The following is a 54,187-nucleotide window of genomic DNA, read 5'->3' on the forward strand; positions in this document are numbered from 1 at the left end:
CCGGGGATTACGCCCGAGAGCAGGAAAGCGCCCACGAACAGCAGCACAATCGCCGCAGCGGGGAGCCGGTAGGTACGAGCCCACAGGTTCGCCCATGCGGCGAAAGTGGCGACTATCGAAAGCGCGATCAGCAGCCACAGGACCGGCAGTTCCACGTGGATGTCGGTGTAGCTTGCGCCGACCACGACACCGTTATCCCCGTAGAGCAAGAGGTAGCGATCGAGAGCATAGGACAATGCCTTCACGGCAAAGAAGCAGCCCAGAAGCACTGAACCGTGGCAGATCGCTGTCGGCGACATCGACCATTGCTGGGCCGGGTACTCGATGTCGCCGTGCACCCAGTAGATAAATCCGGCGAACAGAGCGCTCATCAAGAGCGTGAGCAACGCCCAATTTTTTGCGGCGGTTAAGGCGGGTAGAGAGAAGAGATAGAATCCAATGTCCCTCCCGTACAATGGATCGTTGGCACCATATGGCATCTGATAAAGGAACAGCAGGACTGTGTTCCAGTTGCCGGCTTGCCCCCAGGCGATAAGCAGAGCGATAAACCCGGCACTGGCGGCAATGACGCGAGGCCACGGTAGCCGATCGCGCATGAATTTGAGCGGATCGGGCGTCGCTGCAGCGGCCGCGTGCGTCAGGTCGAAGTCAGCCGGAAACCGATCTCGCCGCCGGGCAAGGCCAAGTGCAAGCCTTGCGTTCGTCCACACGACAACGGCAGTCGTTGTGAAGACCGCGAAAAAAACTCCAGCTTTCGCGCCGATCGTTGTCCAAAAAACTTGCGGGTAGCCGATTGCGGAAAACCACATCCAGTCGACTAGAACGTCACCCACGAGCGCGAGCAGGATCAGGCCAATCGCAGCGATGATGGCCGCGATGATGACGCCCACCACGGCGCTTCGCCCTGGTGCCTTCCGTTCGGGTCCGGTGATCCCGATCGTCATGGCAGCATTATAGCAGAACGGCAGACGCCGGCGTCGCAAACGGAAGGGGCAGTGGTGAAGCGCGGGAGTTCTGGATCTGGCCGCGCGCCCGATTTAGCTGGCGCTCGGCTCGCTTGAAAAGCACCAAATGCACTTGGCGTTCGGCTAATCTCGGCAAGCTATTGAAACTGCTGACATTTGACTGCCCTCCGAGCGCATCATTCCAAAAATAAAATCAAGCAAAATCAAACGGTTAGGTGGTTCTATGGTCTTGCCTCTGGGTGTAAGACCTTGGAATGTCGTTTTCGGGTGCCTGTTTCGGGTGCCTGCAAAGTCGCCGAGTGGCTGGCTCTGATCGAACGCGACAATATTTCCATGCCACTGACGCTGAGCTTCTCTCGATTCGCCTGTGCGATGTCGTGCGCGGGCATTTTTCGGATCGGTCAGCCGAACATGGCCGTCATCTGGCTCTCGGTGCAGTTGGCGCGAGCAGCAACGCAGGGCGCGGCTCGCTGCGCTGCTTCTGCGCATGGGCCGCGAACGCTGCGTCAGCCTGCGCGTCAAACCCAGCCGTGCCGCTCTCGGAGACTCGTTTTCTCATTCTTCGCACGCCAGCAGCGGGCGCCGCGGAAATGCGGTATCGCCCCCTTCGTCCGCCATCGCATCATTCGGGTTCGCTGCCCGCCAGCACCTCCTTGCATTTGGCCGCGAAGGCGTTGAGGTACGCGCCCATCTCGCTCGCCAGTGCGTCGGAGCGTTCGACATTTTGCAGGCTCATGTTGAGCGCGTAGACCGGAAGCCCGTCCAGCACGATGGGCGTTGCGACGGCGAGAACGGCAGGCTGCCACGACACTGCGCAATAGCCGTCGCGTTCGACGGCGCTGATTGATCTCCTGACGTCCGCAAGCAGCGTCTTCGTGGCCGCGGCGCTGCGCCGTCTGAACAGCTTTAGCAATCGCTCGCGCTCGATTGTGCCGATGCCGGCCAGATACGCGCGACCGAGCGACGTCAACTCCATCGGCACCTGCTGCCCGGCGACCACGTTGCGCAGCGCCGCGCGGGGGCTGTAGCGGATCGATTCGAGATACACCATCATGGTTCGATCCGCGGTCGCTAACCCCACGTTGAGCCGGCGCCTCGCCGATTCGGCCCGCATCATCGCTCCGATCGTGTTGAGCACGGGTGATCCCGTTCGCATCGCGTGACCGATACTGATGACGGACGCGGCCAGGCGGTAGGTTCTCTCCGCGTGGACTTCGTCGAGCATTCCGGAATTGACCAGCGTTCGCGTCAGCCGGCTGATCGTCGAGCGCGGCAATCCTGTTCGATCCGCAATCTCGCCATTGCCCAGCGTGTCGACGCCGGGCCGGAAGGCCCTGAGGATCTCGATGCCCCTTTCGAGCGACCGGTTGCCGTCAACCCCGCCCGCATATCTGCGCGTCTGCGCCACATCCAGCCTCCCAGGACATTCTCACGGAGCCATTTCCACTGAGTGGAATTAGGGGGATGTTCCCGACGGCGCAAGCCGATATAGGCACCGGGAAGAAGAATGCCCAGGCCGCACGGCTCATCGAGGAAACGGCACGGCCCGAAATCGGCATTCGTGAGCGCGCACGGAGCTTGCCATGTCCTATCAGCTCATCGAATTTTCCGTCGAAGCCGGTATCGCGACGATCGCATTCAACCGGCCGGAACGGCGCAACGCCATGAGCGACGACATGCGCGCCGAGTTCGTCAATGCGCTCGAAACCGTCGCCCGCGACAAGGCGATCAAGGCCCTGGTGCTGACCGGGCGCGGTAACGCCTTCTGTGCCGGCGGCGACATCAGCGGAATGAAGCGCCGGCTCGAGGCGCCGCAGGGTGAAGTCGCATTCAACGGATGGAGCCGTCAGCAGGGCGTGCACCATGTGCAGTCTTTCCTGCTGGGTCTGCCGAAACCGACCATCGCCGCCGTCAACGGCGCTGCGGCGGGCCTCGGTGCGGATACCGCGCTGGCCTGCGACTTCGTGATGGGAACGGAGCGATCGAAATTCACCTGGTCCTATATCAAGCGAGGCCTGATCCCCGACGGCGGCGGCCTGTATTTCCTGCCGCGCCGGGTCGGGCTTCCCAGGGCCAAGGAACTCATCTTCACCGGGCGCATGGTCGAGGCCGACGAAGCGCTTTCGCTCGGCATCGTCGATCGCAAGGTGGCCTCGACCGATCTCCTGCCGGCAGCGCAGGCCTGGGCGGCTGAAATAGCTCAGGGATCTCCCACAGCGCTCGCGTTGAGCAAAAAGATCCTGAACGAGACCTTCGAGCATTCCGCGCATGACATCTTCAGTCTCGGCAGCCAGGCGCAGGCCATCTGCTACACCAGCGTGGAGCATCGGGACGCCGTGACGGCGTTTCTCGCGCAATCCGCATCGAAGGATTGAGCGATGGATGCCATCGAACTGCTGATCCGACCGCGCAGCGTCGCCATCATCGGCGCCTCGGCCGACCCGAGCAAGACGTCGGGGCGACCGGTCTCCTATCTCCGGAAGCACGGCTTTGCGGGCGCGATCTATCCCGTCAATCCGAAGGTCGCGCACATCGGTGGTCTCGCCTGCTACCCCGACGTCGCCTCGCTGCCTGATGTGCCCGATGTTGGCATTGTCCTGCTCGGCGCGGAGCGTGCGCACGTCGCGGTGCGCGAATTGTCGGAGCGCGGCACTGCTGCAGCGATCGTCCTTGCCAGCGGCTTTACCGAGACCGGAGCGGAAGGCGCCGAGCGCCAGAAGCAACTGATGGAAGCCGCCGGATCGATGCGCCTGCTCGGGCCGAACACGATCGGTCTCGTCAATCTCACCGACAATATCGTGCTGTCGGCATCCGGCGCGCTGGCGATGGATCACTTCCCGGCCGGCGCTGTCGGCCTGGTCTCGCAAAGCGGGGGCATCCTCGGCGCCCTTTTGTCGCGCGCTGCGGCGCGTGGAGTAGGGCTGTCCAAGCTGGTGTCGACCAGCAACGAAGCCGATCTCGAACTCGCGGACTTCATCGACTTTCTCGCCGAAGACGACGCAAGCAGGGTCATCGCGCTCTATGTCGAGGCGATCCGCAATCCGGCTCGCTTTCGCGAGGCGGTGCTCAAGGCGCATGGCGCCGGCAAGCCCGTTGTCGCCTTCAAGATCGGGCGATCGGAGGCGGGTGCAAAGGCGGCCGTCTCGCACACCGGGGCGCTTGCGGGCTCAGACCGCATGTACGACGCCCTGTTCAGGCAGCTTGGCGTGATCCGCGCGAAGACGTTCGATGACCTGCTCGACATTCCCGCAGCCCTTGCCGCGGGACGGAAGCTGTCCGGCAGGCGCGTGGCGATCCTGACCTCGACCGGCGGCGCCGGCACGATCGTGTCCGACAGCCTCGGCGTCGCGGGCTTTGCAACACCCGCTCCCGACGCCGAGACGGCCGCGCAACTGCGCAGCCTTCAGTCGGGATCGCACACCGCGCTCGATCGCAATCCGATCGACGTGACCCTGGCCGGGCTTCAGCCGGACTTGCTGCGCGCTGCGATCCGTATCCTGCTCGCAAGTCCCTCCTACGATGCGCTCACAATCATCGTCGGCTCGTCGGCGGTGGGATCGCCGACGCTGATGGCCGATGCCATTCGCGATTGCCTGCCGATGAGCGACAAGCCCGTCATTGCCTATGTCAGTCCCTACGCGCCCGAGGTGGTCTCCGTTCTCACCGGGCGAGGCGTCCCGGCGTACACGTCCGCCGAGAGCTGCGCTGCCGCGCTCGACGGGCTCTTGCACGCCGGAATGCCGGAGCAGGTCCAGGCGCCGGGCTCGATCTGGCCGGCGGTAGACATAAGCGACGTCCCGGCAGGATCGCTGGATGAGGCACAGGCCAAAGCGCTGTTCGGCCGCTTCGGCGTTCCGATCGTGGCGGAGAAGGTGGTCGCAACATCAGCCGAAGCCGAGCAGGCGGCGCGCGACTTCGGTGGCCGGGTCGTTCTCAAGATTCTCTCGCGCGAGATCGCGCACAAGAGCGACGTCGGCGGCGTGGCAGTCGGCGTGACTGCTGACGCGATTGGCGGCCGCCTCACGGCGATGGCGGAGGAGGTCGAGGAGAGGGCGGGGAAGCGGCCCGAACGGTTCCTGGTCCAGGAGATGGTCTCAGGCGGCGTCGAGATCATTCTCGGGATGCACCGCGATCCCTTGGGCGCCGCGATCCTTCTCGGAATGGGCGGCGTGTCCGCCGAACTGTTCAAGGACACGACGATGCGTCTGCTCCCACCGGAAGGTGGCCTCGGTCTGGCCGAAGCCAGAGCGATGGCGCACGATCTCGTCACATGGCCGTTGCTGGACGGATTTCGAGGCCGGCCGAAATGCGATGTCGAAGCGCTCGCAGCAACAATCGTCGCTTTCTCGCGCATGGTTGCGCAACTCGGCGACCGCCTCGCCGAGGCCGAGATCAATCCAGTGTTCGTGCTGCCGGCGGGCGAGGGCGTGAAGGCAGCCGACGGATTGGTTGTTCTCAATGTCTGAACAAAATCGGATGGAGCTTAAAATGGCCATTGGCGAAATCATCAAACACGACGGCGCTCGCGGGGAGAGTTTCGCCGTGCGCCGCTGGCTGAACCTCGCCGTCCTCGCCTGTGCCGTCATGCCGATGGTTGCAGCACTGGGAGTTGCGCCAGCGCGTGCCGAATATCCCGAGAAGATCGTCAAGATCGTGGTGCCCTTCGCCGCCGGTGGCGGGACCGACATTATCGCGCGAACGACGGCGCAGGAAATCCAGACGGACCTCGGCAAATCAGTCATCATCGAGAACAAGCCGGGCGCCGGGACCATCATCGGAACCCAGACGGTGGCCACCAGCGATCCCGACGGCTATTCGCTGCTGATGGCGACCTTCGCCCACGCGGTCAATCCGAGCCTGTACAACAAGCTGCCGTTCGATCCGCACAAGGATTTCGCTGCGGTCTCGCTGATCGCGCGATCGTTCAACATTGTCGTCGTCACCCCCGCGTCCAAGATCAACTCGATCTCCGATCTGATCGCCGAAGCCAAGGCCAATCCGGGCAAGCTCAATTTCGGCACGTTCGGCACCGGCACCTCGGCTCATCTCGCCGGTGAGCTGTTCAATGCGATGGCCAAGGTCAAGATGACGGCGGTGCCCTACAAGGGCGCTGCGCCCGCCATCAGCGATCTCCTGGGAGGGCAGATCGACGTGATGTTCACCACCGTGGCAAGCGCGGCCTCGCTGGTGGCCGCGGGCCAGCTCCGGGCGCTGGCGGTCACATCCGCCGAGCGTTCGACGGCGTTCCCGCAATTGCCGACCGTCGCCGAGGCGGGGGTACCCGGCTATGCCGCGGAGTCGTGGTACGGCTTGTACGCTCCGGCCAAGACGCCCGCTCCCGTGATTGCGCGCCTGAATCAGGCGGTCGCAAAGGCCGTTCAGTCCGGCGGTTTCAAGCAACTCGAGGCAAACGAAGGCCTCATCATGGTCGGCAGCTCCCCGGAAGAGCTCGATCGCTATGTCGGGCAGGAGGAGGACCGCTGGCGCAAGCTGGTCAAGGACGCGAATATCGAGGTGCAATGAGCCGTCGGTTGATGAGCTGAACCAGGATGCTCTCCAATTCTTCCGGGGAGCTGATGGTGATGCTTTCCTTGTAACACGCCTCAACAGCATTTGTTTGTCGCCCTGCGCGGCTCACCGTTCGCGCAGGCTTTCCTGGCCGTAGCGGATCAGAGGCGAGAGCACGTAGGAGATGATGCGGCGGGAGCCGGTCTTGATCTCCACCGTCACCGCCATGCCGGGCGCGAGATTCACCACCCGTCCGTCGATGTCCATTTGGGCGCGATCGAGCGAGACGCGGGCGGAGTAGACAAGCTCCTGGCCCTTCGGCTCGCTGGATGCGATGTCCGTGCCGGCCGGCGTGTCGCGGGGCTTTTCCGGCGGCTTCTGGCGGACGATGGCGTCCAAGGAGACGCTGAGCACCTTGCCCTGGCGCAGGCCGTAGCGGGTGAAGCTGAAGGTGTCGACCTTGATCGCGGCTTCCTCGCCGGGGGTAACGAAGCCGATGTCCTTGTTCGAGATCATCGCGATCAGGAGGTCGCCGGCCGTTTGAAAACGTTCACAATTTGCGCTTACTAAGTCCGGACTGGCGAGATTCTGGCCGGAAAGGACCCATCATGGTTGGCAAGAGGCATGCCTTGGGGGAGATTTCGGCCAAGCTGGCGCAGGCCAATGAACTTGCGGCCAAGGGGAAAACCCAGCGCGAGATATCGAAGGCGCTTGGCGTCAGCATCATGACCTATCACCGCTGGAAGAAGATGCCCGGTTCTTCAGCACCGCCTGATGGTCGTGGCAGGGAGAGCGGTGACCGGCCATCCAGTCCGGGCGACGCAAGCACTGTGGACACAATCAAGCGGTTGGAGCTCGAGAACGCGCAATTGCGACGTCTTGTGACGGACATGCTCCTGGAAAAGCTGAAATACGAAGAGGAGCTTCGGGCGCGCCAGGGGACGCGATTGCGGCGCCCCGACAGCGGTTAGCGCGCCAGAACCGATCCTTTCGGTCTGCTCTATTGTCTTCACTCGTTTAGCTCGAAACTTGAGACGGTTGGACGTGCCGCGGCTGGATGGTCCGACAGGTACGCCACGTATGCACGCCTCACACCATCCTCAAGCGAGGTTGTCGCGCGCCAGCCGAGCTTCGTGAGACGGCTGACGTCGAGCAGCTTGCGCGGCGTGCCGTCGGGGCGTGTGGTGTCGAAACTGATCTTGCCGCCGTAACCGACAATGTCGGCGACGACACGCGCGAACTCGGCGATGGTGACGTCCTCGCCGGTGCCGATGTTGATCAATTCGGCAGCCGAATAGGCCTTCATCAGGTGCACGCAGGCATCCGCCATGTCGTCGACGTAAAGGAGCTCGCGCCGCGGCGTGCCGCACGCGCCTCGCGGATGAGGCGCTGCCGCTCGAGTTCGGATTTCGGGACGAAGCGGACGACGTTGCTCATTGGCGTTCCGTGGATTCATTCGCGCGTCGCCAGATCGGAAACGGGTCTGCGAGCTTGGCCCATTCCGCGACGTTCATGGCCGGCTTGCCCGGGACAAGGCAGGCGTCCAGGCGTGCGCGCAGCGCGCTCTCGTCCATCCCTGCGCCGATGAACACGATTTCCTGGCGGCGATCGCCATAGATTTCGTTCCAGTTGGCGCGCAGCCGCTTGCGCCAGAACGGATCGTCCGGCCAGCGTTCCGCGGGGACGCTTGCCCACCAGAATCCAAGAGCCTCTGTGCGCGTGATCGAACCGGCCTGGCTGATCTCGCCAAGCCATTGCGGGCGCGTCGCCAGCCAGAAATGCCCCTTGGCGCGAATGACACCGGGCCAGGGCTCCCGCACGAACGTGTCGAATTTTTCGGGATCGAACGGCCGGCGCGCGCGATAGACGAAGCTGGTCACGCCGTATTCCTCCGTCTCCGGCACGTGATCGGCAAAACCGTAGAGCTCCCTGAACCAGAGCGGATGCGTCTGCGCCTTCTCGAAGTCGAACCGTCCGGTGTCGAGAATGCGATCGAAAGCGACCCGGCTGTGGTTGGCTTCGATCAACTCTGCTTCCGGATTGAGTGCCCGGATGATTTTTCGCGCGGCTTCGCGTTGTGCCGGCGCGGCGTCATCGACCTTGTTGAGCAGGATCACGTCGGCAAATTCGATCTGCTCGACGAGTAGATCGACCAGCGTGCGCTTGTCGTTTGCCAGCGCTTCGCCGCGCTGCTCCAGAAAATCCGTCGAGGAGTAGTCCTTGAGCAAGTTCACCGCGTCGACCACGGTGACCATGGTGTCGAGGCGTGCCACGTCGGAAAGGCTTTCGCCGTCCTCGGAACGAAAATCGAAGGTCGCGGCAACCGGCAGCGGCTCGGAGATGCCGGTGGATTCGATCAGCAGATAATCGAAGCGGCCGTTTTCGGCGAGGGCGCGCACCTCCTTCAGGAGGTCGTCGCGCAGCGTGCAGCAGATGCAGCCGTTCGTCATCTCGACGAGCTTCTCGTCAGTCCGGGACAGGTTCGCACCGCCATCTCGGACCAGATCCGCATCGATGTTCACCTCGCTCATGTCGTTGACGATCACCGCGACCTTCAGGCCGTGCCGGTTGTTCAGGACGTGGTTCAGCAAAGTGGTCTTTCCAGCCCCGAGGAAGCCAGACAAGACGGTGACGGGGAGTTTGCGCATGGAGATCGAACAGCCTTTTCAAGGGGATAGGACGACGGCGAGGGGGATTGGGCATCGGGACCGAAGATGTAATGTTATAACATTACATTCGTTGTTGGCGCCGACGTCAAGCTGTTTTACGGCTCAGTTGAAGCGGATCGAGGTCGAGGAAGGACCGGCGAAATCCGTCGAACCGCTGTTTGGTCACGAGAGGGGAGGCGTGGCTCAGCGTAGAGCGAACTGAATACCAGGCAGGTTGCTGATCACTGCGGCAAGACCACCAGCAGCCAGACGCCCGCGGCCACGCATGCAATACCAGCAGCGCGTGCGATCCATCGTCCGACCGGCGTAAGTTTCTCCAGAAGGACAAGCAGTGACAAAAGTGCAATCCAAAGCACGTTCATCACCCCGCCGACGAACAAAAGCGCCATCAAAACCCAGCAGCAGCCGACACAATAGCCGCCGTGTCGAAGCCCCAGCAGCAGGCAGCCTCGCGGGTGGCTCTGAAAGCCGCCGTGGCGCATCAGGAACAGAAACGGCGACTGGCATTGGGCGAGACAGACGTCCTTCAGCGGTGTCCATTGATAGACGCCCGCCGCGATCAGGACGATTGCGCCGAGAAGGCTGCTGGCGATCGCCATCCGGGAATCCAGCAAGGCGGCCCGCTCGATCGCCCATTGGAGAAAGGTGGCTGCCAGCGAAAAGCCGCTCCACGCGAGGAGATAACCGGCCGCAAACCAGCCGGTCGCGGCGAACGGCTTGCCCTGCGCTTTGCCCTGTCGACCCACGCGGGCGTACATGAGGACCATGGGCGCTGCCGAGGGTGCCATCATTCCGATCATCATCACCGCCCACATCAGCAACACGTATGCGAACTCGATCGCTCGCCATGGCTCGTTGGCCGGCAACATGATGCCGATCCCGGCCGGGATCATGCGGAACCCGGTCATGTCCATGCCGCCCATGTCCATGTCGTTGGCGAGCCAGAACACGTAGCTCCATGCCAGCGCGACAACGACGCCGATCGCGCCGCCGACGACCCAGCGGTCGCGCCGCAGCACGGCTTCCAGGGCGCTGTCGGTCATTTGCGATTGACGTTGCCGGCCTCGTCGCAGGGCCGGTCTCTGGAGTTGCATCAAGCCTGGTTGGACCAGCGGATCGGCGCATAGAGGCCGTTCTTGCCGGAATTATCCCAGTGCATGCCGTGATCGCTGAACGTATTGCCGGGGGCGCCGACCGCCATGACCATGTTGTCCGGGCTCACCGGATGGCCGATGTTCGCCCACATTTCGCCGCTCGGATGCATGGTCGGCAACGGATCAACGGACATGTGCAGAATATCAGGGATTTCCGCGGACCGCGTCTTGCCCTCGATCCGGAACGTGATCGGGACCTTGCGAACCCCCAGGTTCTTGCTGATCAATGGTGTGAACGCAGCCATCGGACCACCGGCAGCGCCGGTGAAGATCGCAGCTAGAGCCTCGGTCTGCTCATCGTTGGCGCGCTGATCGATATAGGCGGCGACCGACCAATCTCCGTCCGCCATGACCCCAGGTGCATGGAGGACAACAAGGACATTGAGTCCATCGAGCGCGATGTCACCATAGCGTCCGCTTTCGACGTGGAAGATCAGCGGTACGTTGCAGAAGCCCTCGGTCGGTCGCGAGGTCAGCGGGGGAGCCGCCGACACGAGACAGGGACACACGATGCTGCAACTGCAATTTTCGAAATAGTCACCGGAAAGGTGCCATGGGACATCTGCCATCGCTGTCTCCCGCTAGGCCGAACCCGATAGATTGCTTTCGAATGAGCTACGTGTAGTTGAAAGTTACGCCGCGCGGCGAACTCCCGCAAGCTCGAAGGCCGACGCAGCGCAACAAGTTGCCGTCGCGCAGCGCCTCGCATGCCAAATCCTCGGCCGCCGCGCCTCTTCCGTGGCACATGCCATGGGCCGTCAGGCTCAGTTTTGCGGCAGTCCCGCCTTCCTCAGCCCGTCGAACAGGTGCTCGGCGTCCTCCGGGTTCTTGTAGGCGGCAGTGCGCTTCCATCGGTCGATTGTAAATCCAGGCTCGATGCGCCGCACTTCATCGGCCTCAGTGCGGGCCTCAGCAAGCTGTCCGGTCTGGGCATAGGCTGCGGCCAGCCAAAGATGGCCGATACGAAAATTGGGCATGCGCCATGCGCATTCCCGGAGCAGCGGCACCGATTCCGGATAGCGCTTGAGCATATAAAGCGCGAGGCCGGCATAGCCCAGCCTGCTCGCGTTCTGGAACGGTTCAAGCCGCAGATTAGCCTGGAGAATTTCGATCGCGCGTGCCGGCTGTCCCGCAAACACCAGGCAAAGACCCTGGCCGGAATCGAAAAAATTGGGATTGAGCGACGACGCCCGCTGATATCCCGCAATCGCCGCTTCGTACTGCCTTTGAAACAGCAGCACCCAGGCAAGCTGGGCGTGTGCCTCGGGCAGATTGCCATCAAGCTGGACGGCTTTTCGGGCGAACTCGTGGGCGCGATCGAGGCCCGCCGGCAGCAGATAATCACCATCGCGCGGTTCGAGGTAGGTGGCGACGTGCGACCGCGCGAGCATGGCATAGGCGCGCGCATAATTCGGGTCTATCGACAGCGACTTTTCAAGCAGACGCCGCGCCTCGTAGGTCGAGGCGACAGCGCTTTCGGTGTGTCCCGACCAGTAGGTTTGCGCACCGCGCAGGTAATAGTCATAGGCTTCCCAGGCCGCCGGCGGTTTCAGCAAGGTACGCTCAGCCTCGGCCATGTTCAGATAACCGGCAATCACCGTGACGATCGCGCGGGTGACCTCATCCTGGACGGCGAAGACGTCGCTCACCTCGCGGTCATAGCGTTCGGCCCAGCGATGGGCGCCGGAAACCGCGTCGATCAGCTGCGCGCTGATGCGGATGCGATCGCCGGCACGCCGGACACTGCCTTCCAGCACATAGCGGACGCTCAGTTGGCGGCCGACATCGCGAACATCAAGCGCCTTGCCCTTGAACTGGAACGTCGAGTTGCGCGCGATCACCGCGAGTTCGGAGAACCTCGACAGCTCGGTTATGATGTCCTCGGTAATACCGTCGCTGAAATATTCCTGCTCCGGGTCACCACTCAGGTTTGAGAACGGCAATACGGCGATGGCTATCCGCTGCTCGCCGGCCCCGGTACCGGTGGCGGGAGGCGTCGCCGCGGCCGCCGCCGTGCCAGCATTCGCCGGATGCTGCGAGACGGCAATCGAAAAGCGGTATCCCCGGCGCGGTACGGTTTTGATGATCTTCTGGTCAGTATCGGCGATGGCCTGACGCACTTCGCTGATGCAGCGCGCCAGCGACTCGTCGGTCACGATGACGTTCGGCCAGACCGCCTCGATCAGTTCGTCCTTGGTCACCAGCCGCCCGGCGTTCTCGACCAGGCAGCGCAGCACCTCGAAGCTCTTGGGACGCAAATCGACCTCGCGATCGGCGGACCGCAGACATCCTTGCGCAAGATCCAGCGTAAAGTCACCGAACTGAAACGTCATAAGCGCCGCGTCTTCTTTTTGCCGCTGCCGGACCTACCCATTGGTGAGCGCCACATGCCTAAGTTCATTCAATTTCAGGGAAATTGCACGGTTCGTTCAAGACGGGAGGTCATGTTTACCGCACAATCTGCCCTAGTTCCATTGAGCGAGTTGGAAGTCCTCAAGCACCGGGCAGGGTACCAGGATGATCACCAAGCGACACTTCTCATTGGGCCTGTGCGCAACTGGCCTGGCATCGATAGTGCCGGGCGCCTGGCAAACTGCGCGATCGCAAGCCGGCGCCAGGGGCGCGAGGATCATCGTGGGTTTCGGACCGGGCGGTGCGCTTGATGTCGTGGCAAGGCTGCTCGCCACCGCGATGAAGGACTATGCCTCGCCGTTCATTGTCGAAAATCGGCCCGGCGCGAGCGAACGCATCGCGCTCGAGGCCGTGAAATCCAGCGCCGCTGACGGATCGACCCTGCTGCTGACGGGGTCCTCCTCGATGGCCATCGTTCCGCATGTCTACAAGAAGCTCAATTTCGATCCGTTGCAGGATTTCACGCCCGTCACGCCCGTTTGCAGCTTCCCGTTTACGCTCGCGGTGGGGCCGATGGTGCCCGCCCAGGTGAAGACGCTGGTTGATTTCATCGCGTGGAGCCGCGCCAATCCGAAGCAGGCAACATACGGCACGATCGGGGCTGGTTCGCTGCATCATTTCATCGGTGCCGCATTGGCGCGCGCCGCGGGATTCGAGTTTGTTCACGTACCCTATCAAGGTCTGGCTGCGGTCCAGGACTCGCTGGCAGGCCGGATTGCGGCGACGATATTCCCGTTAGGTACCACGCTTCCCTATGTCCGGTCTGGAGAGCTTCGTGCGCTCATGACCACCGGGACGCAGCGAAGTCCGTCCCTTCCTGACGTGCCGACGGTCAGGGAACTCGGATATCCCGCCATGGAGGATGACGATTGGTTCGGCATCTTCGCTCCGGCAAAAATGCCTGCGGAAGCCGTCGATTCCCTCAACAGCGCGATCCGCGCCGCGCTCAGGACCGACGATGTCAAAGTCGGCATGGCGAAATTGTCCCTCGATCCAACCGGAGATTCGCCGCAAGGATTCGCCCGGCTGGTCAAAGCCGAATTTGACCGGTGGGGGCCGATTGTGGAGGCATCCGGATTCAGGGCGGAGAACTGAGATGCGAACGCCCCATCAGATTCTCGGGCCGTTTTTCCCGGTGTCGTCAAGACCTGCAACGCAAGGCGACCTGACGATCGTCGAAGGCGTCGAGGGGCGCGCGAAGGGCGAGATTGTCGAGGTGAGCGGCCGCGTGCTCGATCTCCGCCGCGAGCCAGTTCGTGGGGCGAAGCTGACGATCTGGCAGGCCAACACGTTTGGCCGGTACGTGCATCCAAATGATTCCAACCCCGCGCCGCTGGATCCAAACTTCGAAGGTTTTGCCACCATTCGATCCGGCAGCGATGGCGCGTACCGGATCAAGACAGTGAAGCCCGGACCATATCCCGTGGGGCCCGACTGGATGCGAGCTCCCCACATTCATTTCGAGGTCGAAGGTCAATTCGAACGGCTGGTTACGCAGATGTATTTTCCGGGCGAACCGCTGAACTCGTCCGATCGGTTATTGATGTCTGTGCCCGAGCCCGATCTGCTGATCGCCAAACCTCTTTGGCAGGGGAACGGTCACCATCGCATTCTGGAATTCGATATTGTCCTTGCGCGTGGCTGAATACGATCGCTTGTGGGTACCGCTTCTTAATATTCCTGCCCGTCGATGTCCGCTTCTGGCCCTTCGCGTCATTTGCTGCGCCAGCACAAGGGTGGTCATTATGGGGAGCGAAGCGGACGTAGCCGAAATTTATGAATACGCATTCTAGAAAGCCGAAGTCTCGACAGCTTCCGGATTTTACTCCGGAGTTTTCAACATTGAATGTTTTGGAGGGGCAGATGAAGTTTCGTGTCTTGCAGGTTGCGCTCGCAGGGTTGGCCCTCATCACCGGCGGCAGCGCTTCGGCGGCACCACTCGTTTACGGCGCTTATTACGACGAGACCAATGGGCGGACTTGCAGCGCCACCAGCAACTGTCGGCTCGATTTCTCCCAATCCCCGACAAACAAGCTCGTCCTGTTTCGCAAGGTCAATTGCTACATTTCTTCCACGAGTCCTTTGTATGCGGGTATCCTAGGTATCGCGACGACATTTGGCGGTGATCCAATCTACCGTTTTTTGCCGCTGCCGATCCCGGCCCCCCTGTATGTTGGCTCCCATTACTACACAAACTTCGAAGCCGACATTCGTTGGCTCATGGGTCAAGGACGATTTCCGTACCTGGAGTTTGTAGCCACTTCAGCGACTTTTAACATCTCGTGCACCATCGTCGGCGATCTGATCGATCCGGTTTCGTAGCGCCTTGGTAAATCCGCAAGGCCGGCGGAGCCGTTTCGAGCGGCCGGGCCAGTCGTGCCGCGCCGGGTGAATAGGCGGCTCTGGCGCTGTCAGGGGAGATCGCGGCCTCTCAGCCATATTCATCGCCGATGCCGTATTCCTTGTAGATCTCGAGCGGGTCCGAGTCCGGAAACAGGCGGCATTTGGCCTGGGCGAGGTGCAGGCTCACCGCCGACGGCTCCTTGCCGTTCGCCAGCATCTTGCGGATGTCGTCCATATGGGCGCTCGGCTGGTGCTTGGGTTCGAGCTGCTCCAGCGCGACCAGCGCGGTCGCGAGCGCCTCGGTCAGAACCCATTCGTCGTGGCCCGTGATTCCCTTCTTCGGCATCGGCAGACCCCACATGTGGCGGCTGTGCCAGTGTACCGCAGCTTGCCCCAAATCTCCATCGAGCTGGCTGGCAACCTCGCGTTTACGAGGTCGCGGCTACAAGGCAGCCGGGACGGGCGTTTCTCTGCTGAAATGAAGTTGGCGTAGACGGGGGCGGGGCGGCATTCGCGCCGGCTGTTCCGGTCTGCAACCCCCTGATATCGCCGAGTTCGCGAAGCCCAACGGTCGTACCGCTCAAGGCTGGAGCCACCATGGTCTTTCTTAGCTTCGTCTACCGCTTCGTCACCAACTTCGCGTTCCTGGCGGTGGTCTATTTCAGCCTGAACTTCATGGAGAAATATCCGAACCGGGCGATCCTGGCGATCCTGGTGCTGGTCTATGCCGGCATGCGCGCCGCCTCGACACTGCGTGCGTTCTACTTCTTCCAGAAGATCGAGAAGCTGGAAGCCGAGACGAAGCGCCTGCAGGCCCCGATCAACGACGGCTCGGGTGGAACCAACGCGCGCAAGCAGATCATTGCCGACGTGGCGCGGCTGCGCCGCGACGGCGAGCTCAAGTCCTATATGGATCTGTTCTTCCTGGCGCTGATCGTGCTGCTCTGCGTCGCCGCCATCATGCGGCAGTGAGGGCTGGGAGCATGATCCGGAAAAGTGCGCAGCGGTTTTCCGAGAAGATCATGCTCAAGACGACAACCTGAAGCGCGCGATGATCTCGTCGCGCGTCAGGCGCGCTTCTTCACGCTGGTGGCAATGCGGGTCGGGTGAGACGCCGGACCTTTGGCTTGCCCCTTGGCCTGCGCGGTATGTTTCGGCGTGCCTTGGGCAGCGTGCGCGGTCCGGGCGCCGTGGGCCTTGCTGCCAGCCTTGCCCTTGGCCCCACGGGGCGTCTCGGCCGCCATCGCCAGCCGCGTTGCGGCGCGCCGCGACAGGGTCGTGGACAGCAGCACCTCGACCGAGCCTTCCGGGATGGCAAAGAGATCGCGGCCGGGCACGGGCAGGGTGGAGGCGACATCGGCAACCGCCTTGGTTCGGCGCGGCAGCGACGGCTGATGGGTGGCCTCTGCATTGAGATCGGCTAGCGCGGGCGCCGGCATCGTCTGGGTCTGCGCGAACACGAAGTTCGGGATGGAGGGCCAGCGCGCGATCGGCGTCGTTTCGGTCGGCGGATGCAGCAGCCACTCCACCGGCGTGGTCGGCGTCGCCGGACGGTCTGCGGTTGCGGGCACCACATGCACGATGCGATAGCCGCGCGCCTTGAGGTCGCGGATGATTTTTGGCAGCGCCGCAACGGTTCGCGGCTGGATGTCGTGCAGCAGCAGGATGCCCTTGCCCTTGGCCTCCAGCCGCTGCATCGCGAGCTGGTAGACGCGGTCGGACGACACATGACGCCAGTCGTCGGCGGGGAAGTCGGCGCTCCAGACCTGGATGCCGCGCGAGATCAGATAATTCTCGACGCCCTCGGCGCGCATAAGGCCGGGGATGCGGAAGAACGGCGCGAGCTTGGTCGGATCGGTCATCGCGGCCGAGGTCCACTGGATGCCGCCGTTGATCTCCGGCTCGTATTTCTCGATCGGCATCCGGTCGAAGGTCAGCGGATGGTTCATGCTGTGCGTGCCGACGGTGTGGCCCGCCGCGACCAGCTTGCGCACGCCTTCCGGATTGGCCTTGGCCTGCTGACCGATGATGAAGAAAGTCGCCTTGATGCACTCGTCGTCGAGCATCTTGAGGATCTGGTTCGAATATTTCGGCAGCGGACCGTCGTCGAAGGTGAGGACGACCTCGTGATCCCTAAGCGGCAGCGTCTCGCGGTACTGCATGGTGCCGATGCGCGGATGCTCGTGCGGATCGACGACGACGGTGCGGGAGGTTCCGAGCGCGTCCGGATGGCCGGGACAGTCGTCCGCGAAGGCCGCCGTCGTACCGACGCTCAGCAGCCCAAGACACAGGACGATCCACGATCGCGTCCGAAAAACAACGCTGCTTCCGATCATGAACCTCGTCTGCCCTCATACGCGATTGACGCCATAGTAGGTCGGAGACGCACCGAAACGGTTCAGGCGCAATACCCCTTCCATCTTTGCATGGCGTATCATGAACAGAGTGTTAATAGGGCCAAAATCACCCCATTTTGCACCAGCGTGACATTCCGGCATCAGCGCGAATCGGCGCTCTTCTGTGGCGTTCCTGCCGGAACCACGTGAACCACGCGATACCCGTTCTCCCTCAGATACCGCAGGAAGGCCGGCATGATCGCGGCTGTGCGCGCCTTGGGGTCGTGGAACAGGATGATGCCCTTGCCGGCGGCGGCGAGGCGCTCGGTGACGAGCTTCAGTTCCTGCTCCGGCGTCATCTCGTTCCAGTCGCTGGCCCAGAGGTCCGCCCCGAACACGACGATGCCGCGCGATTGCAGCAGGTCGAGCTGTCCTTGCGTCGCCTCGAAATAGGGGAAGCGGAAGAACGGCGTCGAGGGTGTCGTCGTCGAGACCCCGTGCAGCGCCATCTCGTCGGCCGCGATGCCGCGGTCGATCTCGCTCTTGGCCTTCTCGAACGGGATCCGCGCCATGAACGGATGCGAGAAGGTGTGGTGGGCGATGGTGTGGCCCTCGCGCGCGATGCGCTTGACCATGTCGGGGTGCTCGGAGGCGTGCAGGCCGATCAGGAAGAAGGTCGCGCGCACGCATTCCTGCGCCAGCGCCGCCAGCACCTTCGACGTCGTCGGCGGATGCGGGCCGTCGTCGAAGGTCAGCACGACCTCGTGATCTTCGAGCGCCAGCGTCTGCGGAAAGCTCTTCAGTCCCACGCGCGGCGTGGTCTTGGCATCGACGCTCAAAATGCGCGAGGTACCGAGCGCGTCCTTGCGCGGGCACTCGGCGGCCTCCGCAGAGGCGATGCCGGTGAGGGCAGCGAGGACTGCGCCCATCGACATCGAGGTCCATTTCAGCCGAAGCATCTTTGTCATTGCGCTCGGAGTTGCCTTGTGGGTATTGCCTGAACCATCAGCCCAGACCACACGTTCCAACCTGTCAAACGGCGAGGCGCACCATGGATGAACATATGGACGGTGCTCCAGCCGCTGCGGATTCGGTACTCGACCACGTGCCGATGCGCAATGAAGACGGTGATATCAGGCACGAATTCGTCGAGGAAATTGCCCATGCGATCGAGGCCGGCGACAGCGCCGCACTGCGCGCCTGTGTCGCGGAGCTGCACGAGGCCGACCTCGGCGATCTGATCGGCGCGCTCGAACCCGACGATCGCGTCCGCCTCGTCGAGCTGACCGGCCGCGACTTCGACTTCTCGGCGCTGAACGAGGTCGACGAGAGCGTCCGCGAGGAGATCCTCGACGAGCTGCCGCCAGAGACGGTGGCCGAAGGTGTCCGCGAGCTCGAATCCGACGACGCGGTCGAGCTGCTGGAGACCCTCGACGAGGCGGAGCAGGAGGAGATCCTCGAGAAGCTGCCCTTGAAGGAGCGCGTCGCGCTCGAGCGCAGCCTGCTGTATCCGGAAAATTCCGCCGGTCGTCGGATGCAGACCGAGTTCATCGCGGTGCCCCAGGATTTCACGGTGGGCCAGGCGATCGACTACATGCGCGAGACGCCGGATCTGCCGGACCGCTTCTACGAAATCTACGTCGTCGACAAGGACCAGCACTGGCAGGGCGCCGTCCCGCTCGACGTGCTGCTGCGCGCGCGCCGCCCGGTGCCGCTCGCCGAGCTCACCGACGAGGACCGCCGCCGCGTCTCCGTCCTGGAGGACCAGGAGGAGGTGGCGCGCATGTTCGGCAAGTACAATCTGGTCGCAGCCCCCGTGCTCGACACCCAGGACCGCCTCGTCGGCGTCATCACCGTCGACGACGTCGTCGACGTCATCGAGGAGGAGGCCGACGAGGACCTCAAGGCGCTCGGCGGCGTCACCAGCGACGAGGAGCTGTCGGACACCTTTCTCACCATCGCCCGCGGCCGCTTCAACTGGCTGCTGATCAATCTCGCCACCGCATTCCTGGCGTCCTCCGTGCTCGGCCTATTCGAGGGCCAGCTCGAGAAGATGGTGGCGCTCGCCGTGCTGGCGCCGATCGTCGCGAGCCAGGGCGGCAACGCCGCAACCCAGACCATGACGGTCGCGGTCCGCGCGCTCGCCACCCGCGAGCTCGGATCCTCCAACGCCTGGCGCGTGGTGGTTCGTGAAACGCTGGTCGGCCTCATCAACGGCGTCGCCTTTGCCGTGATCACGGGTATCGCCGCAGTGGCCTGGTTCAAGATCCCGGGCCTCGGCATCGTCATCGGGCTCGCGATGATCTGCAACCTCATCGCCGGTGCGCTCGGCGGCATCCTGATCCCGATGGCGCTCGAACGGGTCAGGGCCGATCCGGCGGTCGCGTCGGGGACGTTCGTGACAACGGTGACGGATGTGGTGGGCTTCTTCTCCTTCCTCGGCATCGCGACGCTGTGGTTCGGGTTGAAGTAGCCGGTTTGGGGCGCATCTCTCTCCCCGTCATTGCGAGCGCAGCGAAGCAATCCAGAGTCCCTCCGCGGCGGCAGTCTGGATTGCTTCGTCGCAAGCGCTCCTCGCAATGACGGGGGAGGCGGTGGGGGCATCCTCACTCTGGTGTCCCGGGCGCGCTGCAACACTCCCGGTTCGTAGCCCGTATGGAGCGAAGCGTAATCCGGGGCCCGGTGCCTCGGCGCGAGAGCTGTCCCGGATTGCGCTGCGCTCCATCCGGGCTACTGGCTCGCAAGCCATCATCTTTAATCCGAACTTAAGCGACCTGTCGCATCATCGTCCGCGCTTGGGGGAATGGACATGCGGTTGCGGCTGAAGGCGGACGGGCGGATCGTCGAGTTGCGGGACGGACAGGAAATTCCGGTCCAGCCGGCGGCCAACGCAGCATCACACGATGCCGCACATGGCGATAGCAGCTCGCTCGCGGTGCGCGATTTGCGCCGCCGCGCCTGCCTGACCCAGATGGAGTTCGCCGCCAAGCTCGGCGTTCCCGTCGAGACCATCCGCAACTGGGAGCAGGGCAAGCGCGCCCCGCGGGGACCGGCCCGCGCGCTGCTCGCGGTGATCGCGCATGCGCCCGACACGGTGTTCCAGGCGCTCGCCAAAGCCTGATACGAACCTCCTGTTAGCATTGCGCTGAAGATCCGGCCGGGCGTCCGTTGCACTTGGGCGGACCGGGTCCATAATGACGCTTGTGATGTCTCTTGGGGCTGCCGCAACAGAGAGGATTCCTCATGCTGTTCGTCGAGGCCAGTGGCGCAAGAATCCCGGCGATCGGGCTCGGGACCTGGGAGTTGAGCGGGCGCACCTGCGCCCGCGTGGTCGAGCAGGCGCTGCGGCTCGGCTATCGCCACATCGACACCGCGCAGGTCTACGAGAACGAGCGCGAGGTCGGCGACGGCTTGCGCGCCTCCGGTGTGCGCCGCGACGAGATCTTCCTCACCACCAAGGTCTGGACCAACCATTTCGCCCCCAACGACCTCGAGCGCTCGGTCAAGGAGAGCCTGGCGCGCATGCGGCTTCCCTCCGTCGATCTGTTGCTGCTGCACTGGCCCAATCCGCACGTGCCTCTGGCGGAGACGCTGGGCGCGCTGTCGCATGCCAGGCGCATGGGGCTTGCCCGCCACATCGGCGTCTCCAACTTCACGGTGGCGCTGATCGAGCAGGCGGTCGCGCTGTCGGAGGAGCCGCTCGCCTGCAACCAGGTCGAATACCATCCCTATCTCGACCAGACCAAGGTGAGGGCGGCCTGCGACCGGCACGGCCTCGCACTTGTCGCCTACAGTCCGATCGCCAAGGGTCGCATCAAGTCCGACCAGACGCTCGCAGCCATCGGCCGCGTCCATCGCAAGTCGCCGGCGCAGATCTGCCTGCGCTGGCTCGTACAACAGAATGTTGCGGCGATCCCGCGCACCTTGCGCGTCGAACGCCTCTCGGAAAACCTCGATATCTTCGATTTCGAGCTCGCCCCCGACGAGATGGCGCAGGTTGCCGCACTGGCCAGCCCGCAGGGCCGCCTGACCGATTTCGGCTTCGCGCCGAAATGGGATTGAGGAGCGGTTCCGGTATGGTAACAGCAGGGCGGCAACCCAAGATCGGGCGATGGAACTGCGGAAGATCATACGGACGGACATTGCAGCGTCGGCGATCGCGCATCTGACGCTGGTGGCGCTGATCATCGTGATCAGCGAAGTCCATCCGTTCCGCAGCCAGGCGCCGGAAACCGTGACGGTCGACATCGTCACGCCGGAGCAGGTGAAGGAGCAGGAGACCAAGGCGGAGGAGGCCGCAAAGGAGAAGTTGCCGGAGCCGATGCCGACCCCTGAGCTGAGACTGCCGAAGCTGGATTTCTCCGACAAGGCGGAGGCCGCGCAGAAGCCGGCCGCCAAGCAGCAGGCCACACCGCCATCGTCGCAGCAGAAAGCCTCGTCCGAGCCGCCGGCGCAGCAGAAACAGCCGCAGCCACAACCGCAGCCCTCACAAGCGCCAAAGCAACACGAGGCCGCGGCACAGTCCCAGCCGCCGCAACCACAGGCTCCGCAGCAACAGCCTCCGCCGCCCCAGCCGCAGCCATCGCAATTTCCGCCGCAACAGCCACCGCCGCAGTCGCAGGCTCAGCCTGCGCCGCAGCCGCCACCAGCGGCGCCGGAGCCGCAGGCTGCGCTTCCGGCCTATCTTCCTCCCGAGCCCGATGTCACCGTCAAATACGGCGTCATGCTGGGCCTGCCGCCTGAATTGCCCCTCGAACCGAAAGACGCGCCCAAGGACGACGGCGGCGACGCCAAGGATTCGGTGTCAGCCAAGCTGCCGGCCGAGGTCATCGCCTCACTTCGCCGTCATTTGAGAAGCTGCTCAAAGCTGCCGGCTGGAGTCGATCCGGCCGACACCGTCCGTATCAAGCTGCGCACGGTGTTCGCCACCGACGGCACGCTGGCGCGCCCGCCGATCCTGATCGAAGCCCCGCCGTCGGCGAAGGGCGTGGCCATCGTGAAATCCGCGATGAGCGCGCTGCAGGCCTGCCAGCCCTACAAGATGCTGCCGCCCGGCCTGTACGAGGAGTGGAAGGTGCTGGACCTGGCATTCAGCCCGCGGGATTTCGGCGGGTAGTTCGTAGCCCGGATGGAGCGAAGCGTAATCCGGGACCGTTATTGTCTGTAGGATGGGTAGAGCGAAGCGAAACCCATCATGCCTTACCCGGCGCGCATTCGATGGGTTTCGCTTCGCTCTACCCATCCTGCGATTTGCTACAGGCGACGCGCTTCGTCCGCGAGCCAGGTGAACGCCGCCAGAATTCCCGGCAGTTGCAGGTCATGGCGAAGCTTGCCGGATGCCGGCATCAGCCGATGGTCCACCGCGACGCCGACGCCGCGCAGCGCCTCGACATAGGCGGTCTGAACCGAGGCTGAGACGCGCTGGTCGTGCGGGTCGGTCAGCACGATGATCTCTCGCGGGGGATGGCGCGCCACATCAGCGACATGATCGATCGGGTCGAGGAAGTCGCTGTGGCCGGTGATGTCGGCGGTCCAGCCGTTCTCGCGGTTGCGCTGCGCCACCGCGGTGTTGCCCGAGGTGATCACCGCGCAGCCGATGTCGTCGCGCCGCGCGATCAAGGCGGCCACGAGATGACCCCCGCCGGACTGGCCGACGAGATTGAGGCGACGCCAGCCGAAATGCGCCTTGAGCCTGGTGAGCGCCGCATCGACCAGCGCGACCTCGCGCGGCCGCCGCCGGTCGAGATGATGGCCGGAGGAGCCCAGGATGCCAGGACGCGCCAGGTGGATATAGGGGCGATGGAAACTGGCGCTGAGCTGCTCGGTCAGGGCTTGCACGTCGTAGGCGGTCGCTGCAACGTACCACTCGTTGGCTACGACGCCGTCGTCGCGCTTCTCCACGGCATCGCCGCGCAGGAAGATGACGGGATCGGCCGGCGCACCTTCGGGTGCGGCACCATAGAAGGCGAGAACGTCGGGCTTGCCGTCGACCTCGACCCGGACGCGCCCCGGACCGTCGCCATCGGATGCGGCACACTCAACGCCGCGGACCATGTCGGCCCCGGAAAAAGGGGTGGTCGGCAGATCTGCTAGGACTGGAAATCTGATCATTCTTCCAGTTGCGCCCAATCTCTCCTTCAATGTCAAGTAACGCCCGTGAAATCCGGAGCGCCGCACGCGGCGGCGCGTCATACGAGCGTCATGGTCTAGGATCGTCCGGTCCGCGGCTTCAGCCATGCCATGATCACGCCATACGGCGTTCGCCGGCTGCGTGGCAGGCTGTGTCGTTCGGCTGCGCTTCGCGCAAAGGCGTGCGCCTGCTCGGCGGACCGTCTCCGCTCCGGCGCAAGCGACATCCACTCGCGAATGACGGCGCGTCGTATCTTCGATGTCAGCATGATCGGCTCTTCGAGGTATTGTGGCGGATGCGCGCGGGCTCACGCGGCCTGCTGGACGGGGAGGGCCTGCGACCGTCGCGCCAGCAGCACGCTGCCGCAAGGATGCTCGGTGCCTCGCAGAACCACGAAGCCGCGCTTCGTCACTGCGGCACACAGGGCTTCCTTCGCCGCCGCCTTTTGCGCATCGAGCCAGATCACCAGCACGGCGCGGGGGGTGAGGAAATCGTCGAGCCAATGCATCGTCGCATCGAGCGCGTGAAGCGTGCGCCGCCGCCAATCCACGAGCGCGACGTCATACTGACCGGCCGGGAGGCCGCAATTGCCGGCGGACGCCGCCAGCAGATATCCGCGACGATGCAGCTCCACCATCAATTCCATGCTCTTTGTCCCGACCACGACGATGTGCTGTCGCGTCGAGCAGTTTGCGATGGCCATCATCGGATCGATGATCCTGTCGCTGACCCCTGAGTTCGACATCATTCCACCCGTTCGCTGCGCCGCGCGAGCTTGCGCGACGCAGCGGATATGGTGCCGGATGCCGTAGGATTTCGAGATTGGCGCGGGCGCGATGCCATAGGATCGGCATAGGCCCGGCTTCGGCGGCGCACTCCCGGCAATCTATGCCGCGCCTAGAAACCGGCGATTCGATCCCCATCGAATTCAAATGTCGCCAGCGCCATTGTTGCGGCCCGCGCTTGCTATCGCGCCTTGCCTGGAGACTGCAAATGTCCGCCTATCGTGCATTGATCGTGGGCCTACACGATCGTCCGATCAGAATGATCCACATGGATTGCGCCGACGACGAGGCCGCGATCGTCTCCGCGGAGAGGCTCGTCGACGGCCGTGACGTGGAGCTCTGGCAGATGGACCGGCCTGTGGCCAGGTTCGATTGCCGGTCAGGGACGATGCGCAGGAAGTGAGGATATCGCGCTGCGGGCTTCATTGCGGGAGCGTTTCGCGTTGCTGCGGCCCGTAGCCCGGGTGAGCGTAGCGATACCCGGGACCGCTGTCGCTTGTGGCAAGACCCCGGATGTCGCTTCGCTCATCCGGGCTACGAGATCTTGCCCGACGGGCAAAACATCCCGCGACGCTGTCAATCCGCCCGCGCGAAAATATTCCACTTTACCGAAATTCGGAAATGGCGTATGTGTCCACCCATCCCGGCTCATCCTTGAGGGGCGATCGTGTGGTCGTCATTTTCGCGAGCCGGGCTTGCGGTGGACGCCGCGCGAGAGGATTGGGCAGGGCGGATTGCTCTCCGTGAGCCCAAAACTCCGTGCCGACGAGCGGCGCTGTCAGGGTTCGTTTCGCCAGTAAGTTTCCGGCTCCGTCGACAGGGTCGGGAAAACTGCGGCGAGGAGCGAGCCGTGCGTACGGCAAAACCGTGTGGTCCTGGCCGTCGTTGCTACGGTCAAGCTTTCGTGGATGCGGCATTCGCGTCAACCGGCGCGGTGCCGGCGACTTTCGCGAAGGTGAGGGAGGCCAAAGGGAACTCGGCTCCCGGGAGAGCACGACATAAGCTGTCCAACCATCGCGCAGGGAAGGCCGTGTGTTGGGCTTCACCTGTACGCTGCTGTGCGGTTTTCCTGCGCTACAACTTCGCGCAGCGGACCGCGGGTGCCAGCCGGCACCCGGCCTTCCCTGCGCCCTCTTGGTTGAGCGGGCGGAGTGACCAAGCAAAGCTCGGGCGAATTGCGCCGCGAGAACGCGAAGGCGTGTCTGCGATTCAATATGCGAACCGGAAGAACGAAGCCGTTGCCACAGACGCCGTCCTTGCGAGGAGCGAAGCGACGAAGCAATCCAGAGTCTTTCCGCAGAGGGATTCTGGATCGCTTCCGCCTTCGCCAAAGGCTTCGGCGGACAAGTCGTTGCGCTCGCAATGACGATGTGGAGATGGATGTGCGCCTCACTCCGCTCGCGTGCCCCGGACGCAGCGCAGCGTCACTTCGACGGAGCGCTGCAGAGCGGGGGCCCATCTCTCCGAGCAGTCCGCGTGGCTTGGGTCCCGGCTCTGCGAAGCAGCGCTTCGCGCTGCATCGCGTCCGGGACACGAGTGGCTCAATGACCGCGCTTCTTCATCGCCGTATCGCCATCCACCACCTCCGGCGCCATCGCGGCCCATGCATTGGATGCGAATTGGCGGCGCCAGGTCACCACCACGACCGCTGCCGTGGTCACGAACAGCACCCAGGGGCTGACGAACCAGCCGAGATAGCCGAGCGCGAAGAAGAAGGCGCGCTGGCCGCGGTTGAAATGGCGGCCGGCGGATTCGAACAGGCGCGTGGTGCGGATGACATGGGCTTCGGCCGCCGGCGTGTCGCGCTGGCTCGCCGGAGGCATGCCGCCGAACAGGATCGCGACATAGTTGAACAGGCGATAGGACCAGGCGAACTTGAAGAAGGCGTAGACGCAGATCAGCACGAGCCCGACGCATTTCAGCTCCCACATCGCGGGCGAGGTGCTGAGGTCGACCGGCAGCTTGCTCAGGATCGTGATGGCGTCGTTGGTGGCATGCAGCAGCGCCAGCGCGCCGCCGAGCGCGAACAGGCTGGTGGAGGCAAAGAAGGCGGTGCCGTTCTGGAGCGAGGCCATGATCTGCATGTCGACCATGCGCGCGTCGCGATCGAGCAGCCGGCGCACCCAGACCTCGCGATAGCGGTTCATGCGCGCCGACAGGCTGTCGCGGCCATAGGCCGAGTGCTCCAGCGTCAGGGCGTAGGCCAGCCATTCGATGATGAAGAAGCCGACGGCGGTGATGTCGACCCAGTGCCTGCTCATGTCTTGGCTCCTAAAGCATGATCCGGAAAAGTGCGCAGCGGTTTTCCGAAAAAGATCATGCTCAAACAACAACCTAAAGCGCGATGACGATTCATCCAAATCTCGTCGCGCTTTAGAGGGATCGCAACGATTGCCACGCATGTCCCGGTGCGGCAACGATTGATTGGCGGCAGGCGATGGCGCTAAAAGCAGCCGCATCAGACGGACTCGGAAGGACCAGTGACATGGCTGCTCTAAAACTCGCCATCGGCAACAAGAACTACTCGTCATGGTCGATGCGGCCCTGGCTTGCGCTGCGCGCCAACGACATCCCGTTCGTGGAGACGCTGATTCCGCTCTACACCGACAATCCCGCCGACAAGGACCAGATCCTGTCCTTCAGCCGCGCCGGCAAGGTGCCGGTGCTGGTCGACGGCGACGTCACCGTGTGGGATTCGCTCGCCATCATCGAATACATCGCCGAGCGCTACCCCGAGAAGAAGCTGTGGCCCGACGATGCGGCGGCCCGTGCCCATGCCCGTTCGGTCTGCGCCGAGATGCATTCCAGCTTCGTGCCGCTGCGCAGCGAATGCGGCATGAACCTGCACCGGCCGATCCGCCCCGTGGCGCTGTCGGCGGATGCGAAAGCCAACGTCGCACGCATCGAGGAGATCTGGCGCGAGTGCCGGGCGCGCTACGGCGCCAAGGGCCCATTCCTGTTCGGCCGCTTCGGCGCTGCGGACGCCATGTACGCGCCGGTCGTGCACCGCTTCCGCACCTATGCGATCGACGTCGCGCCGGACACGAAAGCCTACATGGAGACCATGCTGGCGCTGCCGGCGTTCCAGGAATGGACCCGCGAGGGGCTTGCCGAGACGCTTGTCATCGCAAAGTTCGAGGACGCCTAACCCGCGAATGTGATCGTGCGCCGCTTGACGATGAGCAAGCCGGCGGCGCTCAATCGCGCTGGAGCTACGGCTTGGGAGAGGGCACGGCCATGGGATTCCTGGACTCGCTGGAAAACAACCCCGCGCTCCGCAGCGCGCTCAGCCAGCTCGGCGCCGCCGTGTTGCCGGCCGTGCTGAACGAGGTGCTCGGCAGCAGCAATCAGGGCGGCCTCAGCGCGATCGTCGCCAAGCTCCAGCAGGCGGGCTTCGGTGACCAGGTCAAATCCTGGCTGGGCAACGGCCAGAACCTCCCGATCTCGGCCGACCAGCTCCGCGCCGTGCTCGGCAGCGACACCGTCCGCCAGCTCGCGGCGCGCTACAACATCCCGGTCGACCAGCTCGGTCAGATCCTAGCCCAGGAGCTGCCCAAGGCCGTCGACCACGCGAGCCCCGACGGCCATTTGCCCCATACCGCCTGAGGGAACGGTTCCGGCGGCATCCCCGGCGCCTCGGTTCCCCAGCTATCGTCCTGAAAACATTGCGGGATCGTCACATTTGCCATGCCTGTATACTGCTGGCCAAAACGCCGCATCGCGTGCTATAGGTCGGTTCGGGTTTTCAGCCGGTCCTTCGCAGTGGGACCCTGGGCAAGGCCGGCGCTGTTTGAGTGATGGAGATGGGCGTTGAAGCATAAATTCCCCGTGGGAACGCGCGTATTGTTCACTGCCAGCAACATCGCGCGCCCGGCGGCGAGCGGCGCGTACGAGGTCATCCGCCTGCTGCCGACGGATGGCGACGACTGCCAGTATCGCATCAAGAGCTCGACCGAAGCTTTCGAGCGCGTCGCCAAGGAAAGCCAGCTCGCGCTGTCCTGAGGCCGATGCGCTCACGCATTGGCGTCGCAAACGAATTTGTATTTCACGCCGTCAAAAGGCCCGCTTCACCTTCACAAGGTGAGGCGGGGGCAGTTGCCGACTCGCGGTGCTCGCTTTGACCATTCGCTCGCAGCTCGCGTGAGGGGACGTCGCGCATGAACTGGGCATGGGCCTCTTCGCTCGACCAAATCTGGAGCTCGTCGGCTTTCCCGATGTGGATGACGCTGGCGGCTGCCGGCTTCTTCGGATTGATCCTGCTGATGACGCTGCTGCGTGCCGAGAGATCAGTCGCCAACGGCGCGCTGACCGTCATCACGCTGCTTGCGATTGCCATCGCGGTGGCCGCTACCGTACGCGACTACGGACCGGCGGGGCAGGCGGCGCCAGCCGAGGCGCGCGCGCAGGCTGCGGTGACCGCAAGCCTGCCGGCGCTGTCATGCCTCGACGATCTCGCCGGTGATGCCGTTGCGATTGGCTGCGAGAAGGCGCTGTTCGGTGCGCCCGACACGGCGGCCGCGGCCGTTGCCTACACGGCCGCGAGGATCGACCGGCTGACCGCGCTCGGCGATGCCGCGAGCGCCGAGAAGAGCCTCACGCTGGACATGAAGGTGCTGCGCAAATCACTCGAGCGCGATCGCTACGGCCTCGTCGCGCAGGTGCTGGTTGCCCGCAACGGCTGCACGCAGTTCGAATGCGCCGCCTTCCGCTCGCTGACCGATCAGCAGCAGGTCGCCGCCAACATGGATTCCCATCTCTACGATCAGCTGGTCGCGCGCTACGCGCCGACCTGGAACGCGCCCGCAGGGCCGGCTGCGACCGCGGCCATCCCGATGACGGGTGCGCTTGCCGGGCTGCCGCCGTCGATGCCGACGGGCAAGCCGACCAATGCGGAGTTCCCGAGCGCGTCGTCGACGCCAGCGGTGAGCATCATGAATCCGGAGCCGGCCGCTCGCCAGGCCCCGGCCGCCAACGCAGCGCCGCGTGCACCTGCAGCAGCGACCTCGGCGCAGGCTGCGGCTCCCGCGCCGGCCGCCAAGAAGCCGCCGGCCCCCAAGGCCGCGCGCGCGCCTGCACCGGTTCCGCTCGCGCCGCCGCCGGCCGCGGCACCGGCAGCTCCAGCTGCTCCGGCTGCGGATAACCAGTAGATCGGCATTCCAAATGCGCGGCCGCCCGGCTAATGCTGGGCCATGCCACTCCATCTGATCAAGCTCGCCGTCGGCTGCGACTCCGTCAAGGAATTGAAGGAGTGGGTGGCCGAACGGATGCAGACCGCCAAGAAGAAGGGTCTGCCGCAACATCACATCCACATCACGCGCATGGTCCCCAAGCGCGACGCCGAGATCCTGTCGGGCGGGTCGCTCTACTGGGTGATCAAGGGCGAGATCGCCGCGCGCGAAAAGATCATCGGCATCGAGCCGTTCCGAGACAAGGACGGCATCGGGCGCTGCCGGATCGTGATGCAGCCGAAGGTGATCTCGGTGTCGCCGCGGCCGATGCGCCCGTTCCAGGGCTGGCGCTATCTCACCGACGATTCCGTGCCGGCCGATCTCGGCAAATCTGCCGCCGGCTCGATCGCGGCGATGCCCGAGCCGATGCGCCGCGAACTGCGCGACCTCGGACTGCTCTGACCGATCCGGGCTTGGCGGTTACACCGCCATATTGTCGATCAGCCTTGTGGTGCCGAGCTTGGCCGCGACCAGGATCCGCAGCGGCCCGTCCTTGCGCGAGGCGACCTGTGCCAGCGTCTCGGCGTGGCGGACCTCGAAATAGTCGAGCGCGAAACCGGCCGCCGTGATCGTCTCGGCGCCGCGGGCCATTGCCGGCGCGATGGCTTCGCCCGCCTTGATCCGCGCCGCGCTGTCCTTCATCGCGCGGTAGAGGACGGTGGCAGTCTGGCGCTCCGTTTCCGAGAGGTAGACGTTGCGCGAGGACATCGCGAGCCCGTCGCGCTCGCGCACGGTGCGGGAGCCGATCACCTTCACGCCAAGGTCGAGATCCCTGGCCATCTGCGTCACCACGCGCAATTGCTGAAAGTCCTTCTCGCCGAAGATCGCAAAATCCGGCCGGCACTGCGTGAACAGCTTGCCGACCACGGTGGCGACGCCGCCGAAGAAATGCGGGCGGAAGCGGTCCTCGAGACCGGCCAGCGCCGGTCCCTCCGGCACGATGCGAGTCGCAAAGCCGTCCGGGTACATCGCCTCGACGCCGGGGTGCCAGACGATGTCGACGTCCTCGGCCGCGAGCTTGGCGATGTCGGACTTCCAGGTGCGCGGATAGGCGCCAAAGTCTTCGGTCGGAGCGAACTGGGTCGGGTTGACGAAGATCGACACCACGACGCGGCTGGCGCGCTGCTTGGCGAGGCGCACCAGCGACACATGCCCGTCATGGAGCGCCCCCATGGTCGGGACCAGCGCGACCGTGGCCTTTCGCTTGCGAAGATTGTCGACGGTGCGTCGCAGAGTGGGGACCGTGCGGGCGATCAAGGGGCTTCGTGACATCGGCACTCGACAAGGTTGGGAATGGGAAGCAGGCGCGTCCCGGCGCCCGGCTAACCCTAACAAGCGGCGGTCGTGGACGCCATGCATCTGGATGCGGCACAGCATCCCGCGTCGAGTCGCGCGCGATGTCGCGACATTGTGGGGTGGATCACAGACGGCAGAACGCGCCGCGATTCATGATGAAGCAGGGCGCTGTGCGAATTGCATTTGCTGTCACGCATTTCACTTGACCGCAGCCGCGGTCAACTCGAAGATGTTCGTCAGGGGTGTTGAGGATCGCGATGCTTGTGCAGGCTAGCCAAGGCCAATCCGGCTCGGCGCACGTCGTTGTGCTTGGTAACGAGAAGGGCGGCTCCGGCAAATCCACTACCGCCTTGCACATCGCGGTCGCGCTCCTGAAAGCTGGTCAGCGCGTCGCCACCATCGACCTCGACTGCCGCCAGCAGAGCTTCACTCACTACATCAACAACCGCGCCGCCTGGGCCAGACGCACCAAGCTCGACCTCGAGCTGCCGGTGCATCGCTGCATCAAGCTCGGCGAGACCATGCAGATCGCCGAGAACGAGAATTCCGAGTTCCTTCAATTCATGGAGGCGGTCTCCGCGGTCGAGAGCAGCTTCGACTTCATCGTCATCGACACGCCCGGCACCGACAGCTACCTGATGCGGCTCGCCCACTCGATGGCCGACACGCTGGTTACCCCGATCAACGACAGCTTTCTCGACTTCGCCGTGCTCGGCACGGTCGATCCCGCCAACTACGCGGTGACGGGCGAGAGCCACTATGCGGAGATGGTGCGAGACACTCGCCGCAAGCGCCGCCAGCTCGACGGCTCGACCACCGACTGGATCGTGGTGCGCAACCGCCTGTCGATGCTCGGCTCCCGCAACAAGCAATTGGTCGCCGATGGCTTGAAGGATCTCTCGCTGCGACTCGGCTTCCGTTATGTCGACGGCTTCGCCGAACGCGTCGTCTACCGCGAATTCTTCCCGCGTGGCCTGACCGCGCTGGACGAGATCGACGAGGCCACCCTCGGCATGCGGCCCAATCTCGGCCATCTGACCGCGCGGGAGGAGGTGACGAGCCTGCTCCGCCAGCTCAAGCTGCCGCTCGACGAGCGTGGCCGCCGACGTGCGGCAAATCGCGCCGAATGGTTCAGCCAGGTCGACAAGCCGCTCGAGGTTCACGATATCCTCGGCGCCTGACGCGGCGGTATTTTGCTACTTTCAGTCGATCAAAGGGGCCGGTTCCCGCGGGAACTGTGCTCGGCTTCGGCCGTTTTCATCTCGCGTTACTGCGAAATTGAACCCAATTAAGACCGGTTGCGTCCGATGGTGGCCTACACCCTGACGTAGCCACATGAGAAAGGGCTGCCCAAGAAACGTGTGCGACGCACAATGAAAGGGCTGCCGGTTCACAATATTTGGCCTTCCTGTCACGCGCCTGTGACATATATTAGGGAATAGGCGACAAGGGGCCAAAGAGCCCCGGAAGAACACGATTTTCAACAGGGATTCAGGCCGAAAGAGCCTGAGGCTGAGGACGAAAATGAAGCGTGGAATTGCCGTTCTGGTTTCGGTCAGTGCCCTCTGCGGCGTCGCCTATTTTACGGCGAGCAAGTGGGCGATCAAACACGAGACCATCACCTTCTACGATGCTTCGCGCGACAATCGCCCCGTGCCTGTCGACATCGCGGTCCGTCGCGACAAGGAAATGCAGGCCAATGCCGGCATGATCACGCTTCCGGTCGCGGTGATCAATCACGGCAACACGGTCAAGAATACCGAGTACGGATTCCTCGCAAACATCTTCGCTGCGCGCGGCTACATGGTTGTGAGCCCGCAGCATGACCTGCCGACCGATCCTCCGATGGTGACCAAGCCCGGCGAGCTCTATGTCGGCCGCCTGCCGCAGATCCTGCGCGGTGTCGCCAACATTCATCTCGCCATGCAGGAGATGAAGAAGGTTCAGCCCAACGCCGACTACGACAAGGTGACGATGGTTGGCCACTCCATGGGCGGTGACATCACCATGTATTTCGCCAAGCAGTATCCGGACGAGGTCAAGAAGGTCGTCACGCTCGACAATCTGCGCGTGCCCTTCGTCACGGCCGGCAAGTTCAAGATCCTGTCGTTCCGCTCGCAGGACCCGCAGTTCAAGACCGACGCGGGCGTGATCCCGACCGACGAGGAGTGCGAGAAGGCCGGCATCCAGGTGGTGAAGACCGAATTCCAGCACAACGACATGCGCGACACCGGTCCGGATGCCGCCAAGAACTCGATCCAGGGCATGCTCGACAAGTTCCTGAGCGCGACTGACAGCGAGATCGGACCGGTCGACACGCAATCGGCCCCGCCCAAGGTTCTCGAGCCGGGTCCGGTTGCCCTGATGGGGCCGGCCAAGAGCTAGAGCTGACGTCCTTCAGATAGACGGTATCGACTTTCAAAACCTCCGCCGGCGTCCGCCAGCGGAGGCTTTGCACATTGACCAGGCCCCGCGCGCTGACCACATTAGCCGCACACGCAAGGTCAAGAGCACCGGATGTCGGGCGAACCCATCAAGCCGCGTGGTGGCGATGCCGTCTCGGCGCAAGCAGACGGCACGCTGCCGCAAGCCAGGACGTCGACCTCGGAAGACATCGCCGCCTTCGTTGCGAAAGCGCGCGCGCTGTCGCCGCATGCGCCCGGTGCCAAGGGCCGGCTGATCTTCGCGCTGGATGCGACGATGAGCCGGCAGCCAACCTGGGACATGGCCTGCGCGCTCCAGGCCGACATGTTCCGCGAGACCGCGGCGCTCGGCAGTCTCGACATCCGGCTCGTCTACTATCGCGGCCACAACGAGTGCCGCGCCACGGGGTGGATCTCCGACAGCGCCAGGCTCGCGACGCTGATGAGCAAGATCGATTGCCGCGGCGGAGACACCCAGATCGGCAGGGTGCTCAACGAGGCGCGGCGCGAGGCGGTCGCCTCCGGTGTGCGGGCCGTCGTCTTCGTCGGCGACGCCATGGAGGAGAAGGTCGACGAGCTGTGCGCCAAGGCTGGTGAGCTCGGCATGCTCAAGGTGCCGGTGTTCCTGTTTCAGGAGGGCGACGACCCCGTCGCCGAAAAGGCCTTTCGCGAGATCGCGCGTCTGACCGGCGGAGCCTGGTGCCGGTTCGATCCCGGTGCGGCGGCGCAGCTGCGCGAATTGTTGCGGGCAGCCGCGGCCTACGCTGCCGGCGGCCGCGAGGCGCTGTTGAAACTGGCGAGAAGTGCGAGCGGGGCGGCGAAGCTGATCGGCCAGATGAAGTAGGAGGTCAGGCCGGCGCAGCTTGCGTTGGCGATGGCGCTGCAACCGGCAGCAGGCGTCCTTGCAGGATCAGGCGCAGCGTACCGAGCGCGATCAATCCGACCACGATGTTGGCGGCGGCAAACAGCCACGGCGCGAGCTGCGCGATCGCGCGAGTGTCGCCATGTCCGGCCAAACGGATCGGCGCGATCGCAAGCGCGGTGGCGCCGAAGGTAAAACCCCAATAGGACACCGAGAACGGCTGTTCCATGATCCACGGCAGCAAGCGCAGCAGCAGCAGCGCCATCATCAGGGCGTAGCCGACCAGGATATGCGCGACCATATCGGGCACGCCGCCATTGATCGCGAGATAGGCGACCGCACCGACCGCGGGCGGGGCGAGCTGGATGCCGAGCGTCGGCCGCAGCGCGACCGGAAGCGTCGCGGCGGTGTAGAGTCGGTGCAGCAGCACGGATTCGATCGCGAGCCAGGAAAACAGCGCGACGCCGAAGGCGAGTTGCCCCCAATCGGGATAGCCGAGTGCGGCGGAGACCGCACCAGTGACGAAGCCGCCGGCAACCGTAGGCAGATACAAGACCGGCGTCGTCGCGGTGTGATCGCGGTTGCCGCGCCACAACAGACCCGTGCGCCACAGCGCGAAGCCCAGCGTGAACGCTCCGCCGAGGCCGAACAGGACGATGGCGGCGAGATGCGAATAGAGCTCCGCGGCGATCGCGATCAGCATGCTGGAGACGCCGGCGAGGCCGATGAAGCAGCACTGCACGGGATGGTGGGCTTCGCCGAGCGACTCCGCGCGCGCGAAGATCCAGCGCAGAACGAAGAGGACGAGCAGCAAGGCCCAGACAATCGCAGCGAGCGCGAGCACGGCCTCGCCGATGATCGCCGGCAGATGCCAGACCTGATGTGCGGCACGCCAGGCGTTGCCAAGACCTGCGAGCCCAAGCACGATGCCGAAGAAGGCGGCCGGCACGATCGGCGGCTTGAATCCGTTGCTCATGATCTCCCCCGAGTCCGACCCACAGTCTTACGGTGCTGAAGCGGCTTTCGTTACGGCAGTGCGTGCCGGAATGATCGGTCAGGCGCTTATCGGCAAACGTAAGTCTCGTGTCACCCGTCAATCGGGGTGTCCGGAAAGGACGCCATGCTTTTTGACAAGAGGGCGCCTATATTCCGGCCATGACCCTGATCGCCGGCGCCGTCGCCATCATCACGCTTTATCTGCTGCTCCAGATGTTCCGCTCGGCCAATCCGGCGGTGCTGGCGCGCACCATCAAGTTCGGCGGCGGCGTGTTGGCGCTGGCGGTTGCGGCCTTCACGGGCCTGCGGGGCGAGCTGGCGGTGGCGATCCCGCTTGGGATCATGGGAGCCGGGCTGCTCGGCTGGACGCCGCTGGCGAACGCGGGCCTTGGTAATATCGGCGGGCTGTTCGGTGGCGGCGCAGCGCCTGCCTCGGGGCAGGCCTCGCGCGTGCGCTCGCAATTCCTCGACATGCGGCTCGACCACGATTCCGGCCGGCTCGGGGGCCAGATCGTCGCCGGGCCTTACGCCGGGCGCGATCTCGACGAATTCGATCTCGCTGGCCTGCTGGCGATGGCTCCGGCGTTCGATGCCGAGAGCGTGGCCTTACTTGAAAGCTATCTGGACCGCCGGTTTCCCGCCTGGCGTCAGAACACGCAGGGCGATGCGGCAGGGGGGCAGCGCCGCACGGCGGCGAGCGGTAAAATGACGGCGGAGGAAGCCTATCAGATCCTTGGCTTGCAGCCGGGAGCGGGGCGCGACGACATCAGCCGGGCGCACAAGTCCCTGATGAAGAAACTCCATCCCGACCAGGGGGGCTCGACGTATCTCGCTGCCCGTGTGAACGAGGCCAAGGATACTCTGCTTCGTACGCATAACGGCTAACTCCGGCACCACGCTACAAACGCCAATCCCGCGTCAGCTCCGTTTGCTCTGTCTGCCGTCGCCCCGATGCCCGCCATTGCCGGCGTGGTCGATCTCTTGAGTAAAAATTTAACCGTAAATTGTTGACGAGAGGTTGTCGCGGAACTGCGCGACCTGCGTCCCCAAAACAAAAATGCCCGCGCAAGGCGCGGGCATTTTGTTCGGAACGATCCGGTGGATCAGTTGCGGACCGTGATGCAGGAGATGTCGGCGCGCTTCAGGGCGCGGCAGACGGCTTCGGCCTGGTCGCGCTCGAGCCCGGCGAAACGGGCGCGGTAGAGCTTGCGATTGTCCTTGGCGACGACCGGCTCGGTGAACGGGTCGGCCTTGCTGAGCAGGCCGCGGGCCGAGCTGCGCGCCGCGTCGATGCGCTGCTGGGCTTCGTTCTCGCTCTCGAGCGCACCGACCTGGACGATCCAGCCGCTGTGGGTGACGGCCGGCTTGGTGGTGGCGCTCATCTGGATCGGCTGCGGCGCCGGATCGGCGGACGCAAGCTTCGGAGCCGGGGCGGGCGCGGCGGCGGTTGCGGCCGGCAGCACGCCGAGGATGCCGTTACCGGTGCCGAAGCCGGCGGGCTGCTTCGGCATCTCGGCGCGGGCGTCGGCCTTCGGGGCTTCCGGCTGGCTCACCATCTCGGGCTTGTTGATGAGATCGGCACGGGCGACGACGGCGCCGGAGGTCTCCGCAACGTCGGAGCGGGCGGCAACCGTGCTCGTGACTTGCGGTGCGACCTGAGCCGGGGCGGCGGAGGCGACCTTCACGGCGCCGGCCTTGACCTGAACGGTCTTGACCCGGACCGGCTTCATCGGCTCGGACGAGCCGGGGATGATCGCGAGCGGCTGGCTCGAGATGACGCCGTTGGTGAGCGGCGCAGGGTCGATCTTGGATTCCGTCGGCCGAACTTCGGGCTTGGCCTCGGGCTTGGGCGGAGCCGGCGGCACGGCGGCCGTCGCGGCCGCAAGCGTCTGCAGGCGCGCAGCGAGGCGCGACGGGGCCGATTCCGCAGCAGGGGCGGCCGCGGCCTGGACCTGCGGAGCGGTGCGGGCCGGGGTATCCGACGCGTCCGCAACCTCGGCAGCGGCGTCAGAGCCGTTGCGCTCGGTGACAGCGGCGACGGTATGGGTGGTCGCGCCCTTCTCGAGGTTCTCCGCGAGCAGGTTGCGCATGATGGCATCGCGCGAGCCGCCGCTGCGGCCGCCGAGCACGACGCCGATCAGGTGACGGTTGCCGCGGCGCATCGAGGTCACGAGGTTGAAACCGGAGGCGCGGGTGTAGCCGGTCTTGATGCCGTCCACGCCCTCGACGCTGCCGAGCAGGTGATTGTGGTTGCGGATCGACTGGCCGCGCCAGTTGAAGGTCGAGGTCGCGAAATAGCGGTAGTAGCGCGGGAAGCGCTCCTGGATGGCGCGGCCGAGCGTGGCCTGGTCGCGCGCGGTGGTGACCTGCTCGTCGTTGGGAAGGCCGTTTGCGTTGCGATAAACCGTCTTGGACATGCCGAGCGAGCGCGCCTTGCGCGTCATCATCGTGGCGAAGTCGTCCTCGTCGCCGGCAATCGCTTCGGCGATGACCACGGCGGCGTCGTTGGCGGAGCGGGTGACGAGACCCTTGATCGCGTCCTCGACGCGAATGGTCTGGCCGGCACGCAGGTTCAGCTTGGTCGGATCCTGATCGGCGGCGTGCTGGGACACCGGCATCTCGGTGTCGAGCTTCATCTTGCCGGACTCGAGGCGCTCGAACAGCAGATAGAGCGTCATGATCTTGGTGAGCGAGGCGGGGTGGCGGATCCCGTCCGGGCTGTTCGACTGAAGCACCGTGCCGGAATTGCCGTCGACGATGATCGACGCGAACTTCGGGCTGGAGCTCTCGGAGACGTCGCGCTGCACCCGGTGGTGCGCGTAATGGCGCCGATGGCGCCGCGCCTCGGCAGCATCAGTGGTGAAGATGACTGCTGTGGTGACCGTAAGAAGCCCGAAAACGCCAACCCGCGCCAAGCGCGAGGAAGACAAGTTTTTACGAAGCATGGAACCCCGTCCCCGTTTCTGACTTGATCACCGGCTCGTGGGGCGAAATTGTGCCCAATGGACCCGGGATCATTACCTGCTCAAGCTGTCCCTCCGCTGGTGTTCGCTGCGGGGGACGTTGGGCCTGAGCCGCTGTTCTGGCTAAGGTGATGTTCTCAAACGGCTTTCGACCGCTTGCGGAAGCTGAACACGTCCAGGGAATCAGGGTAGGGGTCCGCGGTTTCCAAAAGCTTAAGGAACCATTGCGGGAAAGCCCGGGAATTTCCGCGACTTGTAACTAATTTTGTGCGACGCACAAGGATTCTTGACATATTTTGTGCGTTGCACTATTTTTGGGCGGAGTCAGGGAGCCGGGGCTTCCGGACGAGAGCCAGGGAAAAGGATTCCGAAATGTTCAAGGTTGAAGACTTTCAGAACTACGGGAAAGAGCAGTTCGAGCAGTGCGTTGCTTCCGCGACCTCGGTGCAGCACGGCCTCCAGGCGATCGCCAGCGCGTATGGCGACTACACCAAGAAGTCGTTCGAAGACACCAAGTCCTTCGTCGAGAAGCTTTCCGGCGTGAAGTCGCTGGACAAGGCCATGGAAGCGCAGACCGACTTCGCGCGTTCCGCCTACGAGACCTTCGTTGCGGAATCGCAGAAGATTGCCGGCCTCTACAGCGACCTCGCCAAGACGGCGTTCAAGCCGGTCGAGACCATCGTGTCGAAGTTCACCCCGGCCGCCCACTAAATTTTCCCGGACATCCTGGAAGCAAAAAGCCCGGCTCATCGAGCCGGGCTTTTTCGTTTGTGCGGGAGCAGGGCGGATTATTTCGCGACGCGCAGCTTCGAGATCTGCGTGAGGATGTTCTTGAACGCGTCCGATGTCTGTGACGAGCTCGTGATCATCTGGAAATTGCCGTCGGTCGCACAATCCTGCAGCACCTGGGACTTTGCATCCCTGTTGCTGATGTTGACCTGGATCGTGAAGATCGTGACCGGGTTCGTCGTGTCGCCCTTGATGTTCCGGCAGAGGATCTCCTGGCGGTCATCGATGCTGGACTGCGATGTGCTCCAGCGGTTCTGCGTATTCAAGCCGTCGGACAGCAGCACGATGTAATCCTTGTAGACGTAGTTGCTGGCCTTGGCCGGCGCGGCGATCGGCCCGTTGGTCGTGCTCAGGGATTGCCATCCCCACGCGAGGCCGACGGACTGGTTGGTATTGCCGCTCGGCGACATCGCCGTGATCTGGTCCTTGAGCGTCTGCCATTGATTGCTCATCGGAAACACCGTGGCCGGAAGGCAGCCGGACCACTGCTCTGCATAGAATTGCGAGGAGGGGCTTGCCGAGCTCGAGCCCGGTGCGGTGTTCTTGGTGTCGTAGTCCTGATCGCGATCGTTGACGCAGCCGGTCCAGGTGCTGCGTGCGGGGGCCGCCGCCGCCGTTGCCGCGGTGCCGTCGCCGCGCCAGAGGTGGCAGATCTTGCTCGAGCCGCTGCCGGTGCAGGTGCAGGCCGTGTTCGATCCGCAGCTTGCGCTTGAGCCGGTCACGGTGGTGTAGCAACCGTTGTAATAGATGCCGGTCTTGCCCGCGCGCTTGTTGCCGCTGTCGATGCTCGGGCAGATGTAGCCGGCATAGGTGCCGGACGACGGGATCGTGCCGGCGCTCCTTGCGCCGCTCAACGTCGCCGGCCGGTCCATGCAGGTGAAGCCCTGATTGCCGTTCGTGAACGGGCAGTCCGATCCGCCGATTGCCGAGTTGAAGGCGCTGGACTTGTTGTTGACGAGGATCGGCGGCTCGCCCTCCCACTCGGTCCAGTTCAGCCACGACGCGCTGAGATTGCTGGTGCCATTGGTGGTGCCGACATTGACGTCCTTCGCGAAGGGAATGATCGAGATGTAAACGTCGCCGGTCTGCTTGTTGTAGCTGGACAGCGTGTCGATCATGTCCTTGGCCGCGGTTTGCATGGCGCTCATCTTGCCGTTCTGGCCCATCGATCCCGTGTTATCCAGGATCATCGCCACGCGCATGCGGGTGTTACCCCAGGCCGCGGTCGAGCTCGTGCTGAACCCAAGCGTCGGATAGCCGGCGATCCTCATGAAATCGGTCGTCATGCTGCCGGACCCGGTGACGACGATGTTCGAGATGCCGTTGGAGTCCTTGGGGGTGTAGGTGGCGTGGATGGTGGAGGGATCCACCGTACCGGATTTGCCGGTGTACAGGCCGCTGAAATAGGATTTCGTCTTGGCCTCGATGTCAGCTTCGGTGATGGTGCCGTTGGTCAGGTCCTTGGAGACCATCAGGGCCGCCGAATCGAGTGCGACCTGCAGCGAGGAGCGTGCCTGGACGGCGCGGCTGTAGTCGATCGCAGCGCCGACGAAGCCCAGCACCGGGACCAGCGCGATGGCGAAGATCACGGCGATATTGCCTTGTTCGGCCGCGGTAAAGCGGGCGAGGTTTCGACCGATGCGGCTCACAACGGGCAGGCGAAGCATGACGATCCCCGAAATCTGTGGTTTTGTCCGATTTCGCGCCATACCCTTCAACGGCGAGTAAATCAGGCCGTAGAAATCCGGAGATAACCCGCAGCGGTCACCTTGACGTCAGGTTCCTGGTCAACACGTTCTAAACATTCGGGACGGAAATTTTTGTCAAATCGGTCCGGATTGATTAACCTTGGACGGGATCGCGGGGACCGGGAATCGGGACCGCCGTGGGCCGCGTCGGCCAGGCCTTCACGCTTGCGGCGGGCCGGGGGCAGGCCCATATTGCTGACGAGCGATCCGGCTTCGACCGGACCGGTTGGAAGCGGCGATCCAACAAGGCGGCGCGCCTGTGTGAGGCTCCAGAGCAACGGGCCGCGCGGCGGACCGTTATCCGCTTCCATGGGGAATTTGAACGCCTGAGCCATGCCGCAACTGACTTCCATATCCGAACTGTCCACGGCCGCCGTGTCCGCTCCCCGGATGAGCAATGACGAGAACCGTTCCGGCAGCCCGACGGGGCCGAATACCTCCGTCATCACCAAGGTCAAGCCGAAGACCAAGCGGCCGAACCTGTACCGCGTGCTGATCCTGAACGACGACTACACGCCGATGGAGTTCGTCGTCCACGTGCTGGAGAAGTTCTTCCAGAAGGACGTCGAGGCGGCGACCAAGATCATGCTGCACGTCCACCATCACGGTATCGGCGAGTGCGGCGTGTTTACCTACGAGATCGCCGAGACCAAGGTGACACAGGTGATGGACTTCGCCCGCAAGCACCAGCATCCGCTGCAATGCGTGATGGAAAAGAAATAACCACGCGTTCGAATCCAGAGTTCTCTAGGATTGGTTCTGTTCGTCCGGTGTGTGATGTCAGCGCATGCCGCGGCATGATCCGGCGAAAATCAGCGCCGGCGTCAATCCTGCCCAAATGGGTAGTTTTGCCCAAATCGGAACGGGTTTTGCATCGAATATGCCCTGGGCGCGTAATGCCCCTCGCGTCGCGGAACCGGTCTTTCGCCGCGATCTTGTATAACTATATGTGACAAAGGTTGTTGTTGCCTGACCGGGCGATGGCGATCATGATGGTGGGGGCCATAGAGGACGCGAATGCCGACTTTTTCCCAAAGCCTTGAACAATCCCTGCATCGTGCACTGGCGATCGCAAACGAGCGTCATCACCAATACGCGACGCTCGAGCATCTTTTGCTCTCCTTGATCGACGATTCCGATGCAGCCGCCGTGATGCGTGCCTGCAGCGTCGATCTCGACAAGCTCCGCACGAGCCTCGTCAATTATCTTGAGACCGAATTCGAAAATCTGGTGACGGATGGCGCCGATGACGCCAAGCCGACCGCCGGTTTCCAGCGCGTGATCCAGCGCGCGGTGATCCACGTGCAGTCGTCAGGTCGCGAAGAGGTGACCGGCGCCAACGTGTTGATCGCGATCTTCGCCGAGCGCGAGAGCCATGCTGCGTACTTCCTGCAGGAGCAGGACATGACGCGCTATGACGCCGTCAACTACATCAGCCACGGCATCGCCAAGCGGCCGGGCGTCTCCGAGGCGCGCCCCGTTCGCGGCGTCGACGAGGAGACTGAAGCCAAGGGTAACGAGGACGCCAAGAAGAAGGGCGAAGCGCTCGAGACCTATTGCGTCAACCTCAACAAGAAGGCGCGCGACGGCAAGATCGATCCGGTGATCGGACGCAATTCCGAGATCAACCGCGCGATCCAGGTGCTGTGCCGCCGCCAGAAGAATAATCCGCTGTTCGTGGGCGAGGCCGGCGTCGGCAAGACCGCGATCGCGGAGGGGCTTGCCAAGCGCATCGTCGACAGCGAGGTGCCGGAAGTTCTGGCGGCCGCGACCGTGTTCTCGCTGGACATGGGCACGCTGCTCGCCGGCACGCGCTATCGCGGTGACTTCGAGGAGCGCCTCAAGCAGGTGCTCAAGGAGCTCGAAGCCCATCCCAACGCCATCCTGTTCATCGACGAGATCCACACCGTGATCGGTGCCGGTGCGACGTCGGGCGGGGCGATGGATGCCTCGAATCTGCTCAAGCCTGCGCTGGCCTCCGGCACGATCCGCTGCATGGGCTCGACGACCTACAAGGAATACCGTCAGCACTTCGAGAAGGACCGCGCGCTGGTGCGGCGCTTTCAGAAGATCGACATCAACGAGCCGACCGTCGAGGACGCGATCGCGATCCTCAAGGGTCTCAAGCCGTACTTCGAGGACTACCACCGCCTGAAGTACACCAATGAGGCGATCGAGGCTGCGGTGCAGCTCTCCTCGCGCTACATCCACGACCGCAAGCTGCCCGACAAGGCGATCGACGTGATCGACGAGTCCGGTGCGGCGCAGATGCTGGTCGCCGAGAACAAGCGCAAGAAGACGATCGGCATCAAGGAGATCGAGACCACGATCGCCTCGATGGCGCGGATCCCGCCAAAGAGCGTGTCGAAGGACGATGCCGAGGTGCTCAAGCATCTCGAGCAGACCCTGAAGCGCACCGTGTTCGGCCAGGACAAGGCGATCGAGTCGCTTGCCGCTTCGATCAAGCTTGCTCGTGCGGGCCTGCGCGAGCCCGAGAAGCCGATCGGCTGCTATCTGTTCTCAGGTCCCACCGGCGTCGGCAAGACCGAGGTTGCGAAGCAGCTGGCGGCGTCGCTCGGCGTCGAGCTGCTACGCTTCGACATGTCCGAATACATGGAGCGCCACACCGTGTCGCGCCTGATCGGCGCGCCTCCCGGCTATGTCGGCTTCGACCAGGGCGGCCTGCTCACCGACGGCGTCGACCAGCATCCGCATTGCGTGGTGCTGCTCGACGAAATCGAGAAGGCGCATCCCGACCTCTACAACGTGCTGCTCCAGATCATGGACCACGGCCGGCTCACCGACCACAACGGCAAGCAGGTCAACTTCCGCAACGTGATCCTGATCATGACCACGAACGCGGGTGCTTCCGATCTCGCCAAGCAGGCATTCGGCTTCACGCGGTCCAAGCGGGAAGGCGACGACCACGAGGCGATCAACCGGCAGTTCGCGCCGGAATTCCGCAACCGTCTCGATGCCATCGTCTCGTTCGGCCATCTCAGCGTCGAGGTGATCGGCACCGTGGTCGAGAAGTTCGTGCTTCAGCTCGAGGCGCAGCTCGGCGACCGCGACGTCACCATCGAGCTGTCGGAGCCCGCCAAGACCTGGCTGGTTCAGCACGGCTATGACGAGCAGATGGGTGCGCGTCCGATGGCTCGCGTCATCCAGGAGCACATCAAGAAGCCACTGGCTGACGAAGTGCTGTTCGGCAAGCTCAAGGGTGGTGGCCACGTCCGCGTCGTCCTGGTCAAGGACGAAGCCGACGAGACCAAGGAAAAGATCGGCTTCGAGTTCGTCGAGGGTCCGGTCACGCCGAAGCAGGAAAAGCTGCCCGGCACCCGCAAGCGCCCGCCGGGCAAGCCCAACAAGCCGGGCGGCCCCGGCGGCTCCAAGGGGCCGACCTCGAAGGGCCCGCTGGTCAAGGCTTGATCGGCGCATCATGAATCGAAAAGGCCGGCTGAAGAGCCGGCCTTTTTGTTTGCTTGGCGTGATGACCTCCGAAGGCGGTAGCGAAGCCGGTCGGTAATCGCTCTTACTGCTCCTCCGTAGGCGGCGGTGCGGCCGCAGCCGTTGCAGGCGGCGTCGCCTTTGGCTTCGCCTTGGGCTTTTTCGGGCTCTCGGCAACCACCTTATTTGGCTCTCCAGTGTTGTCACCACAACGGCGCTGCTCCGCGAGCGCGCCCAAGTACTGCTGACGGGCCTGAAGCGCTTGTATCTCGGTGTCTGCTGTTCCCTGGAAGTCCATGCCAAACCAAAGAACCGGGATGACCAAACCGGCAACTCCCGCGGCGACATTCTGAGCCACCTTTAGGCCCTTGTCGGAAGCTAACTGTTGGACCTTGGCATTGTTGGTTTGGACTTCGATGGTGATAGCTGCGCAGTCCATGTAACGGTCCTGAGGCTGCACCACAGAAACCGGAGCCGGCGCGCGGCCCGCACATGCACTCACAGCCGCAGCCACGGCGCAAAGCGCCACAATCTTAATATAATTAACAAAGTATCCCCCAGCCTTGGCTGCAATCAAGCGCAACCAGGGCGCGTGCGCAATACTTGCGTGGCATCGTAAAACTTCGGATTGTCACCGTGCGAAGCGTCAATCTCCCTTCATCCGCTGCCCGTCCTGCACCCGCACATGCTCGGCGCCGCGCGCGCCGGTGGGCGACGAACGCAACATGCTGAGCAGTGCGCCGCACAGGGCGAAGCCGACGGCGGCGAGCAGCGCGATCCTGGTTCCCTCCTGCGGATATCGGCCGAGGAACAGCGCGACCAGCGCGGCGCCGGCGGTCTGGCCGAGCAGCCGGGCCGTGCCGAGCATGCCGCTGGCGCCGCCGGTGCGCTCGCGCGGGGCAGCGGCGATCATGGTGCGGTTGTTCGGCGTCTGGAACAGGCCGAAACCGAAGCCGGCCAGCGCCATGCGCCAGGCGACGTCGAAGGCGCCGGGCGCGGCGGGGAGCATGGCGAGCGAGGCGAGCCCGCCTGCGAACAGCAAGAGGCCTATGCCCCCGAGCAGGCCGGCCGGGTAGAGCTCAACCAGCCGCCCGGCGAGCGGCGCGGCGAACGCCACGGTAATCGGCCAGGGCGTGATCAGCAGCCCCATATGCACGGCCGAATAGCCGAACCGACTTTGCAGGTAGAACGGGATCGCGACGAAGGCGAGCATCTGGGCGCAGAACGAAGCGATCGAGGTCGCGATCGACAGTGCAAAGATCGGGATGCGCAGGAGATCGACCGGCAGCAGCGGCGCGGCCATATGCGTCTCGCGCCAGATCAGGGCAGCGCCTGCGACCACGGCGACGGTGAATTCGATCAGGCAGGTGAGGAGCGGCTCGCCGTGGCCGACGCTGTCGACCGCGAAGATGCCGACGCCGAACGTGACGGCGCTGAGGCCTGCGCTCTGCCAGTCGAACGAATGCTCAGCCAGGCGCGTGTGCGGCAGGCACCGCGCGCCGAACACAACCGCGACCGCACCGATCGGTACGTTGATCGCGAACAGCCAGGGCCAGCTCCCCACCGCCAGGATTCCCGAAGCCAGCGTCGGCCCGATCGCGGCGGACACCGCTACGACCAGCGCGTTGCGCGCGATGCCGCGCCCGAGCAATGTATGCGGATAGGTGAAGCGCACCAGCGCGGTGTTGACGCTCATGATGCCGGCCGCGCCAAAGCCCTGGATGATGCGCGCAATCGTCAGCATCGGCAGCGAGTGCGCGAGGGCGCAGAACGCGGAGGCGAGGGTGAACAGCGCAAGCCCGGCCAGATAGACGCGCCGGTAACCCGCGATCTCGCCGAGCGAGGCGAGCGGCAGCAGCGAGATGGTGATCGCGAGCCGGTAGCCGTTGACGATCCAGATCGAGAAGGCCGGGCTCGCATTGAGGTCGGCCGCGATCGTCGGCAGCGCGACATTGGCGATGGCGCCGTCTATCACGGACATGGTGATGCCGAGTGCGATGGTGAGAATGGCCCATCGGCGCTGCGGCAGCGGCAGGCCGTCGGCCTGCTCGAGCGTGACTGTCGACATCGTGAACGGCGTCTTGTTGGCGAATCGAACTCTGCCCGCTGGCGGAGTATTGCGCCAACAGGACAGGATCGCGATAGTTCCGGTAACCGCGGTTACCAGCGCGCCGTCGATTTCCCGAAGATGTAGAGCGCGACGAGCCCGACCGTCACCGCCGTGGAGACGATCAGCACGCTGCGATCCCAATCGATCCGGGATCGCTCGGTGCGGTTGAGATTGAGCACCGTGAACAGGGCCTTCATGGCAAATCGGCGCATCGGGCTGCCTCGCGATGACCGCATGATGACACGGCCGATGCGAGCCGACTTGACGCAGCTCAAGGCTAGGCGCAGCCGCCCTACACCGCAGGCGGATTGCGGTCGGAGAAGGTGCCGCGCTGGTGCCAGTAGGGATAGGGCAGCGTCACCTTGCTGGCGGCATCGAGCTTCGCGACCTGGTCCTTGGTCAGCGACCAGCCGACCGCGCCGAGATTTTCGCGCAGTTGCGCCTCGTTGCGTGCGCCGATGATCAGTGTCGAGACCGTCGGTCGCTGCAGCAGCCAGTTGAGCGCGATCTGCGAGACGCTCTTGCCGGTCTCCTTCGCGATCTCGTCGATCGCATCGACCACGCGATAGACGTGCTCGTCGGGCACGGGCGGACCGAACTCGGCGGTCTTGGGCAGGCGGCTCACTTCCGGCTTCGGCTGGCCGCGCCGGATCTTGCCGGTCAGGCGTCCCCATCCGAGCGGCGACCAGACCACCGCACCCAATCCCTGGTCCACACCGAGCGGCATCAGCTCCCACTCGTAATCGCGCCCGATCAGCGAGTAATAGGTCTGGTTGGCGACGTAGCGCGGAAAACCGTGCTTGTCGGCGACAGCGAGCGATTTCATCAGGTGCCAGCCCGAAAAATTCGAGACGCCGACATAGCGGATCTTGCCGGCGCGCACGAGCACGTCGAGGGTGTTGAGCACCTCCTCGGGCGGCGTGAACGCATCGAAGCCGTGGAGCTGGAACAAGTCGATGTAATCGGTGCCGAGCCGGCTCAACGAACCGTCGATGGCCGCGAGCAAATGCTGCCGTGACGAGCCAATGTCATTGGGACCGTCGCCGAAGCGGAAGGTTGCCTTGGTCGAGACCAGCACCTTGTCGCGGCGGCCCTTGATGGCTTCGCTGAGCACACGCTCGGACTCGCCGAGTGAATAGACGTCGGCGGTGTCGAACATCGACACGCCCGCCTCGAGACAGATGTCAAGAAGCCGCCGTGCTTCGGTCGCATCCGTCGTGCCCCACGCCGCGAGGCGGCCGACGCCGCCGAACGTGCCCGTTCCCAGGCTCAAGACAGGCACCATCAGGCCGGATCGGCCCAAGCGTCGGTATTCCATCGATCTGCTCCTTGGCTGGCCGCTGATTGACCCATGCGGTTCTTGGCGCGGAGGTTAGCGCAGGCGCGCGCCGTGACCTATCACGCGCTCACATGGCGGCCTTGCTCGGGAACGCCCTAGTCGTGCAGGCGCATGTCATCGAGTGCGGGATCGCTGGCCATCTTCATCGGTGGTCGTGGCTCGGCGATGATCACTGATGAAGCAACACAGGCAGGCTCGCTGATGTGAGCCTGTCGCGGCAGAAGCGTCAGACCCCAGCCCACCACGACGAGCACCGCGAGCCGGATCGCGATCACGCTCAGCAGAAGCTCCGATCCGCCTATCGTCGCGTGAGTCCTCATTCGGGCCAGCCTGAGGCAGGAGGCATGACAAGACAATCTGGAATTGGCGAGCGCTGCCTTCGTCCAGGGCGAAGGCTCGCGAAGATGGCTGCTCAGTGCCTGAGTTGGCTCTGCCGGAAGTCGCGCGGCGACATCCCGAAATGTTCGCGGAAGACTCGGCCGAAATGCGAGAGGTCGTTAAAGCCCCAGGCGAACGCGATCTCGCTGATGTGGCGGTGGGCGAGCACGGGCGAGGCGAGGTCGCGCCGGCATTGCGCGAGACGCTCGGCCAGGACGTGGCGCTGGAACGACATGTTCTCGTCGGCGAGGAGATCGTTCACATAGCGCGGTGAGATGCCGAGCGCGGCGGCGCTCTCCGCCAGCGACAGGTCGGGATCGGCAAGGTGCGCGCGGATGTGCGCCTTCAGGCGGTAGAGCAGGGCGGAGCGATGCGTCGAGGACGGCAGCGAGGTCTTGCCGAGTCGTTCGCCCAGCGCCATCGCGAGCAGATCGACGGCCTGTTCCGACAGGGCAGCGGCGTGGTCCGGAGCGAGCCTGTCCGCGCTCTGGCAGAGGCGGAAGATGAAATCGTAGGCGAGCCGTTCGAGCGGCATGTCAGCACCGAATGACATCGCGGTCAGCGTCTCGGTGGCGCCGAGCCGGCGTTGCAACATCTCGCGAGGCACCTTGAAGATGGTCTGCGTAAAACTGTCCTTGAACTTCAGCTCGTAAGGCCGCGTGGTGTCGTAGAGCGCGAACTCGCCGGGATGGATCACGGTCTCGCGGCCGTCCTGCACGACGCCGCCGTCGCCGCGATTGCCGAGCGCGACCAGGACAAAATCCTGATCCGAGCGCGCGATGCGCGAGGGCGTGCGGAACACATGCTGGCGGTCGGAGCAGACCTCTGAGCAGACGGCCTTGCCGAGCGCGACTTGCGTGACCGAGCCGCGAAAGGCGCTGCCGAGGTCGGACTTGCAGTCAAGCCCGACGAACACGTCGCAGACGATGTCCTGCCAGAGAGCGAGCCGCCGGTAACCGGGGCTGCCGTCTGTCGTGAACTGGATTGTCATCAGGACAGCCTCCCTTTTACATCCCGCAAACCGCATGGTGGCGCAGATCCAGCCTGACCGCAGGCAAGTTCCGTACCGGGGCGGCGCTTCCTTCCAGTCGAGTTTTCGTTCCGCCGTGGTCGAGCGCGCGGCCGCCCAGCTTGGCCCAATAGACTGCATCGGACGCGGTCTGCGATCAACCGGCAAGGGAGGCGGCAATGGGCATCGAACATCCGAAATACAAGGTGGCGGTGGTGCAGGCGGCGCCCGCCTGGCTCGATCTCGACGCCTCGATCGACAAGTCGATCGCCCTGATCAAAGAGGCCGCCGAGAAGGGCGCCAGGCTGATCGCATTCCCGGAGGCGTTCATCCCCGGCTACCCCTGGCACATCTGGATGGACTCGCCGGCCTGGGCGATCGGCCGCGGCTTTGTGCAGCGCTATTTCGACAATTCGCTGTCCTATGAAAGCCCGCAGGCCGAGCGCTTGCGTGATGCCGTGTGCAAGGCAAAGCTCACAGTGGTGATCGGCCTCTCCGAGCGCGATGGCGGCAGTCTTTACCTCGCGCAATGGCTGATCGGGCCCGATGGCGAGACCATCGCAAAGCGCCGCAAGCTGCGGCCGACCCATGCCGAGCGCACCGTCTATGGCGAGGGCGACGGCAGCGATCTCGCGGTGCATGCGCGCCCCGATATCGGCCGTCTCGGTGCGCTGTGCTGCTGGGAGCATCTGCAGCCGCTGTCGAAATACGCGATGTACGCCCAGAACGAGCAGGTGCACGTCGCGGCCTGGCCGAGCTTCTCGCTCTACGATCCGTTCGCGCCGGCGCTTGGTGCCGAGGTGAACAACGCCGCCTCGCGCGTCTATGCGGTCGAGGGCTCCTGTTTCGTGCTCGCGCCTTGCGCGACGGTGTCGCAGGCGATGATCGAGGAACTGTGCGACCGGCCGGACAAGCATGCGCTGCTGCATGCCGGCGGCGGTTTTGCCGCGATCTACGGCCCCGACGGCAGCCAGATCGGCGACAAGCTGGCGCCGGACCAGGAAGGGCTTCTGATCGCCGAGATCGACCTCGGCGCCATCGGGGTCGCCAAGAACGCCGCCGACCCCGCAGGGCACTATTCGCGGCCCGACGTGACGCGGCTGCTGCTCAACAAGAAGCCCTACAAGCGCGTCGAGCAGTTCGCGCTGCCGGTCGACACGGTCGAACCCACGGAGATCGCCGCGGCGGCGAGTTGAGCGCCGCAATCAAGGGAGGGCACAGCCATGGAATCTGCAATTCCCGTGCATCTCGAAACCGCACGCACGCGCCACAAGCGCGTGCCGGACGACTACCAGCCGCCATATCCGTCCTTCGTGGCGCGCTACAAGCCGGCCGTCAGCCGGGTGGTGATGGCCTATTTCGGCGTGCAGTATCGTGGCGAGGCGCCGCCGGCGGCGCGGGAGGCGCTCGCCGAGATCGCCAGCCTGTTCGCGGGCGAGTGTGGTCCCTCACATTGGGACCGCGCGCATTATATCGACCAGTCCGGCCATGCGAACATCGTGTCGGTGGCCTATTGGAGCAACGTCGCGCGCTTCGACGACTGGTTCGCCCTGGCGCGCGAGGCGTGGACCGGCAAACCGCGCGAGGGCATCGGCACCTTCATCGAAGTGCTGCGTCCCACCGTGGCGCGGCACGAGACGCTGTTCTCATCGTCAGACCGGCCCGAGGGTGTCGCCGTCATTGCCGACGGCATGAGCGGCGAGGTGCAGGAGCACGCCTATTGGGGCGGCATGCGCGATCGTATTCCGCTGTCGCAGACCGATCCGATGTCGCCGGGCGGCGCGCCTGAGCTGATCCGCGACGGCGCGCGGCTGCACGTGAAAGCGCACGACAATCTCTGCCTGATCCGCTCCGGGCAGGACTGGAGCGATACCGAGGCGTCCGAGCGAAAGCTCTATCTCGACGACGTCGAACCGGTGCTGCGCGAGGGCATGGATTTTCTGCGCGACGACGGTCTTGCGATTGGCTGCTACGCCAACCGCTACATGCAGGTGCTCGCCGCCGACGGCAGCGTCAATGAGAAATCCTATGGCCAGAGCTGGTGGAAGAGCCTCGCCGCGCTGGAGCGGTGGGCGGAGTCGCATCCGACCCATGTCCGGATATTTGGCGCGGCGATGAAATATCTCTCGACGCTGGGGCCGACAGCAAAACTGCGGCTCTATCACGAGGTCACCGTGGCGGCCGCGGACGAGCAGTTCTTCGAATATCTGAACTGTCACGCGAAAACGGGGATGCTGGCGGCGGTGGAGACCGTCAGCGCCTAGGCCACACAGTGGCCGAGCAACTCGGGATGCGTGGTGCAGATATGATGCGCGCCGGCGTCCCTGAGCTCAGCCTCGCTGCCATAGCCGTAGAGCACGCCGATTGCGGTCATGCCGTTGGTCCTTGCGCCGACCACGTCATGGCTGCGATCGCCGATCATGATCGCGCTCTTGGGATCAACCTTGGCCTCGTCGAGCGCGTAGCGCAGCAGGTCGCGCTTGTCGACGCGGGTACCGTCGAGCTCGGAGCCGAACACGCGCTCGAAATACGGTTTGAGGCCGAAGTGCTCGACGATGCGGGTGGCGTAGACCGCGGGCTTGCTGGTGGCCACGAACATCCGCTGGTTGGTCGCGGCAACCGTCGTCAGGGTGTCGATGATGCCGGCATAGGCCTCGTTCTCGAACAGGCCGATGTCGCTAAAGCGCTCGCGGTAGAGCAGCAGCGCCCGGTCCGCGAGTTCCGCGCTGCCCGTGAGCTTCTGCAGGCTGGCATGCAGCGGCGGGCCGATGCACCAGGTCAGCTCGTCCTCGCTCGGCACTGGAAGGCTCAGCCGCTCAAGTGCGTACTGGATCGAGCGGGTGATCCCGGGCTTCGGGTTGGTCAGCGTGCCGTCGAGATCGAAATAGATTGTGGCCATCAGGGCGGAACCGGCTTGGATGTTTCCGCCTGTTGCTAGTTCGCTGGGCCCTCAAGTCAAGAGCCAAGGCGTCATTGCTGCCGGGCCCATGCGACGATCCCTGCGGCATCGGTGCCGGCCTGGGCCTCCCAGGCGGCGATCGTGCTTGTCGCGGCATTGCGCAGGGCCGCGATCAGGGATGGCGGCGCGGGCTCGGCGATGTTGACGCCGTTCTCGCGCATGCGTGCGTAGTTCTCGGCAGTGCGATGGGCGAGCAGCGCGAACTGGCTCTGCTCGGTCTCGGCGGCCGCCGCCATCACCTCGCGCTGCATCGGCTCGGGCAGTGCGGCAAACGCCTCGCTGCGGACGAAGGCGATCGACACCGGCATTGCGTAATTGATGGCGGTGAAGTGCGGCAGGAAGTCCCAGAGCTTTCGTCCCGCGCCGCCATCGCCGGAGGTGAGGAACGCGTTCAGTTGGTGGTCCTTCAGGCCGGCCAGCGCCTTGTCCATCGGCAGGAACTGCGCGTTGGCGCCGGCCGCGCGCATCACCGCGCTGGAATTGGCGTCGTAGGCCCGCAAGTTCAGCTTTGGCAAATCGTCGGCGCCCGCGAGCGCCTGCTCCGACCAGAGACCGGTCGCCGGCCAGATCGTCAGATACAGCAGCTTGAGACCGCGCGCGGCGAACGCCTTCTCGTAGAGTGGGCGGGCCCGCGCATTGGTGGCGCGGGCAAGGTCGACTGATTGGACCAGAAAGGGCAGGGTGGAGAGACCGAGCACGGGGTCGAGGCCGGACAATGCACCGGCAAAGGCATCGCCGCCGGCGATCCGGCCGTCCAGCGCCGCGCGCGGCATTTCGCCCGAGTTGACCTTGAGCTCGTTGTCGAAGGAATTGGCCACGGTCACGAAACCGTTTGTACGCGCGGCGACGCGATCGGCGAAAGTGGAAAGGCCGATCCCGGAAATGTTGCTTTGCGGATATTCCGTGGTCATCCGCCAGTTGACTTGCGCGATGGCAGGCAGGGCGGACAGGAGGAGGGCGGCGAGGGCAAGGAGCGCGCGGATCCCTCTGAGGGGGAAACGCATTGGGAGAAGCAGGTCAGGCAGCATAGATTGGCAACTCGTCGAACCATGGCACGATGCCACAACATGGCAGACCATCTTGTCGCATGCCGCGCCGGCCTGCGCCACAGCGTTGCTTGGGCAGTGCTGGCGCGAATTGCGTCACTCTTCGTTGCGGTGTTGCTCGTCGCTATGACGGAGGCCGCGGCATGGGACAGTTCGCCCGCGAAGACCAATGTCGCCGTCCCCAGCGTCGAGGAGCTCGCGATGGCGCCGCCAAAGCCCGCCGCTGCGCGCGAGAGCGATACGCGGGAATCGATCTGCCTGATCGTGGAAGCCGCCGCGCGCGATGCCAATCTGCCGCTGGAGTTCTTCGCCCGCGTGATCTGGCAGGAAAGCCGCTTCCAGGCCGATGCCGTCGGTCCGATGACGCGCAGCGGCGAGCACGCGCAGGGGATCGCGCAGTTCATGCCGGGCACCGCGAGCGAGCGCGGGCTGCTCAATCCCTTCAACCCGGTTCAGGCCTTGCCGAAATCGGCCGAGTTCTTGAACGAGCTGCGCAACCAGTTCGGCAATCTCGGCCTCGCCGCAGCCGCCTATAACGCTGGACCGCGCCGCGTGCAGGAATGGCTCGCGGGCACCGGCCCGATGCCGGAGCAGACTCGCAACTACGTCTATGCCATCACGGGCACCTCAGTCGACGCATGGGCCAAGGCCGGCAGCACCGGCAAGGGGCCGCCGAGCTCGCCACCGACGAGCTGCCGCGACCTGATGGCGCTGTTGAAGCGCGCGCCGAACCCGTTCGTCGCCGAACTGGAGCAGCATGTCGAGCTCGCCGCCGCAAAAATCTGGGGCGTTCAACTCGCCGCCGGCTTCGACCGCAACAGGGCGCTGGCGATGTACTCGCGCGCCGTCACGCGCCTCAGCGCCGTGATCGGCGAGCGCGATCCCAGCCTGCTGAGCTCGGTCGTGCGCAGCCGCGGGTCGCACACATTCTACCAAGTGCGGATCGGCGCTGACACGCGGCCCGAGGCAGACGATCTCTGCAACCGCATCCGCAAGGCGGGCGGCGCCTGCTTCGTGCTGAAGAACCGGGGCGTGAGCGGGTAACGAGCGCCGCGCATGCCAGCCCCGCCGCGCGCTTCCTTGACGCGGACCGCCGCATTGCCCGTTATGCGGGCACGATTCTGCAACCCCGACCAAAACTCCCCGTGGCGCTCCCTCCGCTCGATTCCCCTCAATGGCAAAGTCCTTTGCGCGCCTTCGGCTGGGGGCTGCGCTCGATCACGCAGACGATCCTCACGCTCGTCCTGTTCGCCACCTATCTCGGTATTGGCGCGCTCGCCCATGACACCCAT

Annotated in this window: 55 protein-coding genes and 2 pseudogenes (2 of these 57 only partly in view); 29 read left to right on the plus strand and 28 right to left on the minus strand. The window is 64.4% G+C overall.

The features are described from left to right. Both RAD16_RS35570 and RAD16_RS35575 read right to left on the minus strand, forming a co-directional pair. Nucleotides 1-944, minus strand: partial view of a UPF0182 family membrane protein gene (locus RAD16_RS35570; protein ID WP_458162526.1) — the 5' portion only. Its footprint begins 1,855 nt before the window's first position; the window shows 944 of its 2,799 coding nt (coding positions 1-944); the start codon lies at nt 942-944; its stop codon lies off the left edge, out of view. Between the two features lie 643 nt (nt 945-1,587). Next, nucleotides 1,588-2,373 carry an IclR family transcriptional regulator gene (locus RAD16_RS35575; RefSeq protein ID WP_458162527.1) on the minus strand — a complete coding sequence of 262 codons (786 nt, stop codon included), beginning with the start codon at nt 2,371-2,373 and terminating at the stop codon, nt 1,588-1,590. A gap of 175 nt (nt 2,374-2,548) precedes the next feature. On the opposite strand from RAD16_RS35575, the gene RAD16_RS35580 reads away from it, so the two are divergent. The 3 genes from RAD16_RS35580 to RAD16_RS35590 are packed head-to-tail and all read left to right on the plus strand — an operon-like array spanning nt 2,549 to nt 6,488. Beyond that, nucleotides 2,549-3,340, plus strand: coding sequence for an enoyl-CoA hydratase/isomerase family protein (locus tag RAD16_RS35580; protein ID WP_458162528.1), 792 nt, complete (start codon nt 2,549-2,551; stop codon nt 3,338-3,340). Between the two features lie 3 nt (nt 3,341-3,343). Further along, entirely contained in the window at nt 3,344-5,431 is a 2,088-nt protein-coding gene (locus tag RAD16_RS35585; RefSeq protein ID WP_458162529.1) for an acetate--CoA ligase family protein, read from the plus strand. Between the two features lie 22 nt (nt 5,432-5,453). Beyond that, on the plus strand, nt 5,454-6,488 hold the full coding sequence (locus tag RAD16_RS35590) for a tripartite tricarboxylate transporter substrate binding protein (RefSeq protein WP_458162530.1): 1,035 nt from the start codon (nt 5,454-5,456) through the stop codon (nt 6,486-6,488). Between the two features lie 111 nt (nt 6,489-6,599). On the opposite strand, the pseudogene RAD16_RS35595 reads toward RAD16_RS35590, so the two are convergent. Continuing rightward, nucleotides 6,600-6,992: pseudogene (locus RAD16_RS35595) on the minus strand (HlyD family type I secretion periplasmic adaptor subunit); the annotation flags it as partial. An 89-nt stretch (nt 6,993-7,081) separates the two neighbouring features. On the opposite strand from RAD16_RS35595, the gene RAD16_RS35600 reads away from it, so the two are divergent. Then, nucleotides 7,082-7,444 (plus strand): helix-turn-helix domain-containing protein, encoded by a 363-nt coding sequence (locus RAD16_RS35600; protein WP_458162532.1) that lies wholly within the window; start codon nt 7,082-7,084, stop codon nt 7,442-7,444. A gap of 38 nt (nt 7,445-7,482) precedes the next feature. On the opposite strand, the pseudogene RAD16_RS35605 reads toward RAD16_RS35600, so the two are convergent. The 6 genes and pseudogenes from RAD16_RS35605 to RAD16_RS35630 form a co-directional block, all read right to left on the minus strand. Beyond that, nucleotides 7,483-7,839 (minus strand): annotated as a pseudogene (locus RAD16_RS35605) (NAD-dependent epimerase/dehydratase family protein); the annotation flags it as partial. Continuing rightward, nucleotides 7,779-7,910, minus strand: a complete 132-nt coding sequence (locus RAD16_RS35610; protein ID WP_458162586.1) for a hypothetical protein — start codon at nt 7,908-7,910, stop codon at nt 7,779-7,781. The gene RAD16_RS35610 and the pseudogene RAD16_RS35605, both read right to left, overlap by 61 nt. Further along, on the minus strand, nt 7,907-9,121 hold the full coding sequence (gene zigA / locus RAD16_RS35615) for a zinc metallochaperone GTPase ZigA (RefSeq protein ID WP_458162533.1): 1,215 nt from the start codon (nt 9,119-9,121) through the stop codon (nt 7,907-7,909). The genes RAD16_RS35610 and zigA overlap by 4 nt, the downstream gene beginning before the upstream one ends. Nucleotides 9,122-9,363: 242 nt before the next feature. After that, nucleotides 9,364-10,185, minus strand: a complete 822-nt coding sequence (locus RAD16_RS35620) for a DUF2182 domain-containing protein (protein ID WP_458162534.1) — start codon at nt 10,183-10,185, stop codon at nt 9,364-9,366. A gap of 50 nt (nt 10,186-10,235) precedes the next feature. After that, nucleotides 10,236-10,865, minus strand: coding sequence for a DUF1326 domain-containing protein (locus tag RAD16_RS35625; protein WP_458162535.1), 630 nt, complete (start codon nt 10,863-10,865; stop codon nt 10,236-10,238). 195 nt (nt 10,866-11,060) lie between these two features. Continuing rightward, entirely contained in the window at nt 11,061-12,629 is a 1,569-nt protein-coding gene (locus RAD16_RS35630; RefSeq protein WP_458162537.1) for a winged helix-turn-helix domain-containing tetratricopeptide repeat protein, read from the minus strand. A gap of 184 nt (nt 12,630-12,813) precedes the next feature. Here RAD16_RS35630 and RAD16_RS35635 point away from each other — a divergent pair, with 184 nt between their 5' ends. From RAD16_RS35635 to RAD16_RS35645, 3 genes are all read left to right on the plus strand, one after another. After that, nucleotides 12,814-13,803: a tripartite tricarboxylate transporter substrate-binding protein gene (locus RAD16_RS35635; protein WP_458162538.1), complete on the plus strand. Its 990-nt coding sequence runs from the start codon at nt 12,814-12,816 to the stop codon at nt 13,801-13,803. 1 nt (nt 13,804) lies between these two features. Continuing rightward, the gene (locus RAD16_RS35640) at nt 13,805-14,353 is read left to right on the plus strand and encodes a dioxygenase family protein (protein ID WP_458162539.1); all 549 of its coding nucleotides are present in this window, start codon (nt 13,805-13,807) and stop codon (nt 14,351-14,353) included. Between the two features lie 218 nt (nt 14,354-14,571). After that, nucleotides 14,572-15,030 carry a hypothetical protein gene (locus RAD16_RS35645; protein WP_458162540.1) on the plus strand — a complete coding sequence of 153 codons (459 nt, stop codon included), beginning with the start codon at nt 14,572-14,574 and terminating at the stop codon, nt 15,028-15,030. A gap of 109 nt (nt 15,031-15,139) precedes the next feature. On the opposite strand, the gene RAD16_RS35650 is transcribed toward RAD16_RS35645, so the two are convergent. Beyond that, the gene (locus RAD16_RS35650) at nt 15,140-15,397 is read right to left on the minus strand and encodes a hypothetical protein (RefSeq protein WP_458162541.1); all 258 of its coding nucleotides are present in this window, start codon (nt 15,395-15,397) and stop codon (nt 15,140-15,142) included. A gap of 251 nt (nt 15,398-15,648) precedes the next feature. Between RAD16_RS35650 and RAD16_RS35655 the strand changes: the two genes are divergently transcribed. After that, a complete protein-coding gene (locus RAD16_RS35655) occupies nt 15,649-16,023 on the plus strand; it encodes a hypothetical protein (RefSeq protein WP_458162542.1) in 375 nt (124 codons plus the stop codon). A gap of 95 nt (nt 16,024-16,118) precedes the next feature. Here the strand turns inward: RAD16_RS35655 and RAD16_RS35660 are convergent, their stop codons facing one another. After that, nucleotides 16,119-17,387 (minus strand): polysaccharide deacetylase family protein, encoded by a 1,269-nt coding sequence (locus tag RAD16_RS35660; RefSeq protein ID WP_458162543.1) that lies wholly within the window; start codon nt 17,385-17,387, stop codon nt 16,119-16,121. Nucleotides 17,388-17,548: 161 nt separating this feature from the next. Further along, complete coding sequence (locus tag RAD16_RS35665) at nt 17,549-18,322, minus strand: polysaccharide deacetylase family protein (protein WP_458162587.1); 774 nt, start codon at nt 18,320-18,322, stop codon at nt 17,549-17,551. Nucleotides 18,323-18,438: 116 nt separating this feature from the next. Here RAD16_RS35665 and mgtE point away from each other — a divergent pair, with 116 nt between their 5' ends. The 4 genes from mgtE to RAD16_RS35685 all read left to right on the plus strand — a co-directional run bounded on the left by mgtE (nt 18,439) and on the right by RAD16_RS35685 (nt 22,503). After that, nucleotides 18,439-19,860, plus strand: a complete 1,422-nt coding sequence (gene mgtE / locus RAD16_RS35670; protein ID WP_458162544.1) for a magnesium transporter — start codon at nt 18,439-18,441, stop codon at nt 19,858-19,860. A gap of 330 nt (nt 19,861-20,190) precedes the next feature. Further along, on the plus strand, nt 20,191-20,508 hold the full coding sequence (locus RAD16_RS35675; protein ID WP_458162545.1) for a helix-turn-helix domain-containing protein: 318 nt from the start codon (nt 20,191-20,193) through the stop codon (nt 20,506-20,508). Between the two features lie 122 nt (nt 20,509-20,630). After that, nucleotides 20,631-21,449 carry an aldo/keto reductase gene (locus RAD16_RS35680; RefSeq protein WP_458162546.1) on the plus strand — a complete coding sequence of 273 codons (819 nt, stop codon included), beginning with the start codon at nt 20,631-20,633 and terminating at the stop codon, nt 21,447-21,449. Nucleotides 21,450-21,498: 49 nt separating this feature from the next. After that, the gene (locus RAD16_RS35685) at nt 21,499-22,503 is read left to right on the plus strand and encodes a hypothetical protein (RefSeq protein ID WP_458162547.1); all 1,005 of its coding nucleotides are present in this window, start codon (nt 21,499-21,501) and stop codon (nt 22,501-22,503) included. A 137-nt stretch (nt 22,504-22,640) separates the two neighbouring features. On the opposite strand, the gene RAD16_RS35690 is transcribed toward RAD16_RS35685, so the two are convergent. Next, nucleotides 22,641-23,441: a hypothetical protein gene (locus tag RAD16_RS35690; RefSeq protein ID WP_458162548.1), complete on the minus strand. Its 801-nt coding sequence runs from the start codon at nt 23,439-23,441 to the stop codon at nt 22,641-22,643. Nucleotides 23,442-23,824: 383 nt separating this feature from the next. Further along, on the minus strand, nt 23,825-24,265 hold the full coding sequence (locus RAD16_RS35695; protein ID WP_458162549.1) for a hypothetical protein: 441 nt from the start codon (nt 24,263-24,265) through the stop codon (nt 23,825-23,827). Nucleotides 24,266-24,510: 245 nt separating this feature from the next. Between RAD16_RS35695 and RAD16_RS35700 the strand changes: the two genes are divergently transcribed. Continuing rightward, entirely contained in the window at nt 24,511-24,705 is a 195-nt protein-coding gene (locus RAD16_RS35700) for a hypothetical protein (RefSeq protein WP_458162550.1), read from the plus strand. Nucleotides 24,706-25,843: 1,138 nt separating this feature from the next. On the opposite strand, the gene RAD16_RS35705 is transcribed toward RAD16_RS35700, so the two are convergent. Beyond that, nucleotides 25,844-26,563: a DUF599 domain-containing protein gene (locus tag RAD16_RS35705; protein WP_458162551.1), complete on the minus strand. Its 720-nt coding sequence runs from the start codon at nt 26,561-26,563 to the stop codon at nt 25,844-25,846. A gap of 224 nt (nt 26,564-26,787) precedes the next feature. Between RAD16_RS35705 and RAD16_RS35710 the strand changes: the two genes are divergently transcribed. From RAD16_RS35710 to RAD16_RS35730, 5 genes are all read left to right on the plus strand, one after another. Beyond that, nucleotides 26,788-27,450 (plus strand): glutathione S-transferase family protein, encoded by a 663-nt coding sequence (locus RAD16_RS35710; protein ID WP_458162552.1) that lies wholly within the window; start codon nt 26,788-26,790, stop codon nt 27,448-27,450. An 89-nt stretch (nt 27,451-27,539) separates the two neighbouring features. Then, a complete protein-coding gene (locus RAD16_RS35715) occupies nt 27,540-27,908 on the plus strand; it encodes a YidB family protein (protein WP_458162553.1) in 369 nt (122 codons plus the stop codon). 204 nt (nt 27,909-28,112) lie between these two features. Beyond that, entirely contained in the window at nt 28,113-28,304 is a 192-nt protein-coding gene (locus RAD16_RS35720) for a hypothetical protein (protein ID WP_458162554.1), read from the plus strand. A gap of 155 nt (nt 28,305-28,459) precedes the next feature. After that, complete coding sequence (locus RAD16_RS35725) at nt 28,460-29,449, plus strand: hypothetical protein (RefSeq protein WP_458162555.1); 990 nt, start codon at nt 28,460-28,462, stop codon at nt 29,447-29,449. A 42-nt stretch (nt 29,450-29,491) separates the two neighbouring features. Beyond that, nucleotides 29,492-29,932, plus strand: a complete 441-nt coding sequence (locus RAD16_RS35730; RefSeq protein WP_458162556.1) for a DUF1489 family protein — start codon at nt 29,492-29,494, stop codon at nt 29,930-29,932. An 18-nt stretch (nt 29,933-29,950) separates the two neighbouring features. On the opposite strand, the gene panC is transcribed toward RAD16_RS35730, so the two are convergent. Beyond that, a complete protein-coding gene (gene panC / locus RAD16_RS35735) occupies nt 29,951-30,802 on the minus strand; it encodes a pantoate--beta-alanine ligase (RefSeq protein WP_458162557.1) in 852 nt (283 codons plus the stop codon). Between the two features lie 281 nt (nt 30,803-31,083). On the opposite strand from panC, the gene RAD16_RS35740 reads away from it, so the two are divergent. From RAD16_RS35740 to RAD16_RS35750, 3 genes are all read left to right on the plus strand, one after another. After that, nucleotides 31,084-32,007: a division plane positioning ATPase MipZ gene (locus RAD16_RS35740; RefSeq protein ID WP_458162558.1), complete on the plus strand. Its 924-nt coding sequence runs from the start codon at nt 31,084-31,086 to the stop codon at nt 32,005-32,007. Between the two features lie 343 nt (nt 32,008-32,350). Then, nucleotides 32,351-33,211, plus strand: a complete 861-nt coding sequence (locus tag RAD16_RS35745; RefSeq protein ID WP_458162559.1) for an alpha/beta fold hydrolase — start codon at nt 32,351-32,353, stop codon at nt 33,209-33,211. A gap of 132 nt (nt 33,212-33,343) precedes the next feature. Next, nucleotides 33,344-34,093: a VWA domain-containing protein gene (locus tag RAD16_RS35750; protein ID WP_458162560.1), complete on the plus strand. Its 750-nt coding sequence runs from the start codon at nt 33,344-33,346 to the stop codon at nt 34,091-34,093. A gap of 4 nt (nt 34,094-34,097) precedes the next feature. On the opposite strand, the gene tehA is transcribed toward RAD16_RS35750, so the two are convergent. After that, complete coding sequence (tehA, locus tag RAD16_RS35755; protein WP_458162561.1) at nt 34,098-35,087, minus strand: dicarboxylate transporter/tellurite-resistance protein TehA; 990 nt, start codon at nt 35,085-35,087, stop codon at nt 34,098-34,100. 179 nt (nt 35,088-35,266) lie between these two features. Between tehA and RAD16_RS35760 the strand changes: the two genes are divergently transcribed. After that, nucleotides 35,267-35,992: a DnaJ domain-containing protein gene (locus RAD16_RS35760; RefSeq protein WP_458162562.1), complete on the plus strand. Its 726-nt coding sequence runs from the start codon at nt 35,267-35,269 to the stop codon at nt 35,990-35,992. A gap of 218 nt (nt 35,993-36,210) precedes the next feature. On the opposite strand, the gene RAD16_RS35765 is transcribed toward RAD16_RS35760, so the two are convergent. After that, nucleotides 36,211-38,052 (minus strand): serine hydrolase, encoded by a 1,842-nt coding sequence (locus RAD16_RS35765; RefSeq protein ID WP_458162563.1) that lies wholly within the window; start codon nt 38,050-38,052, stop codon nt 36,211-36,213. A 390-nt stretch (nt 38,053-38,442) separates the two neighbouring features. On the opposite strand from RAD16_RS35765, the gene RAD16_RS35770 reads away from it, so the two are divergent. Further along, nucleotides 38,443-38,781, plus strand: coding sequence for a phasin family protein (locus RAD16_RS35770; RefSeq protein WP_326899853.1), 339 nt, complete (start codon nt 38,443-38,445; stop codon nt 38,779-38,781). 77 nt (nt 38,782-38,858) lie between these two features. Here the strand turns inward: RAD16_RS35770 and RAD16_RS35775 are convergent, their stop codons facing one another. After that, the gene (locus RAD16_RS35775; protein ID WP_458162564.1) at nt 38,859-40,526 is read right to left on the minus strand and encodes a pilus assembly protein TadG-related protein; all 1,668 of its coding nucleotides are present in this window, start codon (nt 40,524-40,526) and stop codon (nt 38,859-38,861) included. 62 nt (nt 40,527-40,588) lie between these two features. Beyond that, nucleotides 40,589-40,975 carry a hypothetical protein gene (locus tag RAD16_RS35780; RefSeq protein ID WP_458162565.1) on the minus strand — a complete coding sequence of 129 codons (387 nt, stop codon included), beginning with the start codon at nt 40,973-40,975 and terminating at the stop codon, nt 40,589-40,591. Between the two features lie 22 nt (nt 40,976-40,997). Here RAD16_RS35780 and clpS point away from each other — a divergent pair, with 22 nt between their 5' ends. Together clpS and clpA are read left to right on the plus strand one after the other, a co-directional pair. Further along, nucleotides 40,998-41,330: an ATP-dependent Clp protease adapter ClpS gene (clpS, locus tag RAD16_RS35785; RefSeq protein ID WP_027548135.1), complete on the plus strand. Its 333-nt coding sequence runs from the start codon at nt 40,998-41,000 to the stop codon at nt 41,328-41,330. Nucleotides 41,331-41,624: 294 nt separating this feature from the next. Beyond that, complete coding sequence (gene clpA, locus RAD16_RS35790; protein ID WP_326899855.1) at nt 41,625-44,036, plus strand: ATP-dependent Clp protease ATP-binding subunit ClpA; 2,412 nt, start codon at nt 41,625-41,627, stop codon at nt 44,034-44,036. Between the two features lie 103 nt (nt 44,037-44,139). Here clpA and RAD16_RS35795 read toward each other — a convergent pair whose 3' ends face one another. The 6 genes from RAD16_RS35795 to RAD16_RS35820 all read right to left on the minus strand — a co-directional run bounded on the left by RAD16_RS35795 (nt 44,140) and on the right by RAD16_RS35820 (nt 48,872). Then, entirely contained in the window at nt 44,140-44,493 is a 354-nt protein-coding gene (locus RAD16_RS35795; protein WP_458162566.1) for a hypothetical protein, read from the minus strand. A 207-nt stretch (nt 44,494-44,700) separates the two neighbouring features. After that, on the minus strand, nt 44,701-46,122 hold the full coding sequence (locus tag RAD16_RS35800; RefSeq protein ID WP_458162567.1) for an MFS transporter: 1,422 nt from the start codon (nt 46,120-46,122) through the stop codon (nt 44,701-44,703). A gap of 92 nt (nt 46,123-46,214) precedes the next feature. Further along, nucleotides 46,215-46,376, minus strand: coding sequence for a hypothetical protein (locus RAD16_RS35805; protein WP_458162568.1), 162 nt, complete (start codon nt 46,374-46,376; stop codon nt 46,215-46,217). 80 nt (nt 46,377-46,456) lie between these two features. Further along, nucleotides 46,457-47,482: an aldo/keto reductase gene (locus RAD16_RS35810; RefSeq protein WP_458162569.1), complete on the minus strand. Its 1,026-nt coding sequence runs from the start codon at nt 47,480-47,482 to the stop codon at nt 46,457-46,459. 116 nt (nt 47,483-47,598) lie between these two features. After that, the gene (locus tag RAD16_RS35815; RefSeq protein ID WP_458162570.1) at nt 47,599-47,823 is read right to left on the minus strand and encodes a hypothetical protein; all 225 of its coding nucleotides are present in this window, start codon (nt 47,821-47,823) and stop codon (nt 47,599-47,601) included. Between the two features lie 92 nt (nt 47,824-47,915). Further along, nucleotides 47,916-48,872: an AraC-like ligand-binding domain-containing protein gene (locus tag RAD16_RS35820; RefSeq protein WP_458162571.1), complete on the minus strand. Its 957-nt coding sequence runs from the start codon at nt 48,870-48,872 to the stop codon at nt 47,916-47,918. A 197-nt stretch (nt 48,873-49,069) separates the two neighbouring features. Here RAD16_RS35820 and RAD16_RS35825 point away from each other — a divergent pair, with 197 nt between their 5' ends. Both RAD16_RS35825 and RAD16_RS35830 read left to right on the plus strand, forming a co-directional pair. Continuing rightward, nucleotides 49,070-50,086, plus strand: coding sequence for a carbon-nitrogen hydrolase family protein (locus RAD16_RS35825; protein WP_458162572.1), 1,017 nt, complete (start codon nt 49,070-49,072; stop codon nt 50,084-50,086). Nucleotides 50,087-50,113: 27 nt separating this feature from the next. Next, on the plus strand, nt 50,114-51,154 hold the full coding sequence (locus RAD16_RS35830) for a phenylacetaldoxime dehydratase family protein (RefSeq protein ID WP_458162573.1): 1,041 nt from the start codon (nt 50,114-50,116) through the stop codon (nt 51,152-51,154). Here the strand turns inward: RAD16_RS35830 and RAD16_RS35835 are convergent. Together RAD16_RS35835 and RAD16_RS35840 are read right to left on the minus strand one after the other, a co-directional pair. After that, nucleotides 51,151-51,789: an HAD family hydrolase gene (locus RAD16_RS35835; protein ID WP_458162574.1), complete on the minus strand. Its 639-nt coding sequence runs from the start codon at nt 51,787-51,789 to the stop codon at nt 51,151-51,153. The genes RAD16_RS35830 and RAD16_RS35835 overlap by 4 nt on opposite strands. A gap of 71 nt (nt 51,790-51,860) precedes the next feature. Then, nucleotides 51,861-52,877, minus strand: coding sequence for a TRAP transporter substrate-binding protein (locus RAD16_RS35840; RefSeq protein WP_458162575.1), 1,017 nt, complete (start codon nt 52,875-52,877; stop codon nt 51,861-51,863). Between the two features lie 39 nt (nt 52,878-52,916). Here RAD16_RS35840 and RAD16_RS35845 point away from each other — a divergent pair, with 39 nt between their 5' ends. Together RAD16_RS35845 and RAD16_RS35850 are read left to right on the plus strand one after the other, a co-directional pair. Continuing rightward, on the plus strand, nt 52,917-53,939 hold the full coding sequence (locus RAD16_RS35845; RefSeq protein ID WP_458162576.1) for a lytic transglycosylase domain-containing protein: 1,023 nt from the start codon (nt 52,917-52,919) through the stop codon (nt 53,937-53,939). A gap of 101 nt (nt 53,940-54,040) precedes the next feature. After that, on the plus strand, nt 54,041-54,187 hold the 5' end (the start) of the coding sequence (locus RAD16_RS35850; protein ID WP_458162577.1) for an AzlC family ABC transporter permease. 594 nt of this gene lie beyond the right edge of the window; the window shows 147 of its 741 coding nt (coding positions 1-147); the start codon lies at nt 54,041-54,043; the stop codon falls past the right edge of the window.

This window comes from Bradyrhizobium sp. 18BD (assembly GCF_054185225.1).

Excerpts from the sequence above, each read along its gene's own strand:
- RAD16_RS35580 (WP_458162528.1), top strand. The coding sequence starts at position 2,549 with ATGTCCTATCAGCTCATCGAATTTTCCGTCGAAGCCGGTATCGCGACG.
- RAD16_RS35585 (WP_458162529.1), top strand. The coding sequence starts at position 3,344 with ATGGATGCCATCGAACTGCTGATCCGACCGCGCAGCGTCGCCATCATC.
- RAD16_RS35590 (WP_458162530.1), top strand. The coding sequence starts at position 5,454 with ATGGCCATTGGCGAAATCATCAAACACGACGGCGCTCGCGGGGAGAGT.
- RAD16_RS35600 (WP_458162532.1), top strand. The coding sequence starts at position 7,082 with ATGGTTGGCAAGAGGCATGCCTTGGGGGAGATTTCGGCCAAGCTGGCG.
- RAD16_RS35610 (WP_458162586.1), bottom strand. The coding sequence starts at position 7,910 with ATGAGCAACGTCGTCCGCTTCGTCCCGAAATCCGAACTCGAGCGGCAG.
- zigA (WP_458162533.1), bottom strand. The coding sequence starts at position 9,121 with ATGCGCAAACTCCCCGTCACCGTCTTGTCTGGCTTCCTCGGGGCTGGA.
- RAD16_RS35620 (WP_458162534.1), bottom strand. The coding sequence starts at position 10,185 with ATGACCGACAGCGCCCTGGAAGCCGTGCTGCGGCGCGACCGCTGGGTC.
- RAD16_RS35625 (WP_458162535.1), bottom strand. The coding sequence starts at position 10,865 with ATGGCAGATGTCCCATGGCACCTTTCCGGTGACTATTTCGAAAATTGC.
- RAD16_RS35630 (WP_458162537.1), bottom strand. The coding sequence starts at position 12,629 with ATGACGTTTCAGTTCGGTGACTTTACGCTGGATCTTGCGCAAGGATGT.
- RAD16_RS35635 (WP_458162538.1), top strand. The coding sequence starts at position 12,814 with ATGATCACCAAGCGACACTTCTCATTGGGCCTGTGCGCAACTGGCCTG.
- RAD16_RS35640 (WP_458162539.1), top strand. The coding sequence starts at position 13,805 with ATGCGAACGCCCCATCAGATTCTCGGGCCGTTTTTCCCGGTGTCGTCA.
- RAD16_RS35645 (WP_458162540.1), top strand. The coding sequence starts at position 14,572 with ATGAAGTTTCGTGTCTTGCAGGTTGCGCTCGCAGGGTTGGCCCTCATC.
- RAD16_RS35650 (WP_458162541.1), bottom strand. The coding sequence starts at position 15,397 with ATGCCGAAGAAGGGAATCACGGGCCACGACGAATGGGTTCTGACCGAG.
- RAD16_RS35655 (WP_458162542.1), top strand. The coding sequence starts at position 15,649 with ATGGTCTTTCTTAGCTTCGTCTACCGCTTCGTCACCAACTTCGCGTTC.
- RAD16_RS35660 (WP_458162543.1), bottom strand. The coding sequence starts at position 17,387 with ATGATCGGAAGCAGCGTTGTTTTTCGGACGCGATCGTGGATCGTCCTG.
- RAD16_RS35665 (WP_458162587.1), bottom strand. The coding sequence starts at position 18,322 with ATGTCGATGGGCGCAGTCCTCGCTGCCCTCACCGGCATCGCCTCTGCG.
- mgtE (WP_458162544.1), top strand. The coding sequence starts at position 18,439 with ATGGATGAACATATGGACGGTGCTCCAGCCGCTGCGGATTCGGTACTC.
- RAD16_RS35675 (WP_458162545.1), top strand. The coding sequence starts at position 20,191 with ATGGACATGCGGTTGCGGCTGAAGGCGGACGGGCGGATCGTCGAGTTG.
- RAD16_RS35680 (WP_458162546.1), top strand. The coding sequence starts at position 20,631 with ATGCTGTTCGTCGAGGCCAGTGGCGCAAGAATCCCGGCGATCGGGCTC.
- RAD16_RS35685 (WP_458162547.1), top strand. The coding sequence starts at position 21,499 with ATGGAACTGCGGAAGATCATACGGACGGACATTGCAGCGTCGGCGATC.
- RAD16_RS35690 (WP_458162548.1), bottom strand. The coding sequence starts at position 23,441 with ATGGTCCGCGGCGTTGAGTGTGCCGCATCCGATGGCGACGGTCCGGGG.
- RAD16_RS35695 (WP_458162549.1), bottom strand. The coding sequence starts at position 24,265 with ATGATGTCGAACTCAGGGGTCAGCGACAGGATCATCGATCCGATGATG.
- RAD16_RS35700 (WP_458162550.1), top strand. The coding sequence starts at position 24,511 with ATGTCCGCCTATCGTGCATTGATCGTGGGCCTACACGATCGTCCGATC.
- RAD16_RS35705 (WP_458162551.1), bottom strand. The coding sequence starts at position 26,563 with ATGAGCAGGCACTGGGTCGACATCACCGCCGTCGGCTTCTTCATCATC.
- RAD16_RS35710 (WP_458162552.1), top strand. The coding sequence starts at position 26,788 with ATGGCTGCTCTAAAACTCGCCATCGGCAACAAGAACTACTCGTCATGG.
- RAD16_RS35715 (WP_458162553.1), top strand. The coding sequence starts at position 27,540 with ATGGGATTCCTGGACTCGCTGGAAAACAACCCCGCGCTCCGCAGCGCG.
- RAD16_RS35725 (WP_458162555.1), top strand. The coding sequence starts at position 28,460 with ATGAACTGGGCATGGGCCTCTTCGCTCGACCAAATCTGGAGCTCGTCG.
- RAD16_RS35730 (WP_458162556.1), top strand. The coding sequence starts at position 29,492 with ATGCCACTCCATCTGATCAAGCTCGCCGTCGGCTGCGACTCCGTCAAG.
- panC (WP_458162557.1), bottom strand. The coding sequence starts at position 30,802 with ATGTCACGAAGCCCCTTGATCGCCCGCACGGTCCCCACTCTGCGACGC.
- RAD16_RS35740 (WP_458162558.1), top strand. The coding sequence starts at position 31,084 with ATGCTTGTGCAGGCTAGCCAAGGCCAATCCGGCTCGGCGCACGTCGTT.
- RAD16_RS35745 (WP_458162559.1), top strand. The coding sequence starts at position 32,351 with ATGAAGCGTGGAATTGCCGTTCTGGTTTCGGTCAGTGCCCTCTGCGGC.
- RAD16_RS35750 (WP_458162560.1), top strand. The coding sequence starts at position 33,344 with ATGTCGGGCGAACCCATCAAGCCGCGTGGTGGCGATGCCGTCTCGGCG.
- tehA (WP_458162561.1), bottom strand. The coding sequence starts at position 35,087 with ATGAGCAACGGATTCAAGCCGCCGATCGTGCCGGCCGCCTTCTTCGGC.
- RAD16_RS35760 (WP_458162562.1), top strand. The coding sequence starts at position 35,267 with ATGACCCTGATCGCCGGCGCCGTCGCCATCATCACGCTTTATCTGCTG.
- RAD16_RS35765 (WP_458162563.1), bottom strand. The coding sequence starts at position 38,052 with ATGCTTCGTAAAAACTTGTCTTCCTCGCGCTTGGCGCGGGTTGGCGTT.
- RAD16_RS35770 (WP_326899853.1), top strand. The coding sequence starts at position 38,443 with ATGTTCAAGGTTGAAGACTTTCAGAACTACGGGAAAGAGCAGTTCGAG.
- RAD16_RS35775 (WP_458162564.1), bottom strand. The coding sequence starts at position 40,526 with ATGCTTCGCCTGCCCGTTGTGAGCCGCATCGGTCGAAACCTCGCCCGC.
- clpS (WP_027548135.1), top strand. The coding sequence starts at position 40,998 with ATGAGCAATGACGAGAACCGTTCCGGCAGCCCGACGGGGCCGAATACC.
- clpA (WP_326899855.1), top strand. The coding sequence starts at position 41,625 with ATGCCGACTTTTTCCCAAAGCCTTGAACAATCCCTGCATCGTGCACTG.
- RAD16_RS35795 (WP_458162566.1), bottom strand. The coding sequence starts at position 44,493 with ATGGACTGCGCAGCTATCACCATCGAAGTCCAAACCAACAATGCCAAG.
- RAD16_RS35800 (WP_458162567.1), bottom strand. The coding sequence starts at position 46,122 with ATGTCGACAGTCACGCTCGAGCAGGCCGACGGCCTGCCGCTGCCGCAG.
- RAD16_RS35805 (WP_458162568.1), bottom strand. The coding sequence starts at position 46,376 with ATGCGCCGATTTGCCATGAAGGCCCTGTTCACGGTGCTCAATCTCAAC.
- RAD16_RS35810 (WP_458162569.1), bottom strand. The coding sequence starts at position 47,482 with ATGGAATACCGACGCTTGGGCCGATCCGGCCTGATGGTGCCTGTCTTG.
- RAD16_RS35815 (WP_458162570.1), bottom strand. The coding sequence starts at position 47,823 with ATGAGGACTCACGCGACGATAGGCGGATCGGAGCTTCTGCTGAGCGTG.
- RAD16_RS35820 (WP_458162571.1), bottom strand. The coding sequence starts at position 48,872 with ATGACAATCCAGTTCACGACAGACGGCAGCCCCGGTTACCGGCGGCTC.
- RAD16_RS35825 (WP_458162572.1), top strand. The coding sequence starts at position 49,070 with ATGGGCATCGAACATCCGAAATACAAGGTGGCGGTGGTGCAGGCGGCG.
- RAD16_RS35830 (WP_458162573.1), top strand. The coding sequence starts at position 50,114 with ATGGAATCTGCAATTCCCGTGCATCTCGAAACCGCACGCACGCGCCAC.
- RAD16_RS35835 (WP_458162574.1), bottom strand. The coding sequence starts at position 51,789 with ATGGCCACAATCTATTTCGATCTCGACGGCACGCTGACCAACCCGAAG.
- RAD16_RS35840 (WP_458162575.1), bottom strand. The coding sequence starts at position 52,877 with ATGCTGCCTGACCTGCTTCTCCCAATGCGTTTCCCCCTCAGAGGGATC.
- RAD16_RS35845 (WP_458162576.1), top strand. The coding sequence starts at position 52,917 with ATGGCAGACCATCTTGTCGCATGCCGCGCCGGCCTGCGCCACAGCGTT.